The organism is Streptomyces fuscichromogenes (assembly GCF_014645815.1).
GTDB classification, from domain to species: Bacteria; Actinomycetota; Actinomycetes; order Streptomycetales; family Streptomycetaceae; genus Streptomyces; species Streptomyces fuscichromogenes.
The window spans coordinates 56,742-113,550 of sequence record NZ_BMML01000009.1; the positions used below are offsets into that span (position 1 = coordinate 56,742).

The 56,809-nt window shown below is 72.6% G+C and carries 50 protein-coding genes and 1 pseudogene (1 of these 51 running past the window's edge); 30 read left to right on the forward strand and 21 right to left on the reverse strand.

Features of this window, described 5'->3' with window-relative positions:
- Nucleotides 1-18: 18 nt before the first annotated feature.
- From IEZ11_RS20715 to IEZ11_RS20730, 4 genes are read left to right on the forward strand one after another with little or no spacing between them, the layout of a single operon-like run.
- Nucleotides 19-1,185, forward strand: coding sequence for an acyl-CoA dehydrogenase family protein (locus IEZ11_RS20715; protein ID WP_189264303.1), 1,167 nt, complete (start codon nt 19-21; stop codon nt 1,183-1,185).
- A 47-nt stretch (nt 1,186-1,232) separates the two neighbouring features.
- Nucleotides 1,233-2,828: a 4-coumarate--CoA ligase family protein gene (locus IEZ11_RS20720; protein WP_189264304.1), complete on the forward strand. Its 1,596-nt coding sequence runs from the start codon at nt 1,233-1,235 to the stop codon at nt 2,826-2,828.
- Nucleotides 2,825-3,559, forward strand: a complete 735-nt coding sequence (locus IEZ11_RS20725) for an enoyl-CoA hydratase family protein (RefSeq protein ID WP_189264305.1) — start codon at nt 2,825-2,827, stop codon at nt 3,557-3,559. Before IEZ11_RS20720 ends, IEZ11_RS20725 begins: the two co-directional genes overlap by 4 nt.
- Nucleotides 3,547-4,149 (forward strand): TetR/AcrR family transcriptional regulator, encoded by a 603-nt coding sequence (locus IEZ11_RS20730; protein WP_189264306.1) that lies wholly within the window; start codon nt 3,547-3,549, stop codon nt 4,147-4,149. Before IEZ11_RS20725 ends, IEZ11_RS20730 begins: the two co-directional genes overlap by 13 nt.
- A gap of 96 nt (nt 4,150-4,245) precedes the next feature.
- Here IEZ11_RS20730 and IEZ11_RS20735 read toward each other — a convergent pair whose 3' ends face one another.
- Nucleotides 4,246-5,346 (reverse strand): citrate synthase 2, encoded by a 1,101-nt coding sequence (locus tag IEZ11_RS20735; RefSeq protein ID WP_189264307.1) that lies wholly within the window; start codon nt 5,344-5,346, stop codon nt 4,246-4,248.
- A gap of 127 nt (nt 5,347-5,473) precedes the next feature.
- Between IEZ11_RS20735 and pdxH the strand changes: the two genes are divergently transcribed.
- From pdxH to IEZ11_RS20750, 3 genes are all read left to right on the forward strand, one after another.
- Nucleotides 5,474-6,166, forward strand: coding sequence for a pyridoxamine 5'-phosphate oxidase (gene pdxH, locus IEZ11_RS20740; RefSeq protein ID WP_229713234.1), 693 nt, complete (start codon nt 5,474-5,476; stop codon nt 6,164-6,166).
- Between the two features lie 332 nt (nt 6,167-6,498).
- Entirely contained in the window at nt 6,499-6,948 is a 450-nt protein-coding gene (locus IEZ11_RS20745; RefSeq protein ID WP_189264309.1) for a GNAT family N-acetyltransferase, read from the forward strand.
- Between the two features lie 140 nt (nt 6,949-7,088).
- On the forward strand, nt 7,089-8,519 hold the full coding sequence (locus IEZ11_RS20750; RefSeq protein ID WP_189264310.1) for a PAS domain-containing protein: 1,431 nt from the start codon (nt 7,089-7,091) through the stop codon (nt 8,517-8,519).
- A gap of 4 nt (nt 8,520-8,523) precedes the next feature.
- Here the strand turns inward: IEZ11_RS20750 and IEZ11_RS20755 are convergent, their stop codons facing one another.
- A complete protein-coding gene (locus IEZ11_RS20755; protein ID WP_189264311.1) occupies nt 8,524-9,279 on the reverse strand; it encodes an SIS domain-containing protein in 756 nt (251 codons plus the stop codon).
- Nucleotides 9,280-9,687: 408 nt separating this feature from the next.
- On the opposite strand from IEZ11_RS20755, the gene IEZ11_RS20760 reads away from it, so the two are divergent.
- Both IEZ11_RS20760 and IEZ11_RS20765 read left to right on the forward strand, forming a co-directional pair.
- Nucleotides 9,688-10,380, forward strand: coding sequence for an iron-dependent transcriptional repressor DtxR (locus tag IEZ11_RS20760; RefSeq protein ID WP_189264312.1), 693 nt, complete (start codon nt 9,688-9,690; stop codon nt 10,378-10,380).
- 521 nt (nt 10,381-10,901) lie between these two features.
- Entirely contained in the window at nt 10,902-11,762 is an 861-nt protein-coding gene (locus IEZ11_RS20765) for an alpha/beta fold hydrolase (RefSeq protein ID WP_189264313.1), read from the forward strand.
- 147 nt (nt 11,763-11,909) lie between these two features.
- Here IEZ11_RS20765 and IEZ11_RS20770 read toward each other — a convergent pair whose 3' ends face one another.
- From IEZ11_RS20770 to IEZ11_RS20780, 3 genes are all read right to left on the reverse strand, one after another.
- Nucleotides 11,910-13,505 carry a transporter gene (locus tag IEZ11_RS20770; protein ID WP_189264314.1) on the reverse strand — a complete coding sequence of 532 codons (1,596 nt, stop codon included), beginning with the start codon at nt 13,503-13,505 and terminating at the stop codon, nt 11,910-11,912.
- Nucleotides 13,502-14,275 carry an ABC transporter ATP-binding protein gene (locus IEZ11_RS20775; protein WP_189264315.1) on the reverse strand — a complete coding sequence of 258 codons (774 nt, stop codon included), beginning with the start codon at nt 14,273-14,275 and terminating at the stop codon, nt 13,502-13,504. The genes IEZ11_RS20770 and IEZ11_RS20775 overlap by 4 nt, the downstream gene beginning before the upstream one ends.
- A 258-nt stretch (nt 14,276-14,533) precedes the next feature.
- A complete protein-coding gene (locus IEZ11_RS20780) occupies nt 14,534-15,196 on the reverse strand; it encodes a bifunctional DNA primase/polymerase (RefSeq protein ID WP_189264316.1) in 663 nt (220 codons plus the stop codon).
- Between the two features lie 274 nt (nt 15,197-15,470).
- On the opposite strand from IEZ11_RS20780, the gene IEZ11_RS20785 reads away from it, so the two are divergent.
- Both IEZ11_RS20785 and IEZ11_RS20790 read left to right on the forward strand, forming a co-directional pair.
- On the forward strand, nt 15,471-16,856 hold the full coding sequence (locus IEZ11_RS20785) for an NsdA family TPR-like regulatory protein (protein WP_189264317.1): 1,386 nt from the start codon (nt 15,471-15,473) through the stop codon (nt 16,854-16,856).
- Nucleotides 16,857-17,057: 201 nt separating this feature from the next.
- A complete protein-coding gene (locus tag IEZ11_RS20790) occupies nt 17,058-18,689 on the forward strand; it encodes a hypothetical protein (protein WP_189264318.1) in 1,632 nt (543 codons plus the stop codon).
- A gap of 27 nt (nt 18,690-18,716) precedes the next feature.
- Here the strand turns inward: IEZ11_RS20790 and IEZ11_RS20795 are convergent, their stop codons facing one another.
- Nucleotides 18,717-20,033 carry an ABC transporter substrate-binding protein gene (locus tag IEZ11_RS20795; RefSeq protein WP_189264319.1) on the reverse strand — a complete coding sequence of 439 codons (1,317 nt, stop codon included), beginning with the start codon at nt 20,031-20,033 and terminating at the stop codon, nt 18,717-18,719.
- Between the two features lie 118 nt (nt 20,034-20,151).
- Between IEZ11_RS20795 and IEZ11_RS20800 the strand changes: the two genes are divergently transcribed.
- Together IEZ11_RS20800 and purU are read left to right on the forward strand one after the other, a co-directional pair.
- Nucleotides 20,152-20,652 carry an SCO4402 family protein gene (locus tag IEZ11_RS20800; RefSeq protein WP_189264320.1) on the forward strand — a complete coding sequence of 167 codons (501 nt, stop codon included), beginning with the start codon at nt 20,152-20,154 and terminating at the stop codon, nt 20,650-20,652.
- Nucleotides 20,653-20,708: 56 nt separating this feature from the next.
- Nucleotides 20,709-21,593, forward strand: a complete 885-nt coding sequence (gene purU, locus IEZ11_RS20805; protein WP_189264321.1) for a formyltetrahydrofolate deformylase — start codon at nt 20,709-20,711, stop codon at nt 21,591-21,593.
- A gap of 165 nt (nt 21,594-21,758) precedes the next feature.
- Here purU and IEZ11_RS20810 read toward each other — a convergent pair whose 3' ends face one another.
- Nucleotides 21,759-22,457: an alpha/beta hydrolase gene (locus IEZ11_RS20810; protein ID WP_189264322.1), complete on the reverse strand. Its 699-nt coding sequence runs from the start codon at nt 22,455-22,457 to the stop codon at nt 21,759-21,761.
- A 269-nt stretch (nt 22,458-22,726) separates the two neighbouring features.
- On the opposite strand from IEZ11_RS20810, the gene IEZ11_RS20815 reads away from it, so the two are divergent.
- The gene (locus tag IEZ11_RS20815; protein WP_189264323.1) at nt 22,727-23,905 is read left to right on the forward strand and encodes an adenylate/guanylate cyclase domain-containing protein; all 1,179 of its coding nucleotides are present in this window, start codon (nt 22,727-22,729) and stop codon (nt 23,903-23,905) included.
- Nucleotides 23,892-24,389, forward strand: a complete 498-nt coding sequence (locus IEZ11_RS20820; protein WP_189264324.1) for a Pycsar system effector family protein — start codon at nt 23,892-23,894, stop codon at nt 24,387-24,389. The genes IEZ11_RS20815 and IEZ11_RS20820 overlap by 14 nt, the downstream gene beginning before the upstream one ends.
- 62 nt (nt 24,390-24,451) lie before the next feature.
- Here IEZ11_RS20820 and IEZ11_RS20825 read toward each other — a convergent pair whose 3' ends face one another.
- Entirely contained in the window at nt 24,452-25,732 is a 1,281-nt protein-coding gene (locus tag IEZ11_RS20825; RefSeq protein ID WP_189264325.1) for a maleylpyruvate isomerase N-terminal domain-containing protein, read from the reverse strand.
- The gene (locus IEZ11_RS20830; protein WP_189264326.1) at nt 25,729-26,310 is read right to left on the reverse strand and encodes a sigma-70 family RNA polymerase sigma factor; all 582 of its coding nucleotides are present in this window, start codon (nt 26,308-26,310) and stop codon (nt 25,729-25,731) included. Before IEZ11_RS20830 ends, IEZ11_RS20825 begins: the two co-directional genes overlap by 4 nt.
- Nucleotides 26,311-26,628: 318 nt before the next feature.
- Between IEZ11_RS20830 and IEZ11_RS20835 the strand changes: the two genes are divergently transcribed.
- Nucleotides 26,629-27,003, forward strand: coding sequence for an STAS domain-containing protein (locus IEZ11_RS20835; RefSeq protein WP_189264327.1), 375 nt, complete (start codon nt 26,629-26,631; stop codon nt 27,001-27,003).
- Nucleotides 27,004-27,188: 185 nt separating this feature from the next.
- Entirely contained in the window at nt 27,189-27,701 is a 513-nt protein-coding gene (locus IEZ11_RS20840; protein ID WP_189264328.1) for an EF-hand domain-containing protein, read from the forward strand.
- Here the strand turns inward: IEZ11_RS20840 and IEZ11_RS20845 are convergent.
- Nucleotides 27,685-29,343 carry a class I adenylate-forming enzyme family protein gene (locus tag IEZ11_RS20845; protein ID WP_189264329.1) on the reverse strand — a complete coding sequence of 553 codons (1,659 nt, stop codon included), beginning with the start codon at nt 29,341-29,343 and terminating at the stop codon, nt 27,685-27,687. The two genes, IEZ11_RS20840 and IEZ11_RS20845, sit on opposite strands and share 17 nt — an antisense overlap.
- A 141-nt stretch (nt 29,344-29,484) precedes the next feature.
- On the opposite strand from IEZ11_RS20845, the gene IEZ11_RS20850 reads away from it, so the two are divergent.
- From IEZ11_RS20850 to IEZ11_RS20865, 4 genes are all read left to right on the forward strand, one after another.
- Entirely contained in the window at nt 29,485-30,615 is a 1,131-nt protein-coding gene (locus IEZ11_RS20850) for an acyl-CoA dehydrogenase (RefSeq protein ID WP_189264330.1), read from the forward strand.
- Nucleotides 30,616-30,621: 6 nt separating this feature from the next.
- The gene (locus IEZ11_RS20855) at nt 30,622-31,518 is read left to right on the forward strand and encodes an acyl-CoA dehydrogenase family protein (protein ID WP_189264331.1); all 897 of its coding nucleotides are present in this window, start codon (nt 30,622-30,624) and stop codon (nt 31,516-31,518) included.
- 396 nt (nt 31,519-31,914) lie between these two features.
- On the forward strand, nt 31,915-32,052 hold the full coding sequence (locus IEZ11_RS20860) for a hypothetical protein (RefSeq protein WP_189264332.1): 138 nt from the start codon (nt 31,915-31,917) through the stop codon (nt 32,050-32,052).
- An 18-nt stretch (nt 32,053-32,070) separates the two neighbouring features.
- Nucleotides 32,071-32,547, forward strand: coding sequence for an ATP-binding protein (locus tag IEZ11_RS20865; protein WP_189264582.1), 477 nt, complete (start codon nt 32,071-32,073; stop codon nt 32,545-32,547).
- Nucleotides 32,548-32,861: 314 nt separating this feature from the next.
- On the opposite strand, the gene IEZ11_RS20870 is transcribed toward IEZ11_RS20865, so the two are convergent.
- Complete coding sequence (locus IEZ11_RS20870) at nt 32,862-33,797, reverse strand: cyclase family protein (RefSeq protein WP_189264333.1); 936 nt, start codon at nt 33,795-33,797, stop codon at nt 32,862-32,864.
- Nucleotides 33,798-33,883: 86 nt separating this feature from the next.
- Here IEZ11_RS20870 and IEZ11_RS20875 point away from each other — a divergent pair, with 86 nt between their 5' ends.
- The 3 genes from IEZ11_RS20875 (at nt 33,884) to IEZ11_RS20885 (ending at nt 37,356) form a co-directional block, all read left to right on the forward strand.
- Nucleotides 33,884-34,798, forward strand: coding sequence for an SDR family NAD(P)-dependent oxidoreductase (locus tag IEZ11_RS20875; RefSeq protein ID WP_189264334.1), 915 nt, complete (start codon nt 33,884-33,886; stop codon nt 34,796-34,798).
- Nucleotides 34,799-35,152: 354 nt separating this feature from the next.
- The gene (locus IEZ11_RS20880; protein WP_189264335.1) at nt 35,153-36,307 is read left to right on the forward strand and encodes an acyl-CoA dehydrogenase family protein; all 1,155 of its coding nucleotides are present in this window, start codon (nt 35,153-35,155) and stop codon (nt 36,305-36,307) included.
- Nucleotides 36,307-37,356, forward strand: a complete 1,050-nt coding sequence (locus IEZ11_RS20885) for a Zn-dependent alcohol dehydrogenase (RefSeq protein ID WP_189264336.1) — start codon at nt 36,307-36,309, stop codon at nt 37,354-37,356. Before IEZ11_RS20880 ends, IEZ11_RS20885 begins: the two co-directional genes overlap by 1 nt.
- Here the strand turns inward: IEZ11_RS20885 and IEZ11_RS20890 are convergent.
- A complete protein-coding gene (locus IEZ11_RS20890; protein ID WP_189264337.1) occupies nt 37,346-38,398 on the reverse strand; it encodes a GlxA family transcriptional regulator in 1,053 nt (350 codons plus the stop codon). The genes IEZ11_RS20885 and IEZ11_RS20890 overlap by 11 nt on opposite strands.
- 71 nt (nt 38,399-38,469) lie before the next feature.
- Between IEZ11_RS20890 and IEZ11_RS20895 the strand changes: the two genes are divergently transcribed.
- Together IEZ11_RS20895 and IEZ11_RS20900 are read left to right on the forward strand one after the other, a co-directional pair.
- Complete coding sequence (locus IEZ11_RS20895; protein ID WP_373294948.1) at nt 38,470-39,807, forward strand: MFS transporter; 1,338 nt, start codon at nt 38,470-38,472, stop codon at nt 39,805-39,807.
- Between the two features lie 210 nt (nt 39,808-40,017).
- The gene (locus tag IEZ11_RS20900; RefSeq protein ID WP_229713237.1) at nt 40,018-42,024 is read left to right on the forward strand and encodes a hypothetical protein; all 2,007 of its coding nucleotides are present in this window, start codon (nt 40,018-40,020) and stop codon (nt 42,022-42,024) included.
- Here IEZ11_RS20900 and IEZ11_RS20905 read toward each other — a convergent pair.
- From IEZ11_RS20905 to IEZ11_RS20930, 6 genes are all read right to left on the reverse strand, one after another.
- Nucleotides 42,021-42,620 (reverse strand): flavin reductase family protein, encoded by a 600-nt coding sequence (locus IEZ11_RS20905; RefSeq protein WP_189264339.1) that lies wholly within the window; start codon nt 42,618-42,620, stop codon nt 42,021-42,023. The two genes, IEZ11_RS20900 and IEZ11_RS20905, sit on opposite strands and share 4 nt — an antisense overlap.
- An 85-nt stretch (nt 42,621-42,705) precedes the next feature.
- Nucleotides 42,706-43,494: an enoyl-CoA hydratase/isomerase family protein gene (locus IEZ11_RS20910; protein WP_189264340.1), complete on the reverse strand. Its 789-nt coding sequence runs from the start codon at nt 43,492-43,494 to the stop codon at nt 42,706-42,708.
- Nucleotides 43,494-45,722 (reverse strand): acetate--CoA ligase family protein, encoded by a 2,229-nt coding sequence (locus IEZ11_RS20915; RefSeq protein WP_189264341.1) that lies wholly within the window; start codon nt 45,720-45,722, stop codon nt 43,494-43,496. Before IEZ11_RS20915 ends, IEZ11_RS20910 begins: the two co-directional genes overlap by 1 nt.
- Nucleotides 45,723-45,865: 143 nt before the next feature.
- The gene (locus tag IEZ11_RS20920; protein ID WP_189264342.1) at nt 45,866-47,365 is read right to left on the reverse strand and encodes a flavin monoamine oxidase family protein; all 1,500 of its coding nucleotides are present in this window, start codon (nt 47,363-47,365) and stop codon (nt 45,866-45,868) included.
- A 216-nt stretch (nt 47,366-47,581) separates the two neighbouring features.
- Nucleotides 47,582-48,739, reverse strand: a complete 1,158-nt coding sequence (locus IEZ11_RS20925; RefSeq protein ID WP_189264343.1) for a flavin-containing monooxygenase — start codon at nt 48,737-48,739, stop codon at nt 47,582-47,584.
- Nucleotides 48,740-49,050: 311 nt separating this feature from the next.
- Entirely contained in the window at nt 49,051-50,685 is a 1,635-nt protein-coding gene (locus IEZ11_RS20930; protein ID WP_229713238.1) for a subtype B tannase, read from the reverse strand.
- A 179-nt stretch (nt 50,686-50,864) separates the two neighbouring features.
- Between IEZ11_RS20930 and IEZ11_RS20935 the strand changes: the two genes are divergently transcribed.
- From IEZ11_RS20935 to IEZ11_RS20945, 3 genes are all read left to right on the forward strand, one after another.
- On the forward strand, nt 50,865-51,296 hold the full coding sequence (locus IEZ11_RS20935) for a Zn-ribbon domain-containing OB-fold protein (protein ID WP_189264344.1): 432 nt from the start codon (nt 50,865-50,867) through the stop codon (nt 51,294-51,296).
- A 247-nt stretch (nt 51,297-51,543) separates the two neighbouring features.
- Nucleotides 51,544-52,149 (forward strand): GNAT family N-acetyltransferase, encoded by a 606-nt coding sequence (locus tag IEZ11_RS20940; RefSeq protein ID WP_189264345.1) that lies wholly within the window; start codon nt 51,544-51,546, stop codon nt 52,147-52,149.
- A gap of 138 nt (nt 52,150-52,287) precedes the next feature.
- A complete protein-coding gene (locus IEZ11_RS20945) occupies nt 52,288-53,154 on the forward strand; it encodes a GNAT family N-acetyltransferase (protein WP_189264346.1) in 867 nt (288 codons plus the stop codon).
- A gap of 10 nt (nt 53,155-53,164) precedes the next feature.
- Here IEZ11_RS20945 and IEZ11_RS20950 read toward each other — a convergent pair.
- Nucleotides 53,165-53,826, reverse strand: a pseudogene (locus IEZ11_RS20950) (pyridoxine/pyridoxamine 5'-phosphate oxidase).
- Nucleotides 53,827-53,967: 141 nt separating this feature from the next.
- Here IEZ11_RS20950 and IEZ11_RS20955 point away from each other — a divergent pair.
- On the forward strand, nt 53,968-54,444 hold the full coding sequence (locus IEZ11_RS20955) for a hypothetical protein (RefSeq protein WP_189264347.1): 477 nt from the start codon (nt 53,968-53,970) through the stop codon (nt 54,442-54,444).
- A gap of 133 nt (nt 54,445-54,577) precedes the next feature.
- Here the strand turns inward: IEZ11_RS20955 and IEZ11_RS20960 are convergent, their stop codons facing one another.
- Together IEZ11_RS20960 and IEZ11_RS20965 are read right to left on the reverse strand one after the other, a co-directional pair.
- Nucleotides 54,578-55,585 (reverse strand): expansin EXLX1 family cellulose-binding protein, encoded by a 1,008-nt coding sequence (locus IEZ11_RS20960; RefSeq protein WP_189264348.1) that lies wholly within the window; start codon nt 55,583-55,585, stop codon nt 54,578-54,580.
- 149 nt (nt 55,586-55,734) lie between these two features.
- Nucleotides 55,735-56,809: the 3' portion of a thiolase C-terminal domain-containing protein gene (locus IEZ11_RS20965; RefSeq protein ID WP_189264349.1), read on the reverse strand. It continues 95 nt past the right edge of the window; 1,075 of the gene's 1,170 nt are visible here — the last part of the coding sequence; its start codon lies off the right edge, out of view; its stop codon occupies nt 55,735-55,737.

The following is a 56,809-nucleotide window of genomic DNA, read 5'->3' on the forward strand; positions in this document are numbered from 1 at the left end:
GCACCCGAAGGAGCGACCGTGCCCCTCCAAATCGAAACCGACGAACACAAGGCACTCCGCGCAGCGGTAGCCGCCCTCGGCGCGAAGTACGGCCGCGACTACATCACCCGGACCGTAGCCGAGGGCCGCCACCCCACCGAGCTCTGGAACGAGGCCGGAAAACTCGGCTACCTCGGCGTCAACCTCCCGGAGGAGTACGGCGGCGGAGGCGGCGGCATCGCCGAACTCTCCATCGTCCTGGAAGAACTCGGCACCGCGGGCTCCCCGCTCCTCATGCTGGTGGTCTCACCCGCGATCTGCGGCACCGTGATCGCCCGCTTCGGCACCGAGGAACAGAAGCGGGCCTGGCTCCCCGGCCTCTCCGACGGCACCCGCCTCATGGCCTTCGGCATCACCGAACCCGACGCGGGCTCCAACTCCCACCGCATCACCACCACCGCCCGCCGCGACCCGGACACCGGCGACTGGCTGCTCACCGGCCGCAAGGTGTTCATCTCCGGCGTCGACATGGCCGACGCCGTCCTGATCGTCGGCCGTACCGAAGACGCCCGCACCGGCAGCCTCAAGCCCTGCCTGTTCATCGTCCCGACGGACGCCGAGGGCTTCCGGAAACGCCCCATCGACATGGAACTGAGCGCCGCCGAGAAGCAGTTCGAGCTGACCCTCGACGACGTACGGCTGCCCGCCGACGCACTCGTCGGCGACGAGGACGCCGGCCTGCTGCAGCTGTTCGCCGGCCTCAACCCCGAGCGGATCATGACGGCCGCGTTCGCCATCGGCATGGGCCGCTACGCGCTCGCCAAGGCGATCGAGTACGCGCGCGAACGCACCGTCTGGAAGGCCCCCATCGGCGCCCACCAGGCCATCGCGCACCCTCTCGCCCAGGCGCACATCGACCTCGAACTCGCCCGCCTGATGATGCAGAAGGCCGCCCACCTGTACGACGCCGGCGACGACATCGGCGCGGGCGAGGCGGCCAACATGGCCAAGTACGCGGCAGGGGAGGCCTGCGTGAAGGCGGTCGACCAGGCCGTGCACACCCTCGGCGGCAACGGACTCACCCGGGAATTCGGGCTCGCCTCGTTGATAACGGCCGCGCGCGTGGCTCGTATTGCTCCGGTGAGCAGGGAGATGATTCTCAACTACGTCTCCCACCAGACCCTCGGCCTGCCCAAGTCGTACTGAGATCCCCCTCAGGCCGCACCGAGGCCCAAGGCCGGCTTGGAGGAACCGTGTTCCGCAGCGAGTACGCAGACGTTCCGCCCGTAGAACTCCCCATCCACGAGGCCGTGCTGGGCCGGGCCGCCGAGTTCGGCGACGCGCCCGCCCTGATCGACGGCACCGACGGCACCACCCTCACCTACGCACAACTGGACCGGTTCCACCGGCGGATCGCGGCCGCCCTCGCCGACGCGGGCGTGCGCAAGGGCGACGTCCTCGCCCTGCACAGCCCGAACACGGTCGCCTTCCCGACGGCGTTCTACGCGGCCACGCGCGCGGGCGCCGCCGTCACCACCGTGCACCCGCTCGCCACGCCCGAGGAGTTCGCCAAACAGCTGGGGGACTCCGCCGCCCGCTGGATCGTCACCGTCTCACCGCTGCTGGAGACCGCCCGCCGGGCCGCCGAACTCGCCGGCGGCATAGCGGAGATATTCGTCTGCGACAGCGCACCCGGACACCGGTCCCTGCTCGACATGCTGACCGGCGAAGCCCCCGAGCCCGAGGTCGACATCGACCCCGTCGAGGACGTCGCCGCACTGCCGTACTCCTCCGGCACCACCGGCGTCCCCAAAGGCGTGATGCTCACCCACCGGCAGATCGCCACCAACCTCGCCCAGCTCGAACCCGCCGTCCCGGCCGGCCCCGGCGACCGCATCCTCGCCGTCCTCCCCCTCTTTCACATCTACGGCCTCACCGCGCTCATGAACGCGCCGCTGCGCAACGGCGCCACCGTCGTCGTCCTGCCCCGCTTCGACCTGCAGACCTTCCTCGCGGCGATCCAGAACCACCGCATCACCGGCCTGTACGTCGCCCCGCCGATCGTCCTCGCCCTCGCCAAGCACCCCACCGTCGCCGACTACGACCTGTCCTCCCTGAAGTACGTCATGAGCGCCGCCGCCCCCCTGGACGCCCGCCTCGCCGCCGCCTGCTCGCAGCGCCTCGGTCTGCCGCCGGTCGCGCAGGCCTACGGCATGACGGAACTCTCGCCCGGCACCCACGTCGTCCCGCTCGACGCCCTGCACCAGGCACCGCCCGGCACCGTCGGCAAGCTCATCGCAGGCACCGAGATGCGGATCGTCTCCCTCGACGACCCGCACAAGGACATCGGCACCGGCGGACCCGGCGAGATCCTCATCCGCGGCCCCCAGGTCATGAAGGGCTACCTCGGCCGCCCCGACGCCACCGCCGACATGATCGACACCGACGGCTGGCTGCACACCGGGGACGTCGGCCACGTCGACGCGGACGGCTGGCTGTACGTCGTCGACCGGGTCAAGGAACTCATCAAGTACAAGGGCTTCCAGGTGGCCCCCGCCGAACTGGAGGCCCTCCTGCTCACCCACCCGGGCATCGCCGACGCCGCCGTCGTCGGCGCGTACAACGAGGACGGCAACGAGATCCCGCACGCCTTCGTCGTCCGCCAGCCCACCGCCGACGGCCTCACCGAGAACGAGACCATGCTGTACGTCGCCGAACGCGTCGCGCCCTACAAGCGCGTCCGCAAGGTCACCTTCATCACCGGCGTGCCCCGTGCGGCCTCCGGGAAGATACTCCGCCGCGAACTGCGCACCCTGGCGAAGACCGCGGAACCCGAGGAGGGCCCATGACGTCGATCGGACAGACCCGCGCGCGTGCCGTCGCCACCCTCAGCCTCGACGCCACCGCCACCCGCAACGCCCTGTCCGCCGCCCTCGTCGCCGAGCTCGCCGAGGCCCTCGCCGACTGCGCCGAGGACCCCGACGTGCGCGCCGTCGTCCTCACCCACACCGGCAGCACCTTCTGCGCCGGCGCCGACCTGCGCGACCCGCCCCACCCCGACGCCCTGGTCGGCCTCCTCCGCCGGATCGTCGAACTGCCCAAGCCGGTCGTCGCCCGCGTCACCGGCCACGTCCGCGCGGGCGGCCTCGGCCTCCTCGCCGCCTGCGACATCGCCGCCGCGTCCACCGAGGCCACCTTCGCCTTCACCGAGGTGCGGATCGGCGTGGCCCCCGCGGTGATCTCCCTCCCCCTCCTCCCGCGCACCGACCCCCGCACCCTCGCCCGCTACTACCTCACCGGCGAACGCTTCGGCCCGCCCGAGGCCGTGCGCCTGGGCCTCCTCACCACCACCGCCGAAGACGTCGACACCGCCCTCGAACCCATCCTCGACGGCCTCCGCCGCTCCGCCCCCCAGGCCCTGACCGAGACGAAACAGCTGCTCACGGCTAGGGTGCTGGAGACATTCGACCGGGACGCGGCCACCCTCACCGCACTCTCGGCCCGGCTGTTCTCCTCCGACCAGGCCCGCGAGGGGATGACAGCCTTCCTCGAACGACGGGACGCGGCGTGGGTGGTGTGAACACGGCGGAACGGGCGCCGAAGCAGGACCGCAGCAGAGCCACCCGGCAGCGCCTCCTGGAGGCCGCCGTGGCCTGCCTCGCCGAGCGCGGCTGGACGGGCTCCACGGTCACCGTCGTCGCCGAACGCGCCGGCGTCTCCCGGGGCGCCGCCCAGCACCACTTCCCCACCCGCGAGGACCTCTTCACGGCGGCCGTCGAATACGTCGCCGAGGAACGCTCCACGGCCCTGCGCGCCCTGTTCCCGCAGGGCGCCGCCGACGACGACCGCAGAGCCGTCGTCGCCGCCCTCGTCGACCTCTACACCGGCCCCCTCTTCCGAGCCGCCCTCCACCTCTGGGTGGCCGCCTCCAACGAGGACCAGCTCCGCCCCCAGGTCACCGAACTGGAGGCCCGGGTAGGCCGCGAGACCCACCGCATCGCCGTGGACCTCCTGGGCGCCGACGAGACCCGCCCAGGCGCGAGGGAGACGGTCCAGGGGCTGTTGGACATGGCGCGGGGCCTGGGCCTGGCCAACCTCCTCACGGACGACCGGGCGCGGCGGGAACGGGTGGTGACCCAGTGGGCGGCACTGCTGGACGAGGCCCTGTGAAAATCAGGGCGCGCAGCGCCTGATTTTCAGGGGCGCGGGGAACTGCGCGAGCAACCACACACAACCCGCACCCGCCCACACGCCGCCGCACCCCCTCTAGTGGGCGATATCCACAAACCCCTCGATGTCCTGAGGCTTCCGCACCCCCGGCCCCACATACTCCGCGGACGGCCGCACCAACCGCCCCGTCCGCTTCTGTTCGAGAATGTGCGCCGACCACCCCGCGGTGCGCGCACACGTGAACATCGACGTGAACATGTGCGCCGGCACCTCCGCGAAGTCCAGCATGATCGCGGCCCAGAACTCCACATTGGTGGCCAGCACACGATCCGGCCGACGGTTGTGGAGCTCCTCCAGCGCCGCCTTCTCCAACGCCTCCGCGATCTCGAACCGCGGCGCCCCCAGCTCCCGCGCCGTCCGCCGCAGCACCCGCGCCCGCGGATCCTCCGCCCGGTACACCCGGTGCCCGAACCCCATCAGCCGCTCACCCCGGTCCAGCGCCCGCCTGACGTACCCCACCGCGTCCCCGGTCCGCTCGATCTCCTCGATCATCCCGAGCACCCGCGACGGCGCACCCCCGTGCAGCGGCCCCGACATGGCCCCCACCGCGCCCGACAGCGCGGCGGCGACATCCGCACCGGTCGACGCGATGACCCGAGCGGTGAAGGTGGACGCGTTCATGCCGTGCTCGGCGGCCGAGGTCCAGTAGGCGTCCACGGCGGCCACATGCCTGGGATCCGGCTCACCCCGCCACCGGATCATGAACCTCTCCACCACCGAGTGCGCCTTGTCGATCTCGCGCTGCGGCACCATCGCCAGCCCCTGCCCGCGCGCGGACTGGGCGACGTACGACAGCGCCATGACCGCGGCCCGCGCCAGATCCTCCCGGGCCTGGGCCGCGTCGATGTCGAGGAGCGGCTTCAACCCCCACACCGGCGCCAGCATCGCGAGCGCCGACTGCACATCCACCCGGATGTCACCCGAATGGACGGGGATCGGGAACGGCTCGGCCGGCGGCAGCCCCGGGTTGAAGGCCCCGTCGACGAGCAGTCCCCACACGTTCCCGAACGAGACGTGCCCGACCAGATCCTCGATGTCGACGCCCCGGTACCGCAGGGCGCCGCCCTCCTTGTCCGGTTCGGCGATCTCCGTCTCGAACGCGACGACTCCTTCGAGCCCGGGTACGAAGTCGGACATGGGGCGGCTCCTCGTGGGTGTGGGCGGAGGCAACTGCACCATAACCCCGAGTGCCAAAGATGGGGAGCCCAGCGGCACTCAGTGCCACTCTCCGATGCCGCACAGAGCGATACGGCAAGATGACCGCGTGACCGACCGCGACGCCGCCGCCTCCGACGAACCCGTCCTCGACCCCGCCGCGATGCGCGAGCACTACCGGGCCGAGGGCTTCGACGAGCACGACCTGGCCGCACACCCCATGGACCAGTTCACCCGCTGGTTCGAGGAGGCGGCGCGGGCGGCCGCCGACGGCATGATCTACGAACCCAACGCGATGGTCGTCTCCACCGCCGACGCCGAGGGCCGCCCCAGCTCACGCACGGTCCTCATGAAGCAGTACGACACCCAGGGCTTCGTCTTCTACACCAACTACGACTCCCGCAAGGCCCAGGACCTCGCCGTGAACCCCTATGTCTCGGTGCTCTTCCCCTGGCATCCCATCGGCCGCCAGGTCGTCGTCACCGGCACCGCCCGCCGTACCGGCCGCGACGAGACCGCCGCCTACTTCCGCACCCGCCCGCACGGCTCCCAGCTGGGCGCCTGGGCCAGCACCCAGTCCACGGTCATCTACTCCCGCGCCGAACTCGACGCCTCCTACGCGGAGCTCAGCGCCCGCTACCCCGAGGGCGAACAGGTCCCGGTCCCTCCGCACTGGGGCGGCTTCCGTATCGCCCCCCAGGCCGTCGAGTTCTGGCAGGGCCGCCAGAACCGCCTGCACGACCGCCTCCGCTACGTGGCCGACCCCGCCGGCACCTGGCACGTGGAACGCCTCAGCCCCTGAGCCGTACCGGGGCCCGCAGACGCAGACGACCCGCGAGCTCGGGTCCCTCCGTCTGACGACGAAGAAGCCGGCCGGACGTACCGGCGAGCTCGCGGGTCGGGTGACTGCCTGGGATTGGGCCGGCTGCACGTGTCTGTCACGTGCCGGTCCGGCACCGCACTCGGTGTGGTGACGGGCCGCTAGCCCGCAGCCACCTCACGCGTCCGGTTGTCATACATCTGCCGAACCACCTCCCTTCTCGTGTACCTCACACCCTACGAAGCCGACCGGAAGCGCTCAAGGGATTTATTCGGAGGTGACGTGCCACGACGCCACCCCCTAGCGTCCAGGCCATGACAGAGCGACGCGTGAGCGGGTTCCGGGTCCGGCTCGTGGACGGGGACGAGGCGTTGGAGGAGTGGCGGTATGTGCACAACGTCGTCGTGCCGCCTGCTGCGATGTCGGCGGCCGAGGCGGGGGAGCGGCTGGCGCGGGGGTACCGGCTGGAGAACGCGTACGACGGGGATGTGCTCGTGGGGTGCTCGACCGTGCGGCCCGTGGTGGACGGGGTGGGGACGGTGATCGTGCGGGTGCTGCCGGAGTTCCGGCGGCGGGGGTTCGGCACGGCCCTGTACGAGCACGTGATCGCGGGGGTGCGGGGGGCCGAGGCCGTCGAGACGTGTGTGCTCGGGGTCAACGAGGACGGGGTGCGGTTCGCCCGGCGGTGGGGGTTCGTCGAGGTGGAGCGGTATGTGCTCGACGGGGAGAGCGACGAGTGGGTGGATCTGCGGTGCGCGCTGTGAGCGGGAGGCTGGTGGCGGGTTGCAACGATTCCTTCAATCTTGCGGGAACACAGTGTGGGCTGCGTCACGTTCGAGTTGAATGAAGGGCAGCGAGTGAACCGACGCGCCGTGCGTGCGGACGCAGCCTGATGGGGGTCCAGGTGAGTGCTTCCCGGCGTAGTGGGGCCACCGACGAACTGGGGCCCGACGAGCCCGAGCCGGAATCGGAGCGGGAGGCTCCGGAGGACTCGGGCGGTTCCGACCTGCTCGCGGCACTGCTCGACGGCATGGACGCGGCTCTGTGCGCGTTCGACGCGGACGGCTTCGTCACCCACTGGAACCGTGAGGCCGAGCGGATCCTGGGATGGACGGCGGCCGAGGCGGTGGGCCGGCACGGGTTCGCCGGCTGGGCGGTGCGCGAGGCGGACGCCGACGAGGTGGAGGGGCGGCTGCTGTCGGCCATGCATGCCCCGGGGCGGCAGGTGCACGAGTTCGCGCTGCTGACGAAGGACGGCGGGCGGGTCCTCGTACGGACGCAGTCGGCGGCCGTGCGCGGGCCGGACGGGAAGCCGGCGGGTGTGTACTGCGCGTTCAGCGAGGTGCACGCGCAGATCGATCTGGAGCGGTCCATCGCGCTCAGCGAGGCCTTGTTCGAGGACGCGGCCTGGGGTGTCGTCCTGGTGGACGCGGATCTGCGGCCCGCGGTCGTGAACGCGTACGCCGCGCGGGCGCTCGGCAGCGGGCGTACGTCGGCGCTCGGGCGGCCGCTGGGGGAGCTGCTCGCGCTGGGTGTGGAGGACCTGGAGAGCGCGCTCACGCATGTGCTGGCCGAGGGGGCGCCGCCCGCGCCGGCGGAGATGTGGGTGAGCGTACGGTCGCCGGAGGGCGAGGAGCGGCGCTGCTGGCGGTCCGGGTTCCTGCGGCTTGCGTCGCCGCTCGCGGAGGAGCCGGTGCCGCTCGGGGTCGGCTGGCTGTTCCAGGACGTCACGGAGGCCAAGCACGCGGAGCAGGAGGCGGCGATGCTGCGCTTCCGGGCCAATCAGCTGCATCGTGCGGCGCGGGCGGCCGTCGAGTGCGAGGACCCGGCGGAGGCGGCCACCGTCCATCTGGACTTCGCGCTGGCCGGGTTCGCCGACCATGCGGTGATCGACCGGGTGGTGGGCGGTTCCCGGGCCGACGGGGAGGTGGGGCCGGTCCGGCTGGTGCGGATCGCGGCCACGCCGTCCGGGGCGCCGGGGCCGAGCATGCTGACGGGCGCGGCGGGGCTGCCGGTGCGTTACGAGGAGGGGCATCCGGCGTTGCAGTGCGTGGTGCGGGCCGGGAGTGTGCGGGCGGACGCCGGTTCGGTGCCGCTGGACCGGGCGCGGGCCTGGGCGCTGGACCGGCAGTGGCCCGGTGACGTGGTGCACGCGTTGTGCGCGGTGCTGCGCAGCCGGGGGCGGACGCTGGGCGTCGTGACGTTCCTGCGCGGGTCGGGCCGTAACCGCTTCGAGCGCGCGGACGCGACGTACGCCGAGGACGTGGCCGTACGCATCGCGACCGCGCTGGACCTCGCGCACCTCGTGAAGGACCGGCAGCAGGAGCGGTCGTAGCGGCTCAGTGCTGGTAGAAGATCCGGTCGCGGTACTCCTCGAACACGCGGGCGTTCCATTCGTGGCCGCCGTCGACGTTGCCGGAGCGCAGCAGCGGGGGTTCGGTGCCGTGGTCGGCGAGGGCGGCCGCGGTGGTGGCCAGGACCGCCTGGAGCAGGGCGCTGGTGACGACCGTGGAGGCGGGTGCGAAGGGCGCCGGGATGGTGTCGAGGGTGAGCTCGGCGTCCCCGACGGCGATCTTCGAGTCGAGGACGACGTCGCAGTGGTCCTTGAGGTACGTGCCGGAGACGTGCCGGGAGGTGGTCTCGGTGGCGTACGCCACCGATGTCACGCCGATGACCTTGACGCCGCGTCGGCGGGCCTCGACGGCCATCTCGACGGGCAGGGCGTTGCGGCCGGACAGGGAGATGATCACGAGGGCGTCGCCGGCGCGCAGGGGTGAGGTGTCGAGGACGGCGGTGGCGAGTCCGTCGACCCGTTCGAGGCGGGAGCCGAGGGTGGCGGGCATCACGTCGACGCCGACGAGGCCGGGGGCGGCGAGGAGGTTCATGAGGGCGAGGCCGCCGGCGCGGTAGACGACGTCCTGTGCGGCGAGGGAGGAGTGCCCGGCGCCGAAGGCGAACAGCCGGCCGCCGGCGGTGACGGTGTCGGCGAGGAGGGTGCCGGCGGCGGCGATGGCCTCGGCCTCCTCGTCGCGGACCCGTTGCAGGAGGCCGACGGCGGCGTCGAAGAACAGGTCGGCGGGCGTACCGTCGCTCATGCGGGCCCCTTCGCGGCGTCAGCGTCAGCGTGCGTGTCGCGGATCACCCTCAGGTCTGGACCAGCGTGGTGTCAATACGGCCGATGGTTCGTGCGGGTGGGTGGGGCCGGGGGGTGGGGACGCTTACCGGCGCTTGCGGGGTGCCGCCGCGCCCACCCTCCCCCCATCGCTCTGCGGCACGCCTGCCCGCGGTTGAGTGGCTGGGGAGAGCTGTGGCGTCGTCCGCGGCTGTAGCGCCCCTCAGGGGCGCGGGGAACTGCGCGGCCGGCCCCCACCGGCCCGTGGGCGGAGGCCGGTCCGCACCCCCGTTTTTCCGGTGTCCCCCGGTTGTCGGTGGGATCCGGCAGAATTGGTGGCAGGGCCAGCGCAAGCGGCCGGGCTTCCGGCAGAGGTAATCGAGGGGCACGTATGTCCGGACTGATCGACACCACGGAGATGTATCTCCGCACCATCCTCGAGCTCGAAGAGGAAGGCGTTGTCCCCATGCGCGCCCGCATCGCGGAGCGGCTCGACCAGAGCGGGCCGACGGTGAGCCAGACGGTGGCGCGGATGGAGCGGGACGGTCTGGTGTCCGTCGCCACCGACCGCCACCTGGAGCTGACCGACGAGGGCCGTCGGCTGGCGACGCGCGTGATGCGCAAGCACCGGCTCGCCGAGTGCCTGCTGGTCGACGTGATCGGCCTGGAGTGGGAGCAGGTGCACGCCGAGGCGTGCCGCTGGGAGCACGTGATGAGCGAGGCCGTGGAGCGGCGGGTGCTGGAGCTGCTGCGGCATCCGACCGAGTCGCCGTACGGCAACCCGATCCCGGGCCTGGAGGAGCTGGGCGAGAAGGACGGCGCGGACCCGTTCCTCGACGACAGCATGGTGTCGCTGGCCGACCTGGACCCGGGCGCGGACGGGAAGACCGTGGTCGTGCGCCGGATCGGCGAGCCCATCCAGACCGACGCGCAGCTGATGTACACGCTGCGGCGGGCGGGTGTGCAGCCCGGTTCGGTGGTGAGCGTGACGGAGTCGGCCGGCGGGGTGCTGGTGGGCAGCGGCGGCGAGGCGGCCGAGCTGGAGGCGGACGTCGCCTCCCACGTGTTCGTCGCCAAGCGCTGAGCGCCGAGAACCTGAGCATCGTTCAACTTCCGTTACCGGTGAGGAAGTTGAGGTCTTCCCTCGACGTCTTTCCCGCCTGTGTCGAACGCGCCGAATCCAAGATTCAGTGCGCCGAATCGCAGCGCCGGAACGTTTCGCGTGCCAGGCTGTCGCGAGAGGCATATGACCTGAGGGGGGCGGGGAGGATGTGCCGGAGGCATGGACATGGACGCGAACACGGGGTTGGCCCCGGCACCTTTCGGTACCGGGGCCTGTCCTCCCCAGTGCTGACCCGGAGCCCCGAGCTCCCAGGGTCATCCCCGCGGACCGTTTTCCCCGAGCGGCCCGCCCCCCGCAGAACAAATCCCCCCGGCGGCGCCGATCATGCCTGGGGAGGGGTCACTCGAATGAGGGGTGTTGTCCGCGGGAAGCCGATTTTCGAATAGGAGTTCGATAGTTTCGATACTCTGCATCGGTACCGAAGCACCACGAAGCGATACGAGGCGACACTAGGCACGCGGAGCTAGGGGGGTGCCAGGCCCATGGCACGGCGCATCGACGTGACAGGAGCCGGCGGCGTACACCTCGCCGCCTGGGAGTTCGCGGACCCGCCCAAGACGGAGGAGCGGGACCACTCGTCGCCCGGCGTGCTGTTACTGCACGGTCTGATGGGCCGCGCCTCGCACTGGGCGTCCACCGCCCGCTGGCTCGCCGGCCGGCACCGTGCCGTCGCCCTCGACCAGCGCGGCCACGGCCAGAGCGACAAGCCTCCGCAGGCCGCCTACACCCGTGAGGCGTACGTCGAGGACGCCGCGGCCGCCGTGGAGCAGCTGGGTCTCGCGCCGGCCGTGCTGATCGGCCACGCCATGGGCGCGCTGACCGCCTGGCAGCTCGCCGCGAAGCGCCCCGAGCTGGTGCGGGGCCTGATCATCTGCGACATGCGGGCCTCCGCGCTCGGTGCGGCCTCGCAGCGCGAGTGGGCCGACTGGTTCAAGTCCTGGCCCGTTCCCTTCGCCACGCTCGCCGACGTACGCAAGTGGTTCGGCGAGGACGACCCCTGGGTGGAGCGGCCGAACCCCGCGCGCGGGGAGTTCTACGCCGAGGTGATGCACGAGTGCGCCGACGGCTGGCAGCCGGTGTTCGACCCCGACCGGATGCTGAAGTCCCGGGAGACCTGGGTGTACGACGCGCACTGGGAGGAGCTGGCCCAGGTGCCGTGCCCCACGCTGGTCGTGCGCGGGGTGGACGGGGAGCTGGGGCGGGCGGAGGCGCAGGAGATGGTCCGGGTGCTGCCGAAGGGGGAGTACGCCGAGGTGGCCGACGCGGGGCATCTGCTGCCGTATGACCGGCCGGAGGCCTGGCGGGCGGCGGTGGAGCCGTTCCTTGATCGGGTGGGGGAGTGAGGGACACGAGCGGAGGGGCGGCGCTGTCGTTTCGCGGCTGCGGGCGCGTGGGGGTTGCTCGCGCAGTTCCCCGCGCCCCTTACGGGGCGCAGTTCCCCGCGTGTCTTACGGAGTGCTGTTCCTCGGGCCTCTGACGGGGCGCTGTGGCTAGCCTCTGCTGACGGCCAGGAGGATTTCCGGTAGGTGGGCCGCTGTGCGGGGGGCCGCCAGGCGTAGGCCTGACCAGGTGATCGCCGTCCCGTAGGCCGCGCCCACCGGCAGCAGCAGCCAGGTCCAGGCCTCGCCGCCCGCGCTGACGTTCAGCGCGATCGTCAGGGCGATGACCGGGGCGCACAGCAGGGCCGCCGCGACCATGCCGCCGAAGATCGCGATCCAGGCCAGGCCGGCCTGGCCCGGGGCGACGTTGCGGTGGCCCTCCTGGGGGATGGAGTACGGGAAGCGGGCCGAGGTCCAGGCGCCGGTCGCCAGCATCGCGCCGAGCAGGGCGAAGGAGACGCCGAGCACCTCGGGCAGCCGGGGCCAGTCGCCCAGCACGGCCGTGGTCACCACGGTCACCAGGGTGGCGTACGGCAGGGTGATCACCAGCAGGGCCAGCGCCCGCCCGCGCAGTTCGACGTAGGCGTCCCGCGCGGACGAAATGGTCGTCGCGACCATCCAGAACGCCGAGGTGTCCTGCCCGAACTGGTTGTACATCTGGATGCCGAGCATCCCGGCCGCGAAGCACGCGAAGTAGATCGACCCGGTGCCCTGCACGGCGTTGAAGACGGGCACGATCAGCCCGATGGCCAGCGAGGTCACCCACGCGGCCTTCGTCTTGGGGTCCCGCCAGACGTAGCGCAGGCTGCGCGCCATGACCGTACCGGTGCGCCCGCCGGGCAGCCGGCGCCCCAGCCGACCGCCGCCCGTGGCCGCACGGCCCCGGCCCGCCGAGTCGGGTGCCTGGAGCGTGGAACCGTCGGGGGCGGTCATCAGCCGGGTCAGCGTCCGCGCCCAGGCACCGATGAGCACCGCCAACGCGGCCAGCGACACGACGAGTTGGAGGCCCGCGGTGCCGTACGACCCCTCGCTCGCCGAGTGCACCGCGCCGATCGCCGACGCGGGCGGCAGCCAGCGCACCACGTCCGCCACCGGCGCGAGCCTGCCGAGCCCGGCCGAACCGAGGCTCTGGGCGCCGAAGTTGACGAGCTGCACCCCGACGGCGATGACCAGGCCGCTCAGCACCGCCAGATCACGTCCCTTGCGGCTGCTGAGCAGCCGTACGTTCGCGGCAGCCACGGCGCGCGCGAGGGCCACGCAGACCAGCAGCGCGAGGGCCACCGCGACGACCGCGACCGCGTAGCCGGCCGCCCCGTGCGCCACCGACACCGCACAGCCCACCAGCAGGATCAGACTCACCAGGGGGCCGATGCCGACCAGCGAGGCGGCGAGCAGGGCCCGTGCCAGCGGCCGGGGCCGCAGCGGGAGCATCACCAGCCGGGTCGGGTCCAGGGTCTCGTCGCCGCCCGGGAAGAACAGCGGCATCACCGCCCACCCCAGCGCCAGCACGGCCGCCCCCAGCACCGCCACCGCGTCCGCGTGCGGATGCCCGCGCAGCAGCACCAGGCCCAGCAGTTGCAGCCCCGCGAACAGCAGCGCGACGACCGCCGACGCCACGAACGCGGCTCGCCGGCCGCCGGACTGCCGCAGCCCGTTGCGCAGCAGCGACAGCTTCAGCCGTACGACGGTGCCGGTCACGTCCGTCATCGGGCCGCCCCGCCGCCCAGCCAGTCCAGCTCGGAGACCGCGTCCCGGCCGCTCGCCCCGACCAGCTCCAGGAACGCGGTCTGGAGGGTGGGATGCGTCCCGCGCACCTCCGCCAGCGTCCCCGTCGCGCGGATCCGCCCGGCCGCCAGCACCGCGACCCAGTCGCACAGCGACTCGACGAGCTCCATCACGTGGGAGGAGAAGACGACGGTCGCGCCGGAGGCGGTGTACCGCTCCAACACGCCCCGGATGGTCTGCGCGGACACCGGGTCGACGCCCTCGAACGGCTCGTCCAGGAAGAGGACTTCCGGGTTGTGGAGGAGAGCGGCGGCGAGCCCGGTCTTCTTGCGCATGCCGGTCGAGTAGTCGACGACGAGTCTGTGCTGGGCTCCGGCGAGGTCGAGCACGTCCAGGAGCTGGGTGGCCCGCTTGTCGACCTCGGCGCCGGGGAGGCCGCGCAGCCGGCCGGAGTAGCCGAGCAGTTCGCGGCCGGTGAGCCGCTCGAAGAGACGGAGGCCTTCGGGGAGGACGCCGATGCGGGACTTCACGGCCACCGGATCCCGCCAGACGTCGTGGCCGACGACCTCGACGGAGCCCGCGTCCGGACGCAGCAGCCCGGTCACCATGGAGAGGGTGGTGGTCTTGCCGGCCCCGTTGGGCCCGACCAGTCCGACGAACTTCCCGGCGGGCAGCGACAGGTCGATCCCGCCGACGGCGACCTGCTGCCCGAACCGCTTCCAGAGCCCACGAACACGCACGGCATCGGTCATGCCAGCACCCTACGTGGGCGCCGGGGGCCGGGGACGCTTACCGGCGCTGGCCGGGTGCCGCCGCGCCCACCCTCCCCCACTCTCGGCTTCGCTCGAGCGGGGGGACCCCCATCGCCCTGCGGCACGCCCGCCCGCAGCTGGGGAGCTGTGAAATGGGCGGCTGGACAGCGCCCCGTCAGGGGCGCGGGGAACTGCGCGACCAGCCACGACGGACCCGCGGTCGCCGACGGATCAGGCACCCGGCAGACGAGGCGGCGCCTACCGGTCCCGCCCGCACGCGTACGCCAACGGCGAGATGAGCTCCTCCGCGTCCGGCAGCCACCGGTTCGCCGCGGTCGGCCGGCAGGCCCACTGCACCGCCCCCCGCGACCCGTACCGCGTCGGCGGCGCCGGCACGTACGCGCCCTCCCCGAGCGCCGTGAGGTCCAGCGACGCCGGTGCCCAGCCCAGCCTCCGCACCAGGTCAGGTGCCTTCACCGACGCACCCGGCAGCACGAAGAACTGCATCCGGCGGTCGGGGGTCAGGGTCACCGGCCCCAGCGCCAGCTCCATCCGCTCCATGCGCGCCAGCGCGAGAAACCCCGCCGTCTCCGGGACGGACAGCGCGTCGAAGGTCCGCCCCGTCGGCAGCAGGATCGACGCCGTCGGCTGCTTCTGCCACATCCGGCGCGCCACCGTCGCACTACCGGTGGCCTGCGACGCCCAGTCCGGGCGCGCCGCGTGCGCGCCGGGCGCGCCGCACGCGACCTCCCCGCAGGAACAGCGTTGCACCCCCTCGACCGCTTCCAGCCAGGTGCCCGGGAAGACGTCCCAGTGGCGCTCCTCGGCGTAGCGTACGGCGGTCTCCAGCAGCGATTCCCCACGCTGCTTCGGAATCTGAGCGGCTTCGGTCCCCACGATCGTCTCTTCCACGCTCAACACAACTCCCGCACCCACCTGGAGTTACGGGCGTAACGCGCGCGGGGGAGGAGCATCCTTTCCGTAACTGGGGCGCATGGGTGCATGCGTGGGGGCGCGCAGGAGGAACCGGGGCGTGAGCGGGTAGTCACACGTGGGGGGTTGGCGGCGGTCGTACCCGTGATTCCGCTGCTTTTACCCGGCAATCCTCGCATGTCCCGCATTTTCGGTATGTCCGCTGGGCAGTGATCGTCACGGCCGGATCTTTTCCCTACAGGGAGTTCGCAGGGGGTACGCCATGGCCGCAAGGCCGCTTGTCGCGCGGCAGCCGAACGAACGGTTGCAGGCGCTCATCCAGGAGGCGGGGTGCTCGAACGCCGGGCTGGCCCGCCGGGTCAACATGTGCGGCGCGGAGCACGGTCTCGACCTCCGGTACGACAAGACGTCCGTGGCGCGCTGGCTGCGCGGCCAGCAGCCGCGGGGCCGGGCGCCCGCGATCATCGCCGAGGCGCTGGGCCGCAAGCTGGGCCGTACGGTCACGATCGACGAGATCGGCATGGCCAACGGCAAGAACCTCGCGTCGGGCGTCGGGCTCCAGTTCTCGCCGACGGTGCTGGGGGCCATCGAGCAGGTCTGCGAGCTGTGGCGCAGTGACGTGGGGCGCCGGGACTTCCTGTCCGGGTCCTCGGTCGCCGCGTCCGCGCTGGTGGAGCCCAGCCGGGACTGGCTGATCTCGGCGCCGGACGCGCAGGTGGCACGGCAGGCGGGGCCGCGGGTCGGGCAGTCGGACGTGGCCGCCGTGAAGGCGATGACGCAGGCCCTCACCGACCTCGACCACCAGTTCGGCAGCGGCCATGTGCGCCCGGTCGTCGTGCACTACCTCAACAGCGTCGTCTCGGGGCTGCTGGCCGGCTCCTACCGGGAGTCCGTGGGACGGGAGTTGTTCGCGGCCGTCGCCCGACTCACCGAACTCGCCGGTTACATGGCCGTCGACACCGGTCAGCCCGGTCTCGCCCAGCGCTACTACATCCAGTCGCTGCGCCTCGCGCAGGCGGCCGGTGACCGTGGCTACGGCGGCTATGTGCTCGCCTCCTCCATGAGCCACCTCGCCGCGCAGCTCGGAAACCCGCGCGAGATCGCCCAGTTGGCGCGGGCGGCGCAGGAGGGGGCGCGGGGCCGCGTGACCCCGCGCGCGGAGGCGATGTTCTTCGCGGCCGAGGCCCGTGGCCATGCCCTGCTGGGCGATGTCCGGTCGGCGCAGCTGGCGTCGGGCCGGGCGGTGTCGGCGATGGAGGCGGCCGATCCGGCGTCCGGGGACGACCCGGCGTGGATCAGGCACTTCGACGAGGCCTATCTGGCCGACGAGTTGGCGCACTGCCACCGCGACCTGGGCCAGGCCGACGCGGCGGCGCGGTGCGCGCAGCAGTCGCTGGACGGGCACCCGGAGACCCGGGCCCGGCGCCGGGCGATCGGCTATGTGCTCCTCGCCACAGCCCAGGTGCAGCAGCGCGAGATCGAACAGGCCTGCGCCACCGGGACGAGGGCGGTGGAACTGCTGGAGACGGTCCGCTCCAACCGGGGCGCCGAGTACCTGGAGGACTTCCAGCAGCGGCTGGAGCCGTTCCGGGACGAACCGGTGGTCAGGGAGTTCGGAGCGCGCCTGGATCTCCAGGCCGCCGCGTGAATTCCTGCCCCGCGGCTGCGTGAACGTGTGGGAAACCACACCTTGCCGAGCAGGAAGCGGCAAGTACAGCGCACCGCGGGGCGGTTCTGTTACTGCCGTCACAAGGAACAAGATCGCGCCCTTGGCCGCATGGCACCTGGCTGAGGGGACCCGGTAGCGTGAGTCGACGATTCACAAGGTCCCCCATTGGTAGGAGTCCCGGTGACGCAGAGTGGACAGGGCGAGCCCGCGCGCGAAGGCATCGTGCTGCCCTCCGACGGTGGCGAGCCCCTGTTGCCGGGTATGACGGGCAGCCCCGTCCCCGTCGCGCAGCCGCCCGCCCCGGCCGCCGCGCCCTCCGAGGGCCGGTCCTGGGGCCAGCCGTGGGGCCCCGGCCACCAGCAGAGCCCGCAGCCCGATCCGGCCGGCCAGGGCTGGCCGCAGGCGGCCGGCCAGGAGTGGGAGTCTCCGGAACCGCCGCAGCTGCCGCCCGCCTGGACCGCCCAGTCGCACGCCGCCCAGTCGCACGCCGCCCAGGCCCAGGCCGTCCAGGCCCATGCCCCCGGCGCCGGTGCGCTGCCGCCGGAGGGGGCGCCCGCCCCGTCGTACGGCGGCGGCTACGACCAGTCGTACGGCTACGGCGCCCCGCCCCAGCAGTCGTACGGCGCCCCGCTGCCGCCGGCCGCCGGCCAGGACCCCTACGGGGCTCCGGGCGCCGCGCTGCCGCCCGCCGTCCCCCAGGGGGGCCACGGCGGCTACGGCGGTGGGCTGCCGCCCGCCGACGAGGGCGCCACCCAGTTCCTCCCGCCGGTGCCCGCCGCGCCGGTGGACGAGGGCGCCACCCAGTACATACCGTCCGTCCCGGCGGCCTCCGAGGGCGCCACCCAGCTGATACCGCCGGTGGGCGCCGGTGCGCTGCCGCCGGAGATGTCGCACGGGCAGACCGCCTTCCACGGCGGGGCGGCGGCTCCGGCGCACTCGGACGCCGACGCCACCCAGTACATCCCGCCGTACCCGGCCGGTGGACAGCAGGGCGGCGACCGGCAGCCGCCCGCGGAGTTCGACAGCCTCTTCCGCAGCACGCCGGGCGGCGAGCCCCCGGCCGCGGCCACGGCCTATCTGCCGCGCTTCCAGGAGCAGCCCCAGAGCGGCTACCAGCAGCCGCCGGCGTACACCCCGCCCCCGACGTCGTTCGACCACGGCGACGCCGACGACGGCCGGAGTGGTCGCGGCAGGTCGAAGGTGCCGCTGATCGCGGCCGTCGGGGTCGGCATCGCCGTGCTCGGCATCGGCGCCGGTGCCCTGCTCAGCGGGAGCGGCGGGGACTCGGGCGAGACCGGCAAGACGGTGGCCGCGTCCGCCTCGGCCGGCAGCACCTCCTCGGCGGCCGCGGGCGACCCCGCGAAGGCGCAGGCCGTCGCCCTGGACAAGCTGCTCGCCGACAGCGGCAGCAGCCGGGCCTCGGTGATCAACGCCGTGGCCCGGGTGAAGCAGTGCCAGAACCTGGACGGTTCCGCCTCCGACCTGCGCAACGCCGCCCAGCAGCGCACCGAGCTGGTCACCCGGCTGTCCAAGCTGTCCGTGGACAAGCTGCCGGCCAACGCCGAGCTGAGCACCGCCCTCACCAAGGCCTGGCAGGCCTCCGCGAACGCCGACAGCCACTACGCGGCCTGGGCCGACCAGGTCAAGGGCAAGCACGGCTGCCGCAAGGGCCAGGCCCGCAGCACCGGCCAGACCGCCGCCGGCAACCAGGAGAGCGGCACCGCCAGCAGCCAGAAGGTGAAGGCGGCCGCGCTGTGGAACACGATCGCGAGCAAGTACGGACTGACCCAGCGGCAGCCGACCCAGCTGTGACGGCCGGGCGGTGCCCGCGCGGGCCGGTCAGCTCAGGTCGGCGCTCTCCAGGATCTTGGTCATGTCCAGGGCCTGCTTGTTCGCCGACTGGAGCAGGCCGCCCTTGACGGTCTGGACGTTCACGTCGGTGTTGACCAGCCGGGCGAAGCCGGCCGCGGCCAGCTTGCCCTGGTAGGGCCAGGACAGGGTCGGGGTCAGACCGCCGGTGGAGACCTTCAGGCCGTCGTTGAGGGCGCGCCGCACGCTGTCGGCGCTGGCTCCGTCGTCGCCGGTCTTCTCCAGCGCGGCGGTCAGGACCTGGTAGGCGATCCAGGTGGTCTGCACCCCGGCGTCGGCCGGATCGATCCGGTTGTCGCCGAAGGCCTCCTTGCTGATGACCTTCTTCATCTCGTCCCAGCGCGGGTCCGAGGCGACCGGGTACCAGCCGGTGATGTACGACCCCTCGTACGGGCCGGACGCACCGCCGGTGGAGTTGATCACCGTCTGGTCGACGCTGCCGATCTCGGCGGCCGTCTTCACCTTCGGGTGGTCCTGGCGGGCGCGCTGGAAGCTGTCCATGAAGGTGGCCGTGCGGTCGCCGAGCTCGGGCACCACACAGCCCGTCCGCAGCGAGTCCGAGGCGGCGCTCTCCAGTGCCTTCTGCGACTGCTGGTCGTACTCGGTGAGGTCCTCGGCGGCGAGCTGGTCGGTCGCCTTGGCGTGGCCGGCCGCCTGGAGGCCCGAGTCGAGCAGCTGGGGCAGCTGGTCGCCGGCGATGCTGTCCGGGCGGACCAGGGTGACCGGGCCGCAGGTGTCGGCCAGCGCCTCCCCGAGTCCGGCGAGCAGGGTGAGCGAGCCGCCGTTGACCGGGTAGGAGACGGGGCTGGTGAACTCCTCGTTCGACGCCCCGTAGCCGCCTATGTAGGGGATCGCCGCGCCCTCCAGCGGGGCGAAGTAGGAGTCGCCGAACTGGCTGTAGGAGCCGACCACGGCGACGACGTTCTGGTCGACCGCGCGCTGGGCGCAGTTCGCGGCGCCCACGCTGCTGTTGTGGTCGTTGCAGGTGATGAGCTTGAGCTTGCGGCCGTGGATGCCGCCCCGGGAGTTGAGCCACTTGACGTAGGCGGAGGCGATGGCGGGCATACCGGGCTTGTTGGTGGCGCTGGTGCCCTGCGGCGCCCAGGTCATCACCTTGATCGCGTCGTCCGTCGAGGCCGACATCCCCGGGATGGAGCCGCAGCCGGCGGCGAGCGACGCACAGGCCGTCATGGCCGCGGCGGACAGCGCGGTGGCTCTGACACGCCGGTGGGTCGCGGGGAGGACGCTGCTGACGGTGGTGCTGAGGATGTGGCGCCTGCCGGTCATGGACATGCACGATTCCGCCACATCACTAACCGGGAAGTGACCCATGGTCAACGAACGGTGACGCGAAGGTGAATTGCGGGGGGTCGGTCAGGGGCGTGTGACGAGGAACGTACGATCGATGACCGTGCAAGGTTCGGAGAACTCTTCCCGTCGCGGCCGTCGCTCCTCCACCATGGGCGGCATGCCACTCAATGACATGCCGTGGTGGCGCTGGCGCAGCAATGTGCGCTCCGCGCTGCACATGCTCTCCGACCCGGAGTTCCAGCGGAACGTCTGGCTGGCCGGCCAGGACGGGTACGGCGACGTGACCGACGCGGTGTACCGGCTGGTCGAGGACACCTGGCTGGACAGCTGGTCCGCGGAGAAGTACGTCGGGACGATATTCCGCGACTCGCAGGAGGCGGCGCTCGTCGACACCGCCGTGCTGCGGGTGCTGCGGATCATGCACCAGGTCGGGCCGGACGCGCCGGTCTCCGCGTACCTGGACCACCAGGGGTGGCCGGACGCGGTCCGGGCGGCGCGGGACGCGCACCTGCGCCTCGCGGCGAGCGACGGCGACGACCCGGACGCCCCGCCGCGCACCCTCGAGGTGCTGCGGATCATGACGCGGGCGGCGTGAGTCCGCGAAGCGGACGCTGACCGGCGGGGCGGGCCGGACATGAGATTCTGTGGTGCATGACCGATCAGCCCACCCGAGCCCAGGCCGCCCCGGCCGACCAGTACGTCCTCACGCTCTCCTGCCCGGACAAAAAGGGCATCGTGCACGCCGTGTCGAGCTATCTCTTCATGACCGGCTGCAACATCGAGGACAGCCAGCAGTTCGGGGACCACGACACGGGTCTGTTCTTCATGCGCGTGCACTTCTCGGCCGACGCGCCGGTGACGGTCGACAAGCTGCGGGCGAGCTTCGCGGCGATCGGTGACTCCTTCCGCATGGACTGGCAGATCAACCGGGCCGACGAGAAGATGCGCGTCGTCCTCATGGTCAGCAAGTTCGGTCACTGCCTGAACGACCTGCTCTTCCGGGCCCGGATCGGTGCGCTTCCGGTGGACATCGCGGCCGTGGTCTCCAACCACACCGACTTCGCGGAGCTGGTGGACTCGTACCACATCCCCTTCCACCACATCCCGGTGACGAAGGAGACGAAGGCCGACGCCGAGGCCCAGCTGCTCGACCTCGTCCGCGAGGAGAACGTCGAACTGGTGGTGCTGGCCCGCTACATGCAGGTCCTCTCGGACGACCTGTGCAAGCAGCTGAGCGGCCGGATCATCAACATCCACCACTCGTTCCTGCCGAGCTTCAAGGGCGCGAAGCCGTACCACCAGGCGCATGCGCGGGGCGTGAAGCTGATCGGTGCGACCGCGCACTACGTCACGGCGGACCTGGACGAGGGCCCGATCATCGAGCAGGAGGTCGAGCGGGTCGGCCACGACGTCACCCCGGACCAGCTGGTGGCGATCGGCCGCGACGTGGAGTGCCAGGCGCTGGCCCGCGCGGTGAAGTGGCACGCGGAGCGCCGCATCCTGCGCAACGGCCGACGGACGGTCGTCTTCGGCTGACGGTCGCCCGAGGGGCGGGGTGGTTTCCGTCGTACGGCGACCGCGTCCGCGCGGGGGCCTTTCGCGCGGTTCCCCGCGCCCCCACAAGCGAAAGGCGGGCGCGGCCCCGTCTTTTCAGGGGCGCGACCAGCCGCGCGACCAGCCGCGAACCACCCGCGGCCGCCGCTAGTGGCCGGTCACGTCGTTCGCGGCGGTCTCGATCAGGTCGGTCACCGCGCCCGGCCGGGAGGCCAGGGAGGCGTGCGAGGCGGGCAGTTCGACCGTCTTGCGCGGCTGGATCCGCTCGGCCATGCGGCGCTCGACATCGGGGTGGATCATGCGGTCCTCGGTGGACACCTGGTACCAGGACGGCTTGCCGCGCCAGGCCGGGGCGGTGACGGCGTCGCCGAAGGTCGAGGCGAGCGGCGCTTTCTGCGTCACGGCCATGACCAGCGCCTCCTCGGGCGTGAGGTCCTGCGCGAAGCTCTCGTGGAAGCGGTCCTGCCTGATCCACAGATAGCCGTCGGAGTCCGGCGTGATGTTCGGGAACGCGGCCGGCGGCTGCTCCTCGCTGAGCGCGCCCGGGCTCTCGCCCGCGTCCGGCGCGAACGCCGCGACATAGACCAGGGCCGCCACGTTCGGCAGGTCGCCCGCCTCGGTGATGACGGCACCGCCGTACGAGTGCCCGACGAGCACGACGGGGCCGTCGACCTGGCGGATCATCTTCCGGGTGCGTTCGGCGTCGTCCGCGAGGGAGGTCAGCGGGTTCTCGACGGCGTGCAGGTCACGGAAGCCGCGGCGGTGGAGTTCGGTGACGACCTTGGACCAGTGGGCGGCGCCGCCCCAGAAACCGTGGACCAGGACGACGGCGGGCCTGTCGGCCATGAGGGGCCTTCCTGCGAGGAGCGAGGAGCGGGTGTACCGCTCAGCTTCGTGGACCGACGGCGACCCCGCGCGCCGTGGACCGCCCGGCGATCTCACCCTGGAGGGTGAACTGCCGCGGATTTCAGGTCATTCCGCTCGGTGAGTCCTGTGAGATAACTACAGTCATATCGACGCCACGGCGGACCTCTCCGTAAAGGTGGTCTCCCTGGCGTTCCCCGGCGTCGTCCGGCGGAATTCGAATCGGCAAGCAATCGCATGGGGGGATTGTTGTGTCAACCGATCACTTTACCCTTTTCCAGGCGGCACTCGGAAATCCGGACCGGCCGACCAAAGTCATTCTGTTCGCGGACCTCTCGGGTTCCACGGAGATGAAGGGGAAGACGGCCGAGGTCTCCTGGCTTCCGACCATCGGGAAATTCCTCGACATCACGGAGACCGCCGTCACGGAGAACGGCGGAACCGTGGTGAAGTACCTCGGTGACGGCACCCTCGCCGTCTTCGACGGCGACCACGCCGCCGAGGCGATCTGCGCGGCCATCAGAATCCAGGAGATGCTGCGCAAGGAGAACTCGCCGGAGAAGGGGGTGCTCCGCGACTGTTACGCCTCGGTGGGCATCGCGACCGGGCGCGTCGTCGAGTACGAGGCCCCGGGCGGCAGCCTGGACTACGTGGGGTCGGTGGTGGACCTCGCCGCCAGGCTCTGCAGCGCCGGGAACTCCCAGGCGGTGTGGGTCGACAGCGCCACGGTCGCCTCGGCGATCATGAACAAGGTCTCCTCGGAGATGGGCCGCGTCCATGACTTCTCCCCGGACGACTACCTTTCCGACGAATGGAAGGTGGAACTGAAGGGATTCGCGAAACCCATCAAGTACCGGGAGATCATCTGGCTCAGCAAACCCTTCGGAGCCACGAACGCGGTCGTCAACGAAATCACCGAGCGAACCGCGGCACATGGCGCACAGGGAGACCGGCCCGCCGGTCCACCCGCCGCGCAGGTGCCCGAGGACATTCGTGAGGGCGTGGTCAAGAGGTGGGATCCGGCCCAGGGACGCGGATTCATCTCGACCACCTCCGACGGCGACTATTACGTCGACCGGCGCTATGTCGTCAGCGGCGAGGACCTCACCGAGGGGCGTTCCGTCAGGTTCGTGGCACGGGCGCCGTTCAAGGAGGGAGCCCGCCCCATCGCCGGCTGCACCGTCCAGGAGGGGCACCGGGTACCCGGAACCTTCCAGCGGGTGTTCCCGGACCGGAATTTCACTTTCGCCGACGTCCTCGACGGGCTGGGAAACCGGCAGCGCCTTTTCGTGTATCTCGGGGACGGCGCGGCGGAGCACCGTTCGGGCGAAGCGGTCCTCCTGGAGGTCACCCGCAACTACCGGGGCATCTCCGGCCACCTCGTCACGGCGGACCAGACAGGCGGGAGCGGCACCGGTGAGCAGCCCTGATCCGGGCCCGGCCCGGGAGGCCCTGGCGGAGGTCCGCACGGAGCTGGCGCGGGCCGACCAGAAGGCCGCGATCCTGCTCGCGCTGTTCTCCGCCATCGCCGCGGGGATCATCGCGACGCTGGCCACCCGGAGGTCCGGGCTGTTCGCCCTCTGGAACGGGGTCGAGTGGATGGCGTGGGCGGGAGTCGGCTGCCTGGCGTGCAGTCTCGTCCCGCTGCTGGTCTGCGTCCGGCCGAACGGGGCCGGCCGGCTCCGGGGAAGCGCCTACTTCGCGTTCTACGCCCAGTACGAGGGGCGCCCGGACGAGCTCTTCGCCCACCTGGCGTCGTCGGTCGCCGCCGCGGACGAGGAGCGGTGCGGTCAGCTGGTCGACCTGTCCGTCCTCGCCACGCGCAAGTACCGGCTCATCGCCCGCGCGGTCGACCTCCTGGGCTGCGCACTGATCCTCATCGCCGGGGCGATGCTGCTCGACGCCCTGCACTGAGGGCGCCGGAGCGCACGCCGGGAGCGCCGGGAGTCCTGAGACCGGTGTCCGGCCACGTCCGGTTACATCCGGCTCAGGCTCGCCGCCGCGAACAGCACGTCCCTGATCGCGGAGCGGTCGCCGAGCTGGCCCGCGGCAGCCTCCTCCGGCGGTACGTGGCCCGCGGCCAGCCGGCAGAACTCCACGTCGTCCAGGGCCACGTGCGCCACCTCGAACTCGGCGGAGCCCACCGCCCCCGGCGAGTCCAGCGGGATCAGCCACTCGCCGCCGCCGCTGCCCTCGATCTCCAGGCGCAGGCTCCGGCCCGGCTGCCCCGCGGGGACCAGGTGCGGGGTGGGACCGGGCGCCGCGAGACCCGCCTGCCGGCGCGCCGCCAGCGCGGTGGGCAGCATCCGGGCCGCGAGGTCGATCATCCGGTGCAGGTGCCGCGGGGCCGGCGGTCCGTAGGGATAGTCCACGGCCTCCGCGATGTCCTCCGCGTGCACCCAGCACTCGAAGGCACGGTCCAGCATCGCGTCGTGCAACGGCAGTTCGAAGTCGCCGTACGACACCCCGAGGCGTCCGGCGCCGCCGCCGGTGAAGGAGACGGTCTGTACGAGCCGGTGGCTCTGCTCCCGCCAGGGCACCCGCACCGCGCGCGTCGGCGGGAAGTGCGAGGCCTGCCAGAACGCCTCGGTACGGGCGGCCGGGCCCTGTGCCCCGGCCGCCCCCAGCGGGTCCTCCAGACCCAGTGCCGTCGCCACCAGCCCGTCGACGGACAGCAGATGCGCGATCACTCCGGCGACCGTCGTCCGGCGGCTCGCCGGCACCTCGCCGTCGAACCAGCGCAGCCGCACCGGCGCATGCCACTCCGCGTCGCCGATGTCCTGCAGCAGGGCGTCCAGGCGGGCCGTCTCCGCGTCGTAGGGGCCGGCCCAGGCGGGGAGCGGGATCCTGGCCGGCCGGCGGTCCAGGCAGGCCTCCAGGACCCGGGTGCGCAGGCCGGGGTCGAGGTCCAGGCTCTCCGGCTGGTGCAGCAGGCCGACGGCCTCGCGCAGCCGCCGCGCCTCGTCCGCGCAGGCCCCGCAGTCCCCGAGGTGGACCTCGACGGCGAGGGCCTCGGCCGTCGAGCAGGCGGCCAGCGCCCACGCCCCGAGCAGTGACTTCAGGACGTCGTGCGGCAACTGCAGCGGTACGGGCGGCAGGTCGGGCGGCTCGGGCAGCGGCTGCCCGCCGTCCTCGACGGAGGCCCGGGGCAGCGGTATGCGCGGCGGCCTGCCGAGGCCGCCACCGCCGTCGCGCGGCACGTCCCCGTCCCCGGAGCCGGTGCCGTCCTGCGCCCCGGAGAACTCGGCGCCGGTCACGCCCCACCTCCGTAGCCGGGCGGTGTCCCGGCGTCGTGCGCGGTGGACAGCAGCTGGAGGCCCAGGCGCAGCCGGCGGCGGGCCTCGTCCTCGGTGACACCGAGGTCCACCGCGGTCTGCCGGTAGTCGCGGCGCTGGAAGTAGGCGAGATCCAGGGCGGCCCGCAGCGGGGCCGGCATGGAGTGCACGATGTAGTCCGCGCGGGCGGCGACGGAAGCCCGCCGCACCTTGTGCTCCAGCTCCTCGGCGGCCTGAGGGGAGGAGCTGTCGCCCGGGGCGAGCGCGGCGGTCTCGGTGGCCCTGAGGCGCTGCACGGCGAGCCGGTGGGTCAGCGCGGCGAGCCAGGAGCGCAACGGCCCCTGCCGGGGGTCGTAGGCGTCCGGATGCTCCCAGACCCGGGCGAAGACCTCGCGGGTTATGCCGTCGGCGGCGTCTTCGTCCCCGAGGACGCGGTGGGCGAGTCCGTGCACGAGCGAGGCGAAGCGGTCGTACAGCTCACCCAGGGCGGCCGCCTCGCCGCGGGCCAGCCGCTGCTGCATCTTGCGGTCCCAGCGGGGCGGTACGTCCTTCTTCGTCATGCGGCCCCCTCGCCGTGTCCGTGTCCAGCGTGTCTCCACCGTCTCCTCGAATGTAGTCGGCACGTCCGGTGACGCACGCCCCTTTATGGCAATGCGCGCCCCTTGCCGGACTGCCGGTGGTAGGAGGCGCTCCTGCCGAACTCTCGGTTTCCGATCGAACAGGATTGACCATGACCGAAACAAGCCCCTCTCTGATCGATGCTCGTTTGTCGTTCGGGGTTTCGGGGAACGGCCGCTGGGCAGCCGCGCGACAAGAAGCGTAGGAACTGGCTCCGTTTCCGGGCGGTTCCGGAGATCCGGCGAGCGGAGGGCTGAGCCGTGGCTTTCAAGGTGACCGGCGTCGAACAGGGCGAGTGGGCCGTACTCGGGGTGTCGGGCGAACTCGACCTGGTGACTTCGCCGGTGCTGCGCCAGCGGGTGCACGACGTGGTCGCCGAGGGGCACCACAGTCTGGTCCTGGACCTCTCCGACGTCTTCTTCTGCGACTCCAGCGGGGTCGGGGTCCTGATCGCGGCCCGCCGCCTGATCCGCTCCTGCCGGGGCCGGCTGCGGCTGATCCTGCCCGCTCAGGGCGCGAGTGACGGTTCTCACGTCAACCGGGTCCTCGGCGCCCTCGGCGTACGACGGCTGTTCGAGGTCTACGCCGATCTCGACAGCGCGACCACCGACGAGGCGGACCCGCTCTCCGCGTGACCGGAGTGACCGGAGAGACCGGACTGACCGGGGTCCATAGCCGATGATCACGACAGTGCCACGTTGTTGTCGCGGAATTCCCCCGGTCTTGGCACAACCGTCGGTTTCCGGCTCCCGGGCCGCCGCCGCGTCGTACGCTCCCTGCGAGATGAACCCCCACGTCACGTAAGGCGGCCCGAACAGACATGGTCAGCACCGAGTACGAGCGACGGATCGCCGCCCGGTTCGCCACCTTCGACCAGGACGGCAACGGCTGGATCGACCGCGAGGACTTCAACGCCGCGGCCAAGGCGCTGCTCGCCGAGTTCGGCGTCCCCGCCCGCTCCGACAAGGGCCAGGCCCTGTACGCCGGTGCGGAGGCCTTCTGGCAGGGCATGGCCGGCATGGCGGACCGGGACGGCGACCAGCGCATCACCCGGCAGGAGTTCGTGAGCGGCGCGGTCAAGCGGCTGCACGACAATCCCGAGCGGTTCGGCGAGATCGCCCGCCCCTTCCTGCACGCGGCCCTCTCCCTCGCGGACCGCGACGGCACGGCCACCGCGACCGTCGACGACACCGTGCGGGTGCTGCGCGTCCTCGGGGTCGCCCCGGAGCTCGCGCGGGCGATCGCGGCGGGCCTGGACACCGACGGCGACGGCAGGATCGCGGAGACCGAGATCGTCCCGGCGTTCGCCCGCTACTTCACGATCCCTGAGTAGGACGCTCCGCGGCGAGCGTTCCCGCACCGGGAGTTCCCGCATCGGGACTCCCCACATCGGGACTCCCCGAGAACCGCTCGCGCAGCTTGTACTTGAGCACCTTGCGCAGCGTCTCGTTGCGCGGAAGGGCGTCCACCACCTCCAGCCGCTCCGGCAGCTTGTGCACCGACAGCCCCTCCGCACGCAGATACGACACCGTCTCCGGGAGCGTCAACGCGACGGCCCCCGGCGGCTGTTCGACCACCGCGCAGACCAACTCCCCGCGTTCCGCGTCCGGCAGCCCGACCACCGCCACGTCGGCCACCGCCGGATGCGCGGCGAGCAGGTCCTCGATCTCCTTCGCCGAGATGTTCTCGCCCTTGCGGATGATCACGTCCTTGAGCCGCCCGGTAAGGACGAGATGGCCGGTCGCGGTCACTCGCCCCAGGTCGCCGGTGCGCAGGAAGCCGTCCTCGTCGAAGGCCGCGGCGGACTGCGCCGGGTCCAGGTACCCCTGGCAGACCGCCTCCCCGCGCAGCCGTACCTCGCCGCCCTCCGCGATCCGTATCTCCATCCCCTCCGGCGGCCTCCCCTCGGTCGTCGCCAGGTTCTCCGTCGTGTCGTCCGGCGCCCCCATCGTGATCATCGGCACCTCGGTCATGCCGTACCCGTGGGTCAGCTGCACCCCCATCTCGCGCACCACCGCGTGGTACACCTCCGGCGGCTTGGGCGCCCCGCCGCCGGCCAGCAGCCGCAGCGAGGGGATCACCGGCGCCCCGGGCTGCTTGCGCTGCTCGGCCAGGAACATCGAGTAGAACGCCGTCGACCCGCCCGCCACGGTCACCCCGTGCCTGCGGTACTCCGCCAGCGCGTCCGGCAGCGCGAACTGCTCGAACAGCACGGCCGGGAAGCCGTAGAGCAGCAGCATCACCGTGTAGTCGGGACCGGCGATGTGCGCGTAGGGGAACGCCATCGAGCCCACGTCGGCCGCCGTGAGCCGCAGCGCGTGCGCCAGACACGAGCCGCCCGCGATGAGCGACCGGTCCGTGTGCAGAACGCCCTTGGGGTCCGAGGTGGTTCCCGAGGTCCAGTAGATCCACCGGACGGAGGTGCCCTCGGCGGGCGGCGCGGGCAGCACGGCCGGGTCGCCGTCGGGCAGTCCGGCGTCGTCGTACGCCTCGAAGATCCCCTTCGCGCCCAGCCGGCGCGCCATCTCCGTGTGGTCGAAGCCGCGCCACACGCCCGGTACGGCGAAGAACTCGGCCCTGGACTCGCGCAGCGCGAAGCCGACCTCGCGGTCCCGGTAGAACGGGATGACGGGGGACTGGACGGCGCCCAGCCGGGCCAGCGCGAAGGACAGCACGGCCGTCTCGATCCGGGTCGGCAGCTGCCACGCGACCACGGTCCCGGGGCGCACCCCCATGCCGTGGAGGCCGGCCGCGACGCGTTCGGCACGCGCGCGCAGTCCGCCGAAGGAGAGGGTGCGGTCGCCCTGGAGGAACACCGGCCGGTCGGGGGTGAGTTCGGCGCGGCGGGCGGCCAGGTCCCAGAGGGTGCGGGAGGCGCCCAGTCCGTGTGCGACGGCGTCCGGATCGTGTGCGACGGCGCCAGGTCCGTGTGCGGTGGAGTCCGGTCCGTGTGCGGTGGCGTTCGTGGCGTCCATGGCCGGGCCCCCTGCTCGCTCCGTTAACTGACGAGTCGTCAGATCGTAGGTCCTGGCGCCTTGTCGGTCCAGGGGTGCGGGGCTAGCCTGCGATGTCCGACCAAGTCTGACGAGTCATCAGCTCCGTGGGGGTGCCTGCCGGTGGACCTGTCGTACACGCCCGAGGAGGAGGAGTTCCGGGCGCGGCTGCGGGAGTGGCTCGCCAAGGTGCTGCCCGGCCTCCCGCCGAAACCGGACCCCGAGGACTGGCCGGGCCGCCGTGCCTACGACCTCGGCTGGCAGCGCACGCTGTACGACGCCGGGTACGCCGACGTCCACTGGGGCGCCTCGCCGACCACCCGGCTGATCTTCCTGGAGGAGACCGAGAAGGCCGGCGCGCCCTATGTGGGCGCCAATTTCGTGGGTCTGCTGCACGCGGGCCCCACCATCGCCACCGAGGGCACCGAGGAGCAGCGGGCCCGCTGGCTGGCGCCGATCCTGCGCGGCGACGAGGTGTGGTGCCAGGGCTTCAGCGAACCGGACGCCGGCTCCGACCTGGCCGCGCTGCGCACGCGTGCGTGGCGCGACGGCGACCACTACGTGGTGAGCGGATCCAAGATCTGGACCTCGCACGCGGAGGTCGCCGACTGGTGCGAGCTGCTGGTGCGGACGGACCCGGCGGCCCCCAGGCACCGGGGCATCACCTGGCTGGCCATGCCCATGGACGCCCCGGGCGTCACCGTGCGTCCGCTGCGCACGCTCGCCGGGTCCGCCGAGTTCGCCGAGGTGTTCCTCGACGAGGTGCGGGTGCCGGTGGCCAACCGGGTGGGTGCCGAGAACGACGGCTGGCGCGTCACCATGGTGACCCTCTCCTTCGAACGCGGCACCGCCTTCGTCGGCGAGGTCGTCGCCTGCCGCCGGGTGCTCGGCGACCTCGCGCGCGTGGCGCACCGGAACGGCGCCTGGGACGACCCGGAACTGCGCCGCCGCCTCGGCCGCCTGAACGCCGAGTTCCGGGCGCTGTGGCGGCTCACCCAGTGGAACGTCAGCGAGGCGGAGGGCCGGGGCGTGCCCGGCGTCGGGGGCTCGGTGTTCAAGCTGCGCTACTCGCACGCGCGCCAGGAGCTGTACGACGCGGCGGCCGCCGTGCTCGGCCCCGACGCCCTCGACCTCGACCGGCCGTGGGTCCTCGACCGGCTCTCCTCGCTCTCGTACACCATCGCGGCCGGGACCTCGCAGATCCAGCGGAACATCGTGGCCGAGCGGATCCTCGGACTGCCGAAGGGGCGGTGAGCGGACGTGCGCTTTCGACTGACCGGTGACCAGGAGGCGTTGCGGGCGGGCATGCGGGAGCTGCTCGGGCGCCGGTTCGACGGCGCGGCGCTGCGGGCGGCCGCCGGTGCGCCGGGCCGGCTCGACCGGGGCCTGTGGCGGGAGCTGGGCGCCGCCGGGTTCTTCGCGCTGCGGCTGCCCGAGGCCGACGGCGGGGTCGGACTCGGGCTGCCCGAGGCCGTGTTGGTGTTCGAGGAGGCGGGACGGGCGCTGCTGCCCGGCCCGCTGGCGGCCACCCACCTGGCGGCGGCCGACGTGCCCGGCGCGGCCACCGGGGAGACCGTGGTGGCCCGGGTGGACGGCGGACTGGTGGAGTGGCTGGCCGAGGCCGACGAGGTGACGGGGGACGCGTCGGGGGCCGTACCGGTGCGCTCGGTGGACCCGTTGACGCCCCTGCACCGGGTCCCGGGGCCGGTCCCGGGACCCGCGCCGCGGCCGGTCCCGGGGCCGGCCGACCCGGTGGCCGTGCTCCTCACCGCCGCCGAGCAGCTCGGCACGGCCACGCGCGCGTGCGAGCTGGCCGTGCAACACGCCCGCACGCGCGTGCAGTTCGGTCAGCCGATCGGGGCGTTCCAGGCGGTCAAGCACCTGTGCGCCGAGATGCTGGTGCGTGCCGAGACCGCGCGGGCGGCCGTCTACGCGGCCGCCGTGACCTCCGCCCCCGCGGACATCGCGGCGGCCCGGCTGCTCGCCGACGAGGCCGCCGTACGCGGCACCAGGGACTGTCTCCAGGTGCACGGGGGGATGGGCTTCACCTGGGAGTCGGAGGTGCATCTGCATCTGAAACGGGCATGGGTGCGGGCACAGCGTGCCGGTTCGAATGCGGAGGGTGAGGAAATGCTTGCCGCGGAGCTGCTCGGCTGAGCGTTCGAAACGCCTCTGGTCTGCGGAATCGTGGGTCCGGCGGCCAGGATGTCGCGGATTGTGGCATACCGCTGTCACGGAGCGTTGATACCGGGTTGTGTCCAACGCGTGACTCGTCACGGCCTGGAGTCGAGTGTCCCCTCGGGTACCTTCTGTGGGATGCGAGTGGTTCCGAGGACGAGCCATGCCGGCGGAGCCGTCGAAGCGGCCCCGCCGCTCGGGGTGCGCCCCGCCGCCCGCAGGACGGTAAGGGCTTGCGCCCTCGCCTGTTCGACTCCCCGCCGCAAGCGTCGCACAGTATGCCGCAGGCGTACTCCTTCGCGCTGGAATATGCCCGAAGCGCTTGTTGGGGTGACTGTACGTCAACCATGCTGTCTCGTAAGGGAATCACGTTCCGTGACCCTTGCTCTGGCCGTTGTTCTGGCCATGCAGAAAATGGCTACGATCGTGGCCCTCGTCGTGCTCGTCGTCGCGGCTCTCGTCGTGGCGCCGGCTCGGCGCGGGTTCATGTGTCCGCCGGTTCGGATGGTGTGAGCGGTGCAGGTGCTTCAAGTGCAGCTGGAGATCCGGCCCGACCCCGCGGAGGTGGGGCGGGCCAGAAGGTGGGCCCGCTCGCGCCTCGCCGGGTCCGGCATAGCGGCGGACGAGCCGCTGGCCGAGACGCTGATCCTGCTCGTCTCCGAGCTGGTCACCAACGCGGTGGTGCACACCGGCCGTCCGGCCGTGCTGCGGCTCTCGCTGCCCGGCGCGGACCGCAGGGACGCCGACGACTCGGTCACCGTACGGCTGGAGGTCGCCGACGCCAGCGGCCGTGCGCCCGTGCCCCGGTGCGCCGACGGGGACGCCACCGGCGGCCGTGGCCTCGCCCTGGTCGACGGGCTCGCCGACCGCTGGGGCTGGAGCCCCGAAGGCGCCGGCAAGCGCATCTGGTGCGAACTCGACCGGTGTTCGCAGTCCGGGCAGGGCGCGGCGGTGGCGTACGGGGGCGGGCTCGCCTCGTACGAAGGGCTGGCCTTCGAGGCGGTGTGATCCCGGTGTGCGGCCATGCGCCGGGGTTGCATCCGTGCGCACCCATCGTGAAACGGGGCATAACTCGCAAAACCGCACGCGGGTGTTGACGCCTCGTGAGCGTGTGCTCACGCTTGAGGTCTGCGATTCGCCGCGAGGGGACGGCGAGGGTCTGGACGACGGGCGCCCTCGCCGCGTGTGGGTCGAGCCGGACGGCGGCGTGCGGGACCGGGCTCGGGGCGGGCCGGTGCGCGCGGCCGTCCGGGCGCGGGGGGAAATGGGGGAGGGCCGGTGTCACGCTGTCTCGGCGTGACACCGGCTGCCGGCGGGGGCGTTCACAGGACGGCGACGGGGGCGACCGGAGTGCCCGTCGCGCCGACGAACGGCTCGGGCATCGCGGACAGCAGGAACGCGTACCGGCCGGTTTCTCCACAGGCTGTGGACAACTCTTCGAGATTCCAGTTCTGGCCTTGCAGCATGCCCATCTCCACGAGATCCAGGGCGTGCACGGGCAGCCACAGGTCCTCGATCTCGGGCGGGAAGATCTCGAACGTGAGGGTGTCGTTCGCGACGGCGGCCACGTCGCGAGCGTGGAACCACTCCGGGGTGCGCACCGAAAGGCCCGGCGACGGGTAGCCGTAACCGTGCTTGTCCCCGGCGAGGTACACCTGCACCTGCCCGGTCCGTACGAGGACGACGTCGCCGCCGCGGACGGCCGTCCCGGCGAACTCCTCGGCCGCTTCGAGGTCTTCCGGGGTGACCGCGTGCCCGCCGGGCAGCCGGTCCACGCCACGCGCGCGTGCCACGTCCAGCAGCACCCCGCGCGAGACGACGTGCCGAGCCTTGTCGATCCCGGCGAACCCGGCGCCCCCGTGTGCGGTCACCGTGCTCGCCGGGCGGCCGTTGTAGAGCTTCCCCGAGTGCGAGACATGGGTGAGCGCGTCCCAGTGGGTGCCGGCCTGGAGTCCCATGGTCACGGCGTCGTCGCTGCACGCGACGGTCCCCGGGCCGAAGAGCTCCTGGTTGATCTGCACCATGGCGTGCAGCGGGTTGACCCGCCCGGGGATCATCCCGGTCTGTACGCCGTCCTCCCGGAGCGGGAGGGCGAGCGGCACCCGGCGCCCGGTCCTGACGCTCGCCACGGCCTCCCGCACCACGTCATCGGTGATCAGGTTCAGTGTGCCGATCTCGTCGTCGGCTCCCCAGCGCCCCCAGTTGTTGACGCGCTTGGCGATGTCGTGGAACGCGGGATGAAGCGTCGGCAGTGACATCTCGGTCCTCCCCGGGGCTTGTGTCCGCACATCAGACGCGCCATAAAATCTAACGGTCCGTCAGAAACCGCGGGAAGGGGCCGGGCGTGGGGAACTTCTTGGCAGGCAAGGTCGTCGCCGTGACGGGTGCGGGGCGCGGTATCGGACGGGCGGTCGCGGTGGCGGCGGCGGCCGAGGGGGCGAAGGTCGTCGTCAACGACTACGGCGTCGCGGTCGACGGCGCCTCGCCCACCAGCGAGGTCGCCGAGGCCGTCGTCAAGGAGATCGAGGCGGCGGGCGGGGCCGCGGTCGCGGTCGCCGACGACATCTCCACGATGGCGGGCGGGCAGCGGGTCGTGGACGTGGCGCTGTCGTCGTACGGGCGGCTCGACGGGGTCGTGTGCGTGGCGGGGATCCTGCGTGAGCGGATGCTGTTCAACATGGCCGAGGAGGAGTGGGACCCGGTTCTCGCCACCCACCTCAAGGGCACGTTCACGGTGTTCCGGGCGGCGTCCGCGGTGATGCGCAAGCAGCGCGCCGGCACCCTCGTCGGCTTCACCAGCGGCAACCACCAGGGGTCGGTCTCGCAGGCCAACTACAGCGCGGCCAAGGGCGGGATCATCTCGCTGGTGCGGAGCGCCGCGCTGGGCCTCGACAAGTACGGGGTGACCGCGAACGCGGTGGCGCCGGTGGCCCGGACCCGGATGTCGGCGGGCGTGCCGACGGAACTGACGGAGATCGGCGAGCCGGAGGACGTGGCGGCGTTCGTGGTCTACCTGCTGTCGGACGCGGCGCGGGACGCCGGGGTCACCGGGCAGGTCTACACGGTGGCCGGACCGAAGATCGCGCTGTGGGCCCAGCCGAGGGAGGTGCGGGCCGCGTACGCCGAAGGGGGCGGCTGGACCCCGGAGCGGATCGCGCAGGCGCTGCCGGGGAGCGTGGGGACGGATCCGATGCCGATGCTGGCACGGCTGGCGGCGATGGAGGCGGCGGCGCGGGCCGGGGAGCGACCGAACGCCTAGTGGGCAGGGGGGTGCGGTACATGCGCGGGTGCGGCGCCGTGGGGGTTGTTCGCGCAGTTCCCCGCGCCCCTGAGGGGGTTGTGGTGGTTCGGCGTTCGGGGGCTTGGCCGGGGGCGTGGTGTGCGGGCGGGTGCGGCGCCGTGGGGGTTCTCGCACAGTTCCCCGCGCCCCTGGGTCGGTTGACTGCACCGGCGGTCAAAGGGCCGGCCCGCCGGACCGCCCGCTTCACCCGGCTACCTGGTCCCTCCACACGGCCGGCTCCTCTTCTCTCCGCCGCGACGGCGATCGGCCATCGCGGTGGTGGCCGGCGGTTTTCGTACGGTCCTGAACCCGACGCAGTCTCTGGAGGTCACCGTGGAGTTCGGCGCAGCGCCGGAGGACGAGGTGTTTCGCAGTGAAGTCCGGGCCTGGCTCGATGCGCACGCCACGGCCGATGTGGACCGGCGTGACTGGGAGCGCGCGCTCGGGGCCGCCGGGTGGATCGGGATCGGGTGGGCCGAGGGCGGGTACGGGAACCGGACCGCCACGCTCACCCAGCAGGTCGCCTGGGCCGAGGAGTACGCGCGGTCGGTGGCGCCGGCGCGGTCCGGGCACATCGGGGAGAACCTGTTCGCCCCGACGCTCATCGCGCATGGCAGCGATGAGCAGAAGGCGCGGTTCCTGCCGGCCGTCGCCGCCGGCGAGGAGCTGTGGTGCCAGGGGTACAGCGAGCCCGGCGCCGGGTCCGACCTGGCCGGGGTGCGGACCGTGGCCGTACGGGAGGCGGACGGGTACCGCGTCTCCGGGCAGAAGATCTGGACCTCGCTGGCCCACGAGGCCGACTGGTGTTTCGTGCTGGCGCGGACCGAGGCGGGCTCGCGGCGGCATCACGGGCTGAGTTTCCTGCTGGTGCCGATGGACCAGCCGGGCCGTGTCGAGGTCCGGCCCATCCGGCAGATGACCGGCACCAGCGAGTTCAACGAGGTGTTCTTCGACGGGGCGCACGCGCGCCTTGAGCACGTCGTCGGCGGTGAGGGGAACGGGTGGCGCGTGGCCATGAGCCTGCTGGGCTTCGAGCGCGGGGTGTCCACGCTCGCCCAGCAGATCGGGTTCGCCCAGGAGTTGGGGCGGGTGGTGCGGGACGCCGTGGAGAGCGGGGCCGTCGGCGATCCCGTGGTACGGGAGCGGCTGGTGCGGCAGTGGGCCGAGTTGCGGGTGATGCGGTGGAACGCCCTGCGGACGCTGGGGAACTCGGCCACGGAGCCCGGCGCCCCCAGCGTGGCCAAGCTGCTGTGGGGCGGCTGGCACCAGCGGCTCGGCGAGCTCGCCGTGCTGGTGCGGGGCGCGGCCGCGAGCGTCGGCCCGGCCGGCTGGTCGGCCGCCGCACCGTACGAACTGGACGCCGCCCAGCACCTGTTCCTGTTCTCCCGGGCCGACACCATCTACGGCGGCTCGGACCAGGTCCAGCGCACGATCATCGCCGAGCGGGTGCTCGGTCTGCCGAGGGAACCGAAGGGGGTCGAGTCGTGATGCGCGCAGTGGTGTTCGACGGGAAGCAGGTGCAGGTCGTCGATGATCTGGACGTGCGGGAGCCGGGACCGGGGGAGGTGCTGGTCGCGGTGTCGGCGGCCGGGCTCTGTCACAGCGATCTGTCCGTGGTGGACGGGACCATACCCTTCCCCGTTCCCGTGGTGCTCGGGCATGAGGGTGCGGGTGTGGTGGAGGCGGTGGGTGTGGGTGTCACCCATGTGGCGCCGGGGGACCATGTGGCCCTGTCCACGCTCGCCAACTGCGGTGCCTGCGCGGACTGCGACCGAGGGCGGCCCACGATGTGCCGCAAGGCCATAGGGCGCCCGCAGAAGCCGTTCACGCGCGGCGGTCAGGCCGTGTACCAGTTCGCGTGCAACTCGGCCTTCGCGGAGCGCACGGTCGTCAAGGCCGTGCAGGCGGTACGGATCCCGAAGGACATCCCCCTGACGTCGGCCGCCCTCATCGGCTGCGGGGTGCTGACCGGTGTGGGCGCCGTGCTGAACCGCGCCCGCGTCGACCGCGGCGACTCCGTGCTGGTCATCGGCACCGGCGGGATCGGGCTGAACGTCATCCAGGGCGCGCGGATCGCGGGCGCGCTGCGGATCGTGGCGGTGGACGCCAACCCGGCCAAGGAGGAGGCGGCCCGGCAGTTCGGCGCGACGGACTTCCTGACCTCGACGGAGGGCGTGAAGGACCTGCTGCCGACCGGGGTGGACCACGCCTTCGAGTGCGTCGGCCGGGTCGAACTGGTCCGGCAGGCCGTCGACCTCCTCGACCGGCACGGCCAGGCCGTCCTCCTCGGCATGCCCGCCCCCACCGCGGAGGCGTCCTTCGCCGTCGCCTCCATGTTCCTCGACAAGTCCATCCTCGGCTGCCGGTACGGCTCCTCGCGGCCCCAGCACGACATCGCCCTCTACGCCGGGCTGTACCGCCGAGGGAGCCTGCTGCTGGACGAGTTGGTGACCGAGACGTACCCGGTGGAGGACTTCGAGAAGGCCCGCGCCGACGCGGAGGCGGGACGGGTGGCGCGGGGGGTGCTCACGTTCTAGGAGCGCGGGGCGGGTGGTCCACGGCGGTGGCGGACCTGTCGTCGTCGGCACCGCTCGCCCCGGAGCGGAAGGTGCGGCGGTACGCGGTCGGGGTGACGCCGAGGGCCGTCTGCAGGTGCTGGCGCATCGACTGGGCGGTGCCGAAGCCGGCGTCCCGGGCCACCTGGTCGACGGAGAGGCCGGTGGACTCCAGGAGGTGGCGGGCGCGTTCGACGCGTTGCTGGGTGAGCCACTGGCCGGGGCTGATGCCGGTCTCCTCGCGGAAGCGGCGCGTGAAGGTCCGTACCGACATGGCCTCCTGCTCGGCCATGTCGCGCAGCTGGACGGGCTCGTGGAGGCGGCCGAGCGCCCAGGCGCGGGCGGCCGTGGTGGTGGCCACCTGGGGGTCGGGGACCGGGCGGTGGATGTACTGGGCCTGGCCGCCGTCCCGGTGCGGGGGGACGACCGTACGGCGGGCCACCTCGTTGGCGACGGCGGTGCCGTGGTCGCGGCGGACCATGTGCAGGCACAGGTCGATGCCGGCCGCGACCCCGGCGGAGGTGAGGATGTCGCCGTCGTCGATGAAGAGGACGTCCGCGTCCACCTCGATCCGCGGGAACAGCCGCTGGAGGTGGTCGGCCTCGGCCCAGTGCGTGGTCGCCGGGCGGCCGTCCAGGTAGCCGGCGGCGGCGAGGACGTAGACGCCCGTGCAGATGGAGGCGAGCCGGGTGCCGGGGCGGATGTGGGCGAGCGCGGCGGCCAGCTCGGGGGTGAGGACACCCTCCTCGAAGACCGGGCCCAGTTCGTACGAGGCCGGGATGATCACCGTGTCGGCGGTGGCCAGGGTCTCCGGGCCGTTCGGCACCTGGATCGCGAAGTCGGCGTCGGTGTCGACCGGTCCGGGCGGGCGGACCGAGCAGGTCACCACCTCGTAGAGGTGGCGGCCGCGGGTGTCCTTGGGGCGGCCGAAGATCCGGTGCGGGATGCCCAGCTCGAAGGGGAGCAGACCGTCGAGCGCCAGGACGACCACACGGTGCGGGCGGAAGCCGGGACCACTGCTCATGGCCCGATCCTAGCGAATGCTGTCCGTCGGGCCACTCGATGGAGTGAACCCGCTGGCCGAAGCTTTATGGCGTGACCCAGACAAGCGCAGCCGCAGCCGCCCCCGCCGAGGACTCGAACGGCTCCGTGGGCTCGGAGCCGAGCCGCTCACCGCGCGTCCACCGTGCCTGGTTCGTCGCCGCCGTCACCTTTGTCACGATCATCGGCGCCGCCGCCTTCCGTTCCCTGCCCGGCCTGCTCATCGACCCCCTGCACGCGGAGTTCGGCTGGTCGCGCGGCACGATCGGGGCCGCCGTCTCCGTCAACCTCGCGTTGTACGGACTCACCGCGCCCTTCGCGGCCGCGCTGATGGACCGTTTCGGCATACGACGGGTGGTGGCCGTCGCCCTGACCGTCATCGCCCTCGGCTCGGGCCTGACCGTGTGGATGACGGCGGCCTGGCAGCTGATGCTCTGCTGGGGCCTGCTGGTCGGCCTCGGGTCCGGCTCGATGGCGCTCGCCTTCGCCGCCACGGTCACCAACCGCTGGTTCACCACCCGGCGCGGCCTGGTCAGCGGCATCCTCACCGCCGCCTCCGCCTCCGGCCAGCTGATCTTCCTGCCGCTGCTGTCCTGGATGGTGGAGAGCTACGACTGGCGCCCGGCCGCCGTCACCGTCGCCCTCGCCGCCCTCGCGGTCGTCCCCTTCGTCTGGCTGCTGCTGCGCGACCACCCGGCCGACGTGGCCCAGAAGCCGTACGGCGCGGACGAGTTCGTACCGAAGCCGCCGCCGGTGACCGGGGCGGCCCGCCGGACGGTCGGGGTCCTGCTCTCCGCCGTCCGCACCGGGCCCTTCTGGCTGCTCGCGGGCACCTTCGCGATCTGCGGGGCGTCCACCAACGGCCTGGTGCAGACCCACTTCGTGCCCGCCGCCCACGACCACGGCCTGCCGGTCACCACGGCGGCCTCGCTGCTCGCCGTGATCGGCGTCTTCGACGTGGTCGGCACGATCGCCTCCGGCTGGTTCACCGACCGCTTCGAACCGCGCCGCCTGCTCGCCGTCTACTACGCCCTGCGCGGTGTCTCCCTGCTGTTCCTGCCGATGCTGCTGGGGCCGACGGTGCACCCCTCGATGATCTTCTTCATCATCTTCTACGGCCTCGACTGGGTCGCCACCGTCCCGCCCACCCTCGCCCTGTGCCGGGAGCGGTACGGCGACGACAGCGCCATCGTCTTCGGCTGGGTCCTCGCCTCCCACCAGATCGGCGCGGCCCTCGTCGCCTTCCTCGGCGGCGTCGCCCGCGACGCCTTCGGCAGCTACGACATGGTCTGGTACGCCTCCGGCACGCTGTGCGCGGCGGCGGCCCTGATGGCCCTGCTGATCCGCCGTCGGCCCGCCGCGGGCGCCCCCGTGCTCCCCGCGGCGGCCTGACGGCTACGGCGCCGTTCGCGGGCACCGTTCGCACCGGGCGCGCCACCGGGTCGAACGAAAGGTTAATTTTTCATGTGAGTCAGGTGTACAACTCTTTCCTTGCTTTCCGGGTCGAACCGGCGAACACACCAGTTCGCCTGTCCGGGTGGACGGTCTCGTAAGGGGGAAGACCTGCCCATGATGATCCGTCGGTTGTGTGGAGTCCTCCGTGTGCGCGGGACGATCGACCTGCTCCTCGTGCTCCTGCTCGGCGTCGGTTTCGTCGCGCTGCCGGTGTTGGCCCTGCTGCCGTCCCTGTGGGGTTTCGTGGCGGCCGCGGCCGTGACGTACGCGGCGGACGAGGTACTGCATGTGCGCGCTCCGGCCTTCGTGCGCCGGCTGGCGGCGCTGCATCTCGACCGCACCATGCGGTTCGCGGTCCGTACGGTGATGCTGCTGGCGCTGGCCAGCCGGATGGACGCGCCGGGCGTGGTGCTGGTCACCGCCCTCGCCGTCCTCAGCGGTCACTTCGCGCTGATGATGCTGTACACGGCGGTGCACCACGCCGTCCGCCGGCGCCGGGTGCTGCCGCTGGTGGTGCGCAACCTCGACCTGGGCGAGCTGCCGATACCGCGGCAGCCGCCCGCCCTGCTGTACAGACGCCATCTGCGCAAGCTCCTCCACCTGGACCTGCCGGCCCACGCCGGGCTGCTCGCCGCGCTCGTCGCGGGCACCTGGGAGCCGGCCTGGGCGGGCCTCGCGCTCACCGCCGCCCTGACCGTGGCGGCTGTCCTCGCGGTCCTGGGCCAGTACCGCAGAACGCGTCAGATGCCCGCACGGGACGAGGTGTTCGCCGCGGTCAACCGCCAACTGGAGCGATACCGGCCGGAGGTGGCGCTCTACTTCAGCTTCGCGGCCGTCTCCCGCGACTTCATGTACCAGGTCGACATGTGGATCGAGACGCTGGAGCGGCTCGACCTGCGTCCGGTGATCATCCTTCGGGAAGGTGCCTCGTTCCGCCACCTGAGCCGCACCTGGATCCCGGTGGTCTGCGTACCGAAGGCCGACGACCTGGCCGAGCTCGAACTGTCCGGCGTCCGGGTCGTGCTGTATCCCGGCAACGCGGGCAAGAACGTGCACATGCTCCGCGTGGCCGAGGCCAAGCACGTCTTCATCGGGCACGGCGACAGCGACAAGTTCGCCAGCAGCAACCGGGTCAGCAAGGTGTACGACGAGATCTGGGTGGCCGGTCGCGCGGGCCGGGACCGCTACCAGCGGGTGCGGCACGCCATCAGCGACAGCGCGATCGTGGAGGTGGGCCGCCCGCAGCTGTCCCCGATCCGCCTGCACGCCGAGCACGTCCCCGGCCCGCTGCCCGTCGTCCTGTACGCGCCCACCTGGGAGGGCTGGAGCGACGACGACTGCCACACCTCCCTGATCCCGATGGGCGTGACCCTCGTCGAGAGGCTCCTGGCGGAGAACGTACGGATCGTCTACAAGCCGCACCCGCTCACCGGCAGGCGTTCGGCCGAGGCGGCGGCCGCCGACAAGGCGATCCGCGAGCTGCTGCGCGCCGACAACGAGCGGCGCGACCCCGCGGCGGCGGAGGCCGCGGTCGCCGCCGCCCGGCCCCGGCTGCGGGAGATCCAGGCCCGCCTCGACGAACTGACCGGCCGGCACGGCGGCGACGACGCCGAGCAGGTGCGCGAGGCCCGGGTTCCCGACCGCGCCGGGGCGGCCGAGTGGCAGGACCTGCACGCCGAGTGGCACCGGATCTTCTGGGAGAGCCGGGGCGCCGTCCGCCACCACGTGATCCTCAGGCAGCTGCCGCACCTCTACGAGTGCTTCAACCAGGCGGACATCCTCATCAGCGACGTCTCCTCGGTGGTCGCCGACTTCGTGGCCAGCCTCAAGCCGTACGTCCTCACCAACGCGCACGACCTGCCCGACGACGAGTTCCGGGCCGCCTACACCACCGCGGGCGGCGCCTACCTCCTCGACCGCGCGTGCGACCGCCTCCCGGAGATCCTCGACTCGGTCCGCGCTCCGCGCACCGACCCGATGGCCGCCGCCCGCCGCACCCTGAAGGAGTACGTCCTGGGCCCCGACCGCCCCACCTCCATGGAGCGCTTCAACTCCGCCGCCAACGCCCTGGCCGCGAAGGGGGAGGCGGAACGGGCCGAGGCCGCGACGGAGGCGCGGCAGGAAGTCCCCGCGACGGCGCCGCAGCGGACCTAGAGGAACCGTCCCTTGTGGAACAGCAGTGGCGCGACGTCGTCGGCGGCGCTCGCGCCGAGCGCGTCCACCCGGCCCACCACGATCAGATGGTCACCGCCGGTGTGCACCGCGTGGATCGTGCAGTCGGCCCAGGCCGCGGCGCCCGTGAGACGCGGCGAGCCGGACACGGGTGCCGCGTCGTACCCGACCCCGGCGAACTTGTCCGCCCCGCTCACCGCGAACCCGCGGCACAACTGGCCCTGGTGCGCGCCCAGTACGTTCACGCAGAACACGCCGGCGCGGGCGATGCGCGGCCAGGTGGCCGACGTACGGCCGACCATGAAACAGACCAGGGGCGGATCGAGGGAGAGGGAGGAGAAGGACTGGCAGGCGAAACCGGCGGGGGAGGGCTCGCCCTCGGCGGCCGGCGCGGTGATCACGGTCACCCCGGTCGCGAAGTTCCCGAGCACCCGCCGGAACTCCGTCTGGTCGACCGGCGCCCGCTCGTCCGCGCGCACGCACCGCAACACCGGGCGCCCCGGCTCCGCCTCGGGCTCCGCCGCGGGAACCGACCTCAGATAACGGACGGCCGCAGCGGCCGCCCCCGCATGTCCCATCACCCCTCCATTGAAAGTGACGGGCCGTCAGATGGGAAGGGGTGCGGCCGCCCCGGGTGGCGCTGCCGTCGGTCCGGCAACGCCCTCACCGGCCCCGGAAATCGGGGGTTCTGCGCTCCACGAAGGCCCGTACGCCGTCCTGGGCGTCCCGGGTCGTCATGTTGATCTCCTGGGCGGTGGCCTCGGCGGCGAAGGCGGCCGCCCGGTCGCTGTCCAGGGACGCGTTGACCAGCTGCTTGGTCAGCGCGAGGGCACGGGTGGGGCCGGTGGCCAGGCGGGCGGCCCAGTCACGGGCCGTCCTGGGCAGGTCCGCGTCCGGCACGACCCGGTTGACCAGGCCGAGGCGTTCGGCCTCCGGGGCGGACAGGGCGTCGCCGAAGAACATCAGCTCCTTGGCGCGGTGCGGGCCGATCAGACGGGGCAGGAGGTAGGCGCCGCCGCCGTCGGGGACCAGGCCGCGGCGGACGAACACCTCGATGAAGCGGGCCGATTCGGCGGCCAGCACCAGGTCGCAGGCGAGCGCGAGGTGGACGCCCAGGCCGGCGGCGGTGCCGTTGACCGCCGCGATCACCGGCTTCTCGCAGTCCAGGACGGCGGCGACGAGCCGCTGGGCACCCAGCCGGATGGTGCGGGCCACGTCACCGGGAACACGCTCGCCGCCGCTCGCGCCGCCTCGGAGGTCGGCGCCCGCGCAGAAGCCGCGGCCGGTGCCCGTGATGATCACCGCGCCGGTCTCCGGGTCCGCGGAGGCCTCCGCGAGATGGCAGATGATCCGCTCCCGCTGGTCGGGGGCGATGGCGTTGAGGGCGTCGGGGCGGTCGAGGGTGAGGTGCGCGACCCGCTCCGCCGTCACGTACCGGACGGTGGTGTCCATCAGCGGCACACCGCCAGCGCGTCCAGCGCCACCGCGCCCTGGCCCTGCTCCAGCACCATCAGCGGGTTGATGTCGAGTTCGGCGAGCCGGTCGCCGAGCTCCAGGGCCATCCGCTGGACCCGCAGGACCACTTCCACCAGCGCGTCCAGATCGGCCGGCGGCCGGCCCCGGACCCCGTCCAGCAGGGCCCGTCCGCGCAGTTCCGCGAGCATGTCCCGGGCCTGGTCCTCGCCGAACGGCGGCACCCGCACGGCCGCGTCGTGCAGCACCTCGACCAGGACCCCGCCGAGCCCCACCGTCACGGTCGGCCCGAACAGGTCGTCGTGGCTGACCCCGACCACCATCTCCACGCCCCGCTCCACCATCTGGCAGACCAGGACGCCGTCCAGGGCGACCCCCTCGTAGCGCGCGATGTCGGTCAGGTCGCGGTACGCGTCCCGGACCTGGCTGGCCGAGGTCAGCCCGATCTTCACCAGGCCCAGCTCCGTCTTGTGGGCGATCTGGCCGCCGGACGCCTTCATCACCACCGGGTAGCCGACCAGCCCGGCTGCGCGCACGGCCGCCGCCGCGCTGGTCACCAGCTGCTCGCGCGGCACCCGGATGCCGTACGCGCGCAGCAGCTGCTTCGCCGCGTGCTCGCTCAGCTGCTGTCCGGGCCGCATCAGCGCGAGCGCCTTGCGGTAGGAGGGCGAGGGGGTGCGCGGGGCCTCGTCGAAGGGGGAGCGGTAGCCGCTGACGAAGCGGTGGTGGTCGAGGTAGGCGCGGACGGCGGTGAGACAGTTGCCGACCGTGCGGAAGGTGGCCACCCGGGAGGAGCCGAGCAGGACCTCGCGGTAGGCGGCCTCGGTGCCGACCGGCGAGCCCCACACCACGCACACCAGCTTGTCGGTCGCCTCGGCCGCCGCCACGAGGTCCTGGACGAGCCGGTCGCTGAGCGGCGGGAAGGGGCCGGTGATCGGGCAGATCAGCACCCCGACCTCGGGGTCGGCGAGGATCGAGTCGATGATCTTCCGGCCGCGCCAGTCGCCCACCGGGTGACCGCCGTTGTCGACCGGGTTGGCCACGCTCAGGTACTCCGGTATCCACTGGTGCAGCTCGGCCTGCCGGGCCTCGGACAGCACCGGCAGCTTCAGCCCCAGGCCGGCGGCCAGGTCGGCGACGTGGGCGCCGGTGCCGCCCGAGATCGAGTAGACGACGACCCCGTCGGCGCGCGGCGCGCGGGCCCGCGCCAGCAGGGCGGCGGTGTCCTGGAGTTCGTCCAGGCCGTCGACGCGGATCACGCCGTACTGCCGCAGCGCCGCGTCGACCACGTCGTCCGCGCCGGTCAGCTTGCCGGTGTGGGAGGCGGCGGTGCGGGCGCCGGCCTCGGTGCGGCCGACCTTCACGGCGACCACGGGCACCCCGCGGCGGGCCGCGCGGTCGGCGGCGAGCAGGAAGGCGCGGCCGTCCTTGAGCCCCTCGACGTAGCAGGCGATGGCGCCCACCTCGGGGAGCTCGGCGAAGTAGGAGATGAAGTCGGCGGTCTCCAGGTCGGCCTCGTTGCCGGTCGGCGCCCAGTGCGAGAGCCGGATGCCGAGTTCCTGCGCGGCGAAGACCGGCCGGCCCTGGTGTCCCGACTGGGTGATCAGGGCGATCGCCGGGCCGTCCAGGTCCTCGCGGAAGCGCTCGAAGGCGTTCAGGTTGGTGTTCGGGCCGAGCAGCCGGAGCCCGGACCGCCGTACGGCCGCCGTCAGCCGGGTCTGGGCCGCCGCGCCCTCCTCGCCGGTCTCCGCGAACCCGGAGGCGAAGGCCACCGCGAACTTCACCTTGGCCTCGGCCAGTTCCTCGATCACCGGCAGCGGGTCGGCGACCAGCAGGACCGCGAGGTCGACCTGTTCGGGCAAGTCGGCGACGGAGGGCACGCAGGAGATGCCGAAGACCGACGGGCGGGTCGGATGCACCGGGTGCACCCGGGCCCCGACCCGCCCGGCCCAGTCGAGCAGCTGCCGGGTGATGCCGGTGTTGGGCCGCCCCTCGGTGTCCGAGGCGCCGATCACGGCGACGGACTCGGGGCGGAAGAACCTGTCCAGATCCGGAACGTCCGCGTACAGCGGCCGTCCGCTGACGTCCAGCTCGTCCGCGTCGGCCGCGCGGCCGTGGACGGCCGGCCCGGGACGCTGCTCACCGCAGGCGATGACCCGGGCCCGGCGGGAGTCGGTGGTGAGGGTGCCGTGGGTTGATCCAAGCATCGTTCCGCCCGCTCCTGTGTGACAGCACAATTAACTGACGCAGTGTCAGATTACTGAACTGACACTGCGTCAGGAACTGGTCTGCACGCAAAGTTGGAGCAGGAAGTTGAAGCCCGAAGCGGTGGCGCCCGTACCGCTCCGGCTCACCCGAGGGCGGCCAGCACCTCCTTCGCGACCCGCTCGCCCGACCGCACCGCTCCGTCCATGTACCCGGTCCAGAACGTCGACGTCTCCGTCCCGGCCCAGTGGATGCCGCCCGCCGGCTGCCGCAGCGCGGCCCCGTACTCGGTCAGCACACCCGGCGGCGCGTAGGCCACCGGGCCACCCCGCGAGAAGCCCTCATTGTCCCAGCGCTGGAGCACGAAGGAGGTGGGTGATTTGGCCTTGTCGCCGAAGTAGTTGGCGTAGTCGGCCAGAACGGCGGTCTTGACGTCGGCCTCGCTCGCCGCGTCGTACGCCCGGATCTCGTCGGCCTCGATGAAGCCCATCAGCGCGCCGTAGGAGGCGTCCGGCGGGGAGTTGTCGAAGGTCGAGCGGACCACGCCGGAGTCGCTGACGGCCTGCCCGTTGAGGCCGTCGGCCCGCCAGAACGGGGTGTCGTAGACGGCGATGGCCTTGCCGATCGAGCCCATCGGCATCCGCTGGGTGAGCTGGTCGCGGGCGGCCGGCAGCAGCGGGTCGTAGCTGATGCGGGCGGCCAGCGGGGGCGGCAGGGCGACGACCACCCGGGTCGCGTTGACCGTGATGCCGTCGGCCGTGACGACGTACGCGCTCCCGGACCTGGCGATGGAGCGCACCGGGGCGCTCAGCACCACCCGGTCGCCGAGGGTCGCGGCGAGCTTGATCGGGACCTGCTGGGAGCCGCCGACGAACCGGGACTCCTGGGCGCCGCCCGCGGTGTCGGTGAGGCGTTCCAGGGTGCCGGCGTGGGACTCGTCGCCCGCGGCGGCGATGTAGTAGAGGACGTAGAGCAGGGAGAGTTCGCGGGGCTGGGCCGAGAAGATCGACGTGCAGGCCAGGTCCAGCAGGAACTTGGCGGAGGGCACGATCGCGTTGGCGTTCAGCCAGCTCTCGAAGGTCTGCTTGTCCCACTCGGCGGCCTTGGCGGCGGTCCACGGGGTGTCGACCGGGACCGTCGCGGCCATGCTGTCCAGTTCGGACTGCACGATCGCCGCGTTGGCGAGGCCGGCCGCGTCCACCGGCGGGACCGAGCCGAGCAGGCCGCTGGTGTCGTACGGGGTGCGCTTGCCGTCCTTGTAGAGGAGGTTGTTCCCCGTGTTGTAGGTGGTGAAGGTGGCCACGCCCAGGGAGTCGGCGAGGGCCTTGATGCGGTTCTGGGTGGGGCCGATGAACTCGCCGCCGCCCTCGGTGAAACCGCCGTTGGCCAGCTTCAGGTTCACCACCCGGCCGCCGACCCGGTCCCGGGCCTCCAGGACGGCGACGGTCCTGCCCCCTGCCACCAGGTCGCGGGCGGCGGTGAGGCCGGCGATGCCGCCGCCGACGATCGCGACGTCGACGGTGCGGGAGGCGGCTGCCGAGGCCGTGCCCGCGGAGACCGCGGTGAGGCCGACGGCCCCGGCGGCGGCACCGCCGAGCAGGGAGCGCCGGGAGAGCCGGGGGGAGTGCTGTCTTTCACGTGCCACGTGCGTCCTCCGTGCTGAGCGAGAGGGGTGGAGCCGGAAAGTTGAGCAGGGCTCACATTCTGGTCCGGGCACGCGCGCGATGCTACCGCCGGTAACAAACAGCTCCCGTCGCATGCGTCACATGGGCAACGGGAGCACTGTGCAAGGAGGTTGAGGTTGGCTACGGCCTTCGGGAGGCGGCCCCGAGGTGCCTGGGAGGGGCCGCAGGGGCCCGGCCTACGCGACCCGCTGTCGCTTGGCGACCGCCTTCGCGATCTTCTCCGCGTCGATGGCCATCTCGCGGAAGTTGCCGCTGATGGGGTTGGTGTAGCCGGTGAAGTAGAGACCCTGGGCGTTCTTGGGGGTGCGGGGGCCGTGGGCGCGGGGGCGGCCACGGTCGTCGAGGACGTCGAGGTGGCCGACCAGGCCCTCCAGGGCGCGGCTGTAGCCGGTCGCGGCGATCACCGCGTCGGGGGAGACGCGGGTGCCGTCGGCGAGGACGACCTTGCCGTCCTCGAAACCGTCGACGGTGGCCACGATCTCCACCTTCCCCTGGCGCACCGCGTCGATGAGGCCGACGTCCAGGACCGGGATGGAACCCTGCTTCACCCGGCTGTAGAGGCCGGTGCCGGGGCGGGGCAGGCCCTGGGCGGCCAGGTCGGGCACGCTGACCTTGGCCATGGTGCGGGCCAGCCGGTCGACGAGGGCCGTGGGGAGCCGTCGTACCAGGATCGAGTTGTACTGGGCGGCCCAGCCGGCGGTGGATCTGCGCACGATGTGCGGGACCGTGCGGACGGCCAGCCGCACCCGCGAGGCGCCGCCCTCGGTGAGGTCGACGGCTATCTCGGCGCCGGTGTTGCCGATGCCCACGACGAGGACGTCCCGGCCGGCGAAGGGCTCGGCGTTGCGGTAGGCGCCCGCGTGCAGGAACTCGCCGCCGAAGCCGTCCCGGCCCGGCCAGTCGGGGATGCGCGGGGTGTGGTTGAAGCCGGTGGCGACCACCACCGCGGAGCCGGTCAGCTCACGCCCGCCGGAGGCGTGCACCAGCCAGCCCTCGCCGTCGGGCGAGCGCTCCACGCGGGACACCTCGACGCCGGTGACGATCTCCAGCTCGTGGTGCTCGGCGTACTTCTCCAGATAGCGCACCACGTCGTCGCGGGAGACCCAGCGGCCGAAGCGGCGCGGCATGGGCAGCCCGGGAAGCGCGGAGAGCCGCCGGGTGGTGTGCAGGTGGAGACGGTCGTAGTGGCGGCGCCAGGAGGCGCCGACGTCGTCGGACTTCTCCAGGATCACGGCGCGGACGCCCCGGGCCCGCAGCGCGTACGCGACGGCGAGACCTCCGGGGCCGGCGCCGATGACGTAGACGGGCGTAACGGTGGGGGAGAACACGGCCATGAGCGCGAGCGTAATCACGCTTCACGTTGATGGGTCTCGGTCAAGACCGGAATTGGTTGCGGATTGATCACACACGTAGGAGAAGTGGGTGGGACTTGTGACGTAGCCCACCTCATCTGCCGGAAACCGGCCGGAAACCGGTCCGGAAAGCAGAAAGGCCCGTGACGTCGGGCCCCGGTGCGCTGGAGCCCGACGTCACGGGTGGGCGGTGGCCTAGACAGACGGGAAAAGGCCACCGCGTTCGGGGAGGCTATCGCGGCTTCGAGAACGCCATCACGATTGTGAGAGCTTCTTACTTCCGCGGTGGCCTGTTAATTCCGCTTGCCCTTCTTGCCCTTGCCGTAGCCCGTCACCGTGGCGATCCAGGTGATGAAGTCGCCCGGGTCGGTGTTGGCGCCATGGCCCTGGTCCCAGTAGTAGAGGTGGTTGACGTCGTCGCCGAGGTTGTCCAGGCGGGCCGCCAGGTTCGCGGAGATGACGTGCGAGGTGTCGGAGTCGCTGGTGCCGAGGCGGATCCACCAGTGCTTGGAGCGGCGGTCGTTGACCTTCTCCACCAGGTGGAACATCGGGTTCATCAGGTTCAGCTTCTCGGGGATGTCGGCGGCGACTCGCTTGGTGCCGAGTCCGGTGGAGTCATTCTTCGCGCCGTAAGCCGTGAAGTGGCGGGTCTCGTTCGTACCCGCTCCGAATTCATTGTTCTCGCCGGCCGACAGGTCGAAGGCGTCGAAGGCCGGGGTGTCCTTCTTCCGGGCGCCGACGTGGGTCAGGAAGTCGTCCCAGGAGAAGGTGGCCCTGCCGCCGGACCAGGTGATGAAGGTGTTCTTCGCCAGGTACGTCTCGCGGTCCGAGTCCGAGAGCGCGGCGAGGTACTCGGTGGCCGACGGCTGGAGGTACTGCTCGACCAGGTAGTCGTCGTAGTTGCGGGCGGTCAGCGGGCCGAAGCGGTTCAGGCCGCGCAGTTTCAGACCCGCCTGGTACTCGGCGAACTGAGCCTTCAGGTCCTTGGAGACACTCTGGTCGACCTGCTTGCCGGTGGCGAGGTCGTTGGTGCCCCAGTTCCACTCGTAGGCGCCGTCGGCGTGCTCCAGGTCGGTGATCGGGCACCAGGCGCCGACCGCGAAGATCGCGTCCGAGGCGTCGGCCGCGCCGAGCTCCTTCAGGTACCTGTCGTAGATCGGGCTGTCGCCGGACGCGCCGAGCAGCGAGGACAGGGCGCCGCCCGCGCTCGTGCCGGCGGAGACGATGCGCTCCACATCGCCGGGGATCAGGCCCTTGTTCGCCCTGATGTACCGGACGGCTGCCTTGAGGTCGACGATCGCGGCGGGGGCGGTGCCGTAGTACTCGCCGTCGGAGTTCTTGAGGGTACGGCCGCGGGCGCCCGGCTCGATCACGACGTACCCGGCGGCCAGCGCGAGGAGCTGGTTGCTGGAGGTGGCGCCGCCGGTGGCGTTGGTGTTGCCGTTGGCGTTGGAGGCCGCGCTGCTGGAGGAGCTGGGCGCCGCGCCGCTCGGGGCCGCACCGCTCGGCGGTGTGCCGCCCGCCGCCGAACCGCCGCCGCCGACCTCGGTGGCGTCGGCCACCGAGGCGGGCATGTAGCCGCCGATCGAGTTGGCGAGCAGGATCGGGGCGTGCGTCGGGTCGACCGTCGTGCCGTCGATCTCGACCGGGGCGCTGACGATCAGGGACTGGTAGGTGGCGTCCACCGGGTCGGCGACGTAGGTGATCGCCTTCCAGAAGTGGTACGTCACCTCGTGCTCGGTGCCCTCGGTGTCCGTGATCGTCGTCGTCAGCTTCGAGAAGCCGTCCGGGTCGAACTTCAGGGAGTCCGAGGAGGAGGCGCCGCTCGACGCCTGCGCGCTGAGCGCGATACCGCCGACTGCCGCGACACCGGCCGTGGCGCCGATCCCCAGGACCACGGTCCTGCGCTTCACTGACCTGTGCTTCACCTTGCTGCTCCTCGTATCCGGACGCCTTGGCCTTGCGGCTGCGAACGTAATGTCGATCCGACAAAATCGTCAACAATTTCCCGGGATCTCATGGGGGACCCACAGGGCCATGGGAAACGCACAGGCCTTGCTCAACCGGGTCTAGGCCACGCTTCAGGTTCTGACGTAACGTCAGATTCATGGATGCGACGAGTTCCGACGCGATACGCACACCGTCCCCGCGCTACGACCGCCCCGAACCGGACGCCTTCACCCGCCCCTACTGGGAGGCGGCCGCCGAGGGCCGGCTGCTGCTCCGCCGCTGCGGCTCCTGCGGCCGGGCCCACCACTACCCCCGGGAGTTCTGCCCGCACTGCTGGAGCGAGGACGTCACCTGGGAGCGGGCCACCGGCCGCGCGACCCTGTACACCTGGTCCGTCGTCCACCGCAACGACCTCCCGCCGTTCGGTGACCGCGTCCCCTACCTGCCCGCCGTGGTCGACCTCGCGGAGGGCCCGCGCATGATGACGGAACTGGTGTCCGCCGACCCGGAGACCCTGCGCGCCGGGCTGGAACTGGAGGCCGCCTTCCGCGAGGGCGTCCCGGTCTTCCGCCCCGCACCGGCGCACTGAGTCCGACCGGACCGGGCGAACACCGACTCCGTCCGGACCGCACGAGCACCGCCTCCGTCCGGGCCGCACGAGCACCGACTCCGTCCGGGCCGCACGGAGCGCGCCCGCGAGACCAGCGCTCGCGGGCGCCCGGAGGCCCACCGGACCACGGCCCGCCGGTGTCCGGAAGCGCGCCGGACCACGGCCTGCCGCCGGTGCGCGGAAACGCGTTGGGCCCGCGCGCGGCGCCCGGGTTTCAATGGCCACCATGGCCTTCACCGACGAACAGCCCGCCGCCCGCCGCCCGGATGCCGCCCCGCACGGTCACGGCCTGCGGCTGGACCGCTGGGACCCGGACGCGGAGGCCCACGTCGAGGCGTGGCTGAGGGCCCGTTCCGACCCGGACTTCCGCCGCTGGAACACCCCGCTCGTCCTGGTGACCGACCTCGCGGGGGCCCGCGCCTCCCTGGCCGGGCAGCAGAAGCGGGCGGCGGACGGCACCTGTGAGCCGTTCCGGGTCACGGACGCGGAGAGCGGTACGACCCTCGGGCACGTCGGCGTCAACATGATCGACCGCACGTTTCGGACCGCCCGGGTCGGATACTGGGTGTTTCCCGAGGCGCGGGGCCGCCGGGTCGCCACCCACGCCCTGGCCCTGGCGACGGACTGGGCCTTCACCGAACTGGGCCTGCATCGCCTGGAGCTGGGGCACGCCCTCGGTCATGACGCGTCCTGCCGGACAGCCCTGACGTGCGGTTACGGCTACGAGGGGACGCTGCGGGGCGCGATGTTCGAGGCGGGCCGCAAGGACGCCTTCCGGGACGTCCACCTGCACGCCCGGCTGAGCACGGACCCGGCCCCGGCGCGGGGCTAGGGCCTGTCTGACAGCTCCCGCCTGCCTCCGGGCGACGACGGGAACTGTCAGGCAGGCCCTAATTCAGGTGCGGAGCAGGGCGGTCCGCGGGGACCATCGAATGTGACTCCCGAATCCCTCGAACCTCCCGAAAACCCCTTGCCCGACTGGCACTTCACCTCCGACCTCGATGAATTCCTGGACCGCGCCCACGACTTCCTCCACGCCCGCCCTGACCTGCACACCGTCCAGCTCACCGTGACGGAGCAGCTCCGGCGGCGGGGGCCGCGGGCCTATGGCGACCAGCCCCCGTTCTTCGGATTCCTGGCCCGGAGCGACGGCGAGGTGGCCGCGGCGCTGCTCCACACGCCGCCGTACGCCCTGAACGCCACCCGCCTCACGGCCGACGAGACCGAGGCGCTGGTCGACCGTCTCCTCGCGCTCGGCCACCCGGTGCCCGCGTTCTCCGCCGAGCGTGCCATGGCGGAGGCGTTCGCAGGGGAGTGGGAACGGCGGACGGGGGTGCCGGGAGAGCTGCGGGAGTCGATGCGCCTCTACCGGCTGGTCGACCCGACGCCTCCCGCCCCGGCGCCGGAAGGCCGGGCGCGGGTGGCGGACGCGTCCGACCGGGACCTGCTGATCCGCTGGTACGAGGGGTTCGTGGCCGATGCGGGCACGCGTGACGGCCGGGACGGCGGGGCGTGGGCCGACTTCCGGCTCTCCTACGGCGGCGTCACCCTCTGGGAGACGCCCGACGGCACCCCCGTCTCCATGGCCGGCGTGACCCCGGCGGTCGGCGGCCAGGTGCGGGTGGCACCCGTCTACACCCCGCCGCGGCTGCGCGGCCGCGGCTACGCCGGCGCGGTGACGACGGAGGTCGGCCGGGCGGCGCTGGCCGCGGGAGCTGCCGAGGTGCTGCTCTTCGCGGACCTTGCCAACCGGACCAGCAACGCGCTCTACCAGCGGATCGGCTATCGCGAGGTGGTCGACTGGGCGGTGTACGACTTCTTGGAGAAGGCGCGGTGAGGGCGGCCGCTCACGGCCACAGCAGCTCCTTCCGCCACCCGCCGTCCGCCTCCGTGACGTAGCGGAGCCGGACGTGCCGGCGGTCCGGGTCGCCCTGGAAGAACTCCGCCTCCTCCGGGTGCAGGCGGTACAGGGTCCAGGTCGGCGAGGGGGCGGCCGGGTCGGCGCGGGCCCGTTCCCAGGCCGCGTCCGACTCCGTGCGCAGCTCCTCCAGCGAGGACAGGAGCCCGCTCTGCCGGCCGGTGAGCGCCGCCGCCAGGGCGCCCGTCGAGCGGGCGTGCAGGTCCGCCTGGCTCTCCTCGGCGGGGGCCGCGGTGACCGGGCCGCGCAGCCGGACCTGGCGGCCCAGTAGAAGGCCAGGGCCGCGTACGGGCGGGCGCTCAGCTGGTGCCCCTTGCGGCTGGTCAGGTGCGACGCGAAGGACCAGCCGTGCGCGTCCGCGCCGTGCAGCATCACGATCCGTACGTCCGCCCGGCCCGCCTCGTCCGACGTCGCCAGCGACACGGTGTGCGGCTCCGGCTGCCCGGCCGCCACCGCCTCCGCGAACCAGGCGGTGAAGAGGGGGAGCGGGTCCGCCGGAGCCGCCGCCGGGTCGAACGGCCGTAGCTCCGTGGCCTCGGGGTGCCAGACGCGGAGCGACTTCAGGAGGTCGTGAAGATCCGTTGCTGCCATGTGCCGAGTATCACTCGGTACCTCCCGCAGCCGTGTCATCAGCCACCTCGTGCGGCCGGTCCGGGGTCCCGGCCGTCGAACCCGGGGCACAACCGAGCAAACCCCTGCGAACACCTGTGCCCCGGCCCCACACTGTCCGGCATGAGGCGACCGAAGACCGTGAAAGTGGCGGTACGCCATGTAAGCGGCGATGTCGGGCGGCCCAGGACGCGGACCGCCGCCTGGGCCGCCCGTGACTTCCGGCTGGTCCGGCCGGCCGAGGGCCGGGACCGGGTCGAGCTGGAGTGTCCGGTCTGCGCGGTGTCCGTGTTCGCCGAGGTCAGCGACCACGCGCGTACCCGGCGGGTGCGTCAGGTCTGGGCGGCCGTGTCGGCGGTCTCGCTCGTCGTGTCCGTCGCCGCCCTCGGCTACGTCGTCCGCGAGGGCGGCAGGGCGCTGCCCGGGGGGCGGTCCCTGCCGGTCCTCCTCGTGGTCGGCGTGGCCGTCGCCGTCGCCGGGGCCGTCGTGACGCCCGCGGCCTGGGTGCGCGGCCGTCGGCACATCGGCGTCACCCTCCTCGACGCCCCCGAGTCCCACCGCGGCCACCGGATCGTGCCGGTCCGCCGGACGCTTCGCTGAGGGGCGCCGCGAGGGGCCGGGGCGGGTCGCCGGCCGGGTGCGGTGCCGTTGCGGCCGGCCGCGCGGTTCCTCCGCCGGCCTTCGGCCCGGGGCACCCGCAGCGCCCCTTGCGGGGCGTTGTGCGGCGGCCTCCTCAGTGCCGGGCGAACTGGACCCCGGTCCGCTGGACCACGTCCGGGCGTACCGCGAGGGCCGGCACGGTGAGCTGTTCGCCGTAGATGTCGGTGAGGCGGATCTCGCCGCCGCAGCCGGTGCCCTGCTCGGAGAGGAAGTAGTTGTACTCGGTGCGGGCCAGCGTCAGCCAGCCGCTGCTCGTGCGCACCTCCAGGCGGGCCAGCGGGTTGCGGTGGCCGATCGCCTGGATGCCGCACCAGTACTGGGTGGAACCGGTCTTGTAGCGGATCGAGACCGTGTCGGAGGTGGCCGGGCTCAGCAGGCTCCAGGTGATCGCGATCCGGCCCGCGGACAGGGGCGCCAGCTTCGCGAACGCCTCGCGGCTCAGGTCCAGTTGACCGACCGTGCAGGGCGCCGGGCACTCGTTGGTGATCCGCACGGTGATGGCCGTACCGCTCGCCGCGCGGACCGAGACGAACGCCCCGCAGGCCTTCGCGGTCTCGTAGTCCGCGGTGTTCATCGCCGCGGTCATCACGTCGGAGGTCGGACCGTAGGAGCAGGCGCCGTCGCCGTTGCCGACGTCGTAGGAGGTGGCGACCCCCTGGTAGGAGGTGCCGGGGCGGATCCGGCCGGCCGCGGGGGCCGTGGTGGTGGCGACGGAGGCGCCGGACACCGAGCGCCGGGCCGGGGTGGCGGACGGGGACGCCGACGCGGACGCGGCCGTCGACGGGGTGGTGCGTGCGCTCGCCGTGGGGGTCGGCTCGGCCGTGGTGGACGGCTTCGGCGCCGACGGGTCCTTCGGCGTCGCCGCCGCGCTCGTCACGGCGTCCGACACGGACCCGGACACCGCCCGGTCCGATCCGGTGGCGCCGGCTGCGGCGCCGGGGCGGAAGGCCACGACCAGGGTCACGGCCAGGGCGACGGCCGCGACGGCGGCCACCGCGAGCAACGGGCCGCGGACCGGGCGCCATTCGAAGTCCCGGTCCGGCTTCGGCCGCAGGCGGCGGCGATGTGAGGAGGAGGCCACGGAGGGATCCTTACGCGATTCGGCGGTGCACGTCCTTCGAACATCGAAGCTTCCGTACGGCAGTTGCCGCCGGAGGCCGGAAGGTTGCCGCCGTCCCGTCGGATCTCCGCCGCCGCTCGTGGACTTCGCCGCCGCTCGTGGATCCCCGGTCACCCCCGTCCCAGCACCACCGTCCCCGACGAGCAGAACCAGCCGCCCGTCCCCGACGCCACCCCCAGTTCCGGCAGCCCCCCGTCGGCCCGCCGCACCTGCCGCTCCCCGGCCTCCCCGCGCAGCTGCCGTACCGCCTCCACGAGGAGGAACAGGCCCCGCATGCCCGGGTGCTGGGCCGACAGTCCGCCGCCGTCCGTGTTCACCGGGAGCTCCCCGCCCGCGACCCGCAGCCGTCCCTTCTCCACGAACGCCCCGCCCTCGCCCTTCGCGCAGAAGCCCAGATCCTCCAGGGTGACCAGGGTCATGTAGGTGAACGCGTCGTAGATCTCGGCGAAGTCGACGTCGGCGGCCGTGATCCCGGCCCGTCGGAAGGCCAGTGGGCCGCTGACCGCCGCCGGGGACACCGTGAAGTCCTCCCACTCCGACATGGTGGCGTGCGAGAGGCACTCACCCGTGCCGAGGACCCACACCGGGGCGGTACGGCAGTCCCGTACGTACTCCTCGGCCGCCAGCAGCACCGCCGCGCCGCCGTCCGAGCGGATGCAGCAGTGCAGTTTGGTGAAGGGGTCGGCGATCACCGGGCCGGACAGGACCTCGTCGACCGTGATCGGGGTGCGGAACATCGCCTCCGGGTTCAGCGCGGCGTTCGCCCGGGCCTGGACCGCGACCTCCGCCAACTGCTCGATGGTGGTGCCGTGTTCGATCATGTGGCGGCGGGCGGCCATCGCGTACTTGGCGATGAGCGTGTGGCCGTAGGGGACCTCGAACTGCAGGGGGCCGCGGGAGCCGAAGGAGAGGTCCCCGGTCCGCCGCCCGGCCCGGATGTCGGCGCGCGCCGTCGAGCCGTACACCAGCAGGACCGCGTTGGCATGGCCCGCGGCTATCGCGTCCGCGGCGTGGGCCGCCATGACCTCCCAGGTCGAGCCGCCGACGGCGGTGGAGTCGGCCCAGGTGGGGCGCAGGCCCAGGTACTCGGCCACCTCCACGGGGGCGAGCGTGCCGAGGCCGGCCGACGCGAAGCCGTCCACCACCTCCCGGCGAAGGCCCGCGTCGGCCAGCGCGCGGCGGGCC

Bases quoted from the DNA above. Each gene is read 5' to 3' on its own strand.
- IEZ11_RS20725 (WP_189264305.1), top strand. From the start codon at position 2,825: ATGACGTCGATCGGACAGACCCGCGCGCGTGCCGTCGCCACCCTCAGC.
- IEZ11_RS20735 (WP_189264307.1), bottom strand. From the start codon at position 5,346: ATGTCCGACTTCGTACCCGGGCTCGAAGGAGTCGTCGCGTTCGAGACG.
- IEZ11_RS20745 (WP_189264309.1), top strand. From the start codon at position 6,499: ATGACAGAGCGACGCGTGAGCGGGTTCCGGGTCCGGCTCGTGGACGGG.
- IEZ11_RS20755 (WP_189264311.1), bottom strand. From the start codon at position 9,279: ATGAGCGACGGTACGCCCGCCGACCTGTTCTTCGACGCCGCCGTCGGC.
- IEZ11_RS20760 (WP_189264312.1), top strand. From the start codon at position 9,688: ATGTCCGGACTGATCGACACCACGGAGATGTATCTCCGCACCATCCTC.
- IEZ11_RS20765 (WP_189264313.1), top strand. From the start codon at position 10,902: ATGGCACGGCGCATCGACGTGACAGGAGCCGGCGGCGTACACCTCGCC.
- IEZ11_RS20770 (WP_189264314.1), bottom strand. From the start codon at position 13,505: ATGACGGACGTGACCGGCACCGTCGTACGGCTGAAGCTGTCGCTGCTG.
- IEZ11_RS20775 (WP_189264315.1), bottom strand. From the start codon at position 14,275: ATGACCGATGCCGTGCGTGTTCGTGGGCTCTGGAAGCGGTTCGGGCAG.
- IEZ11_RS20785 (WP_189264317.1), top strand. From the start codon at position 15,471: ATGGCCGCAAGGCCGCTTGTCGCGCGGCAGCCGAACGAACGGTTGCAG.
- IEZ11_RS20795 (WP_189264319.1), bottom strand. From the start codon at position 20,033: ATGACCGGCAGGCGCCACATCCTCAGCACCACCGTCAGCAGCGTCCTC.
- IEZ11_RS20800 (WP_189264320.1), top strand. From the start codon at position 20,152: ATGACCGTGCAAGGTTCGGAGAACTCTTCCCGTCGCGGCCGTCGCTCC.
- purU (WP_189264321.1), top strand. From the start codon at position 20,709: ATGACCGATCAGCCCACCCGAGCCCAGGCCGCCCCGGCCGACCAGTAC.
- IEZ11_RS20810 (WP_189264322.1), bottom strand. From the start codon at position 22,457: ATGGCCGACAGGCCCGCCGTCGTCCTGGTCCACGGTTTCTGGGGCGGC.
- IEZ11_RS20830 (WP_189264326.1), bottom strand. From the start codon at position 26,310: ATGACGAAGAAGGACGTACCGCCCCGCTGGGACCGCAAGATGCAGCAG.
- IEZ11_RS20840 (WP_189264328.1), top strand. From the start codon at position 27,189: ATGGTCAGCACCGAGTACGAGCGACGGATCGCCGCCCGGTTCGCCACC.
- IEZ11_RS20845 (WP_189264329.1), bottom strand. From the start codon at position 29,343: ATGGACGCCACGAACGCCACCGCACACGGACCGGACTCCACCGCACAC.
- IEZ11_RS20870 (WP_189264333.1), bottom strand. From the start codon at position 33,797: ATGTCACTGCCGACGCTTCATCCCGCGTTCCACGACATCGCCAAGCGC.
- IEZ11_RS20885 (WP_189264336.1), top strand. From the start codon at position 36,307: ATGCGCGCAGTGGTGTTCGACGGGAAGCAGGTGCAGGTCGTCGATGAT.
- IEZ11_RS20890 (WP_189264337.1), bottom strand. From the start codon at position 38,398: ATGAGCAGTGGTCCCGGCTTCCGCCCGCACCGTGTGGTCGTCCTGGCG.
- IEZ11_RS20905 (WP_189264339.1), bottom strand. From the start codon at position 42,620: ATGGGACATGCGGGGGCGGCCGCTGCGGCCGTCCGTTATCTGAGGTCG.
- IEZ11_RS20910 (WP_189264340.1), bottom strand. From the start codon at position 43,494: ATGGACACCACCGTCCGGTACGTGACGGCGGAGCGGGTCGCGCACCTC.
- IEZ11_RS20915 (WP_189264341.1), bottom strand. From the start codon at position 45,722: ATGCTTGGATCAACCCACGGCACCCTCACCACCGACTCCCGCCGGGCC.
- IEZ11_RS20925 (WP_189264343.1), bottom strand. From the start codon at position 48,739: ATGGCCGTGTTCTCCCCCACCGTTACGCCCGTCTACGTCATCGGCGCC.
- IEZ11_RS20935 (WP_189264344.1), top strand. From the start codon at position 50,865: ATGGATGCGACGAGTTCCGACGCGATACGCACACCGTCCCCGCGCTAC.
- IEZ11_RS20940 (WP_189264345.1), top strand. From the start codon at position 51,544: ATGGCCTTCACCGACGAACAGCCCGCCGCCCGCCGCCCGGATGCCGCC.
- IEZ11_RS20955 (WP_189264347.1), top strand. From the start codon at position 53,968: ATGAGGCGACCGAAGACCGTGAAAGTGGCGGTACGCCATGTAAGCGGC.